Here is a 57671-nt window from a genome sequence, read left to right as displayed (position 1 = left end):
TTCACGAATTGCCGGAATATTTTTATACGCTTCCGGACTCATATTGGCATTTACGGGTTCTCCAGACCAAAGTGTGGCGTCGTTCAAATAAATTTTATCAGCATTTGCGCCACCAAAAACGGTTGCTCCCATTTTCCCGTTTCCTAAAACCAAACTTTCTTCAAAGAATTCTGCGGGTTGATTGTACCATAAAACATGTTTGGATTGCGCCGATATGTTTGTGCTGAAAGAAGCGAATAGTAAAATGAAGAATATTTTTACGAGATTTGATTTCATGTATTCTTTTTGATTTTGAATTTCGTTTAAATATATGCCGTTCCTACGGAACTTTGTTATCATGCTCATTCTTATAAACGGATTAATCCCGAAGCTTCGGGACGTTGCTACAATATAGGTCGTTCCTCCAGAACTTTTGAGAGAGCCTTCGGCTCGGATTATTTTGTAGGGACGGATTTCAATCCGTCTTAACAATATGGATATTCAAATCTATCCAATTTTCTGAATTATTCGATTTCTTAGCTTATAAATAGGTAAATATCTCGTTTAACGGTTTCGCGCGTGAGGGATAGGAGTTAGCTACCGAAGTAGCACGGATAGCCCGACCGTATTTGCGAAAGGCGCACATAAGCGGTTTGTTAAATAGCGCCTTTTGCAAATACGGTCACGCCCAAATGTCACACCAAAATATTATTTACTAACCTTATATATTTCGTTTGCTGTAATCATTTCCCAATTATCAGTTCTAAAAGGCGATGCAGGGAATTTTTCTTTATTGAAAAGATTGATTTCCGTATCGTCGTCTGCCCAACCGTAATGAACTGCAACGGGATTTTTTACTTCGTCGTTCGAAACTATAATCGTGTTGCCTTTTATGATCGCTTTCGCGGAATGAAAAACTTTGTCGGCACCGGCGATTTCAAATCCTTTTACGTTTTCTGAATTATCCGGAGTCGATAATCCTGAACCGATATTATCGAAAGTCAGGATTATTTCATTTCCTTTTATTTGCTGAGATTTATAGGTTGGCCCGCTATAAATTTGTTTTTTGCCGTAAACATTGTTTAATGCAATGGCGGCCAAACGTAATCCGACATCTTGTTTGTTTGTGGGATGAATGTCTTTTGCGTTACCGATATCTGTGGTTACGACCATTCCTGTATTGGGTACTTTTAAAGTTTCGGATTGTGCTTCGCGAAGTTCTGCCCAACGGCTTCCGACTTTACTGTTTCCGTTGAATTCGTTGAAAGTCGATAATTGTACGAAATAAAAAGGAAAATCGCCTTGTTTCCACTTTGTTCTCCAATCCTGAATCATTAACGGAAATGCTTTTTTGTATTGTTTTGCGCGCCAAACATTGGCTTCGCCCTGATACCATAAAACACCCTGAAACGCATAGGGAACCAGCGGATTTACCATTGCATTGTACAATAACGATGGATAACTGTTTGGCGAAATCGCAATTTTTACCTGAACGACATTGAATTTCCAAAGTCCTTCGAGTGGAATATTTTTGTCTTTAAACTGAATTTTTAAATCGGCTGGATCGCCGTAAATTCCGCCACCGCCGGAATAATCTGCAATACGAACTGTGATTACATTTTTTCCTTCTTTTAATGTTCCTGCCGGAATTTTATAAACTCTTAATGCTTCCCAAATTTTATTGGTTCCTACTTCAACTCCGTTTACATAGGTAATATCTTCGTCGTCTACTTTTGAAAGATGTAAAACGGACTCGCTTTTGGCTTGTTCTGCCGTTAAAGTAACCGTTTTTCGCATCCAGACAACGCCGTCAATATTGCCAATTTGTTGGTTTTCCCATAATGATGGAACTTTTATTTCTGGCCAGTTTTTATCATCAAAACTGAATTCCTTAAACTGGTTTTCATTTTCCATGGAAACATCAAAACCCTGAATCTTTCTTAAATTTTCTAAAACTGATTTTTTGTAAACTTCAAAAACGGCGTCCATATCTACCTGAGGAACATCTGCAATCATGGTTTTGAATTCATCGCTTTTTTGAAACGCTTCGTGGCTTGTCCAGGTTTCTACATTGGTTCCGCCCCACGATATATTTATAATTCCGATTGGGATTTTTAATTCAGCATATAGTTTTTTGGCAAAGAAGAAACCTGCCGCTGTAAAATCACGAATGTTTTCTTTATTGGCAACTGCCCATTTTCCTTGTTTAAGATCTTCTTTTGGAGTTCCGCTTAAATCTTGCGCAACGCCAAAATGACGAATCATTGGATAATTAGAATCTGCCATTTCTTTTTCAGCGTTCATTACTTTGTACATCTGAAATTCCATGTTCGACTGTCCGCTGCAAATCCATACTTCGCCAACCAAAACATCTTTGATAACAATTTTGTTTTTTCCTGTAATGATTAATTCAAAAGGTCCGCCCGCTTTTTCGGCAGACAGTTTAATCATCCATTTTCCTTCTTTATCGGCCTGAATGGTTTTGGTTTGTTTGTTAAAACGAACCTCCACTTTTTCATTGGCTTCTGCCCAACCCCAAACCGGGATTTCTTTGTTGCGCTGCAACACCATTCCGTCAGAAAACAACAATGGCATTCGCACATTTGCGTTTGCCATTATACTGAATATCAAAAAGATAAAAACTTTATATTTTTTCATTTTGTGCATTTTAAACCATATAAGTGATATAAGTAAATATAAGTTATACCGAATAAAAAACTTACATTTACTTATATCACTTATATGGTGAATTTTAATTTTTACTGCAATCCTTCTTTTAAAGCTGTTAAAGCCTGAGTATCAAAAACGCTATTATCGCTTCTTTTAAAGATTCCGAAACCTTTGTCTCCTAAACTTCCTTCGTCCCAATAAAAAGGTAATAATCCGTTTGCTGTAGCAGTTTTAACAACTGTTTTTAAATAATAAGCTCTTGAAGCCAAATGTAAAGTTAAGGCATCGCCGGTTAAAGTTGTTCTGCGAATGGCGCCAAATTCTCCTAACAAAACAGGAATTCCTTTATCTACAAATTGGGTTTTCATTAATTTGAAGTTTTTCTCTAAATCTGCTTCTTCTCCCCAACTTGCATTTCGTTCTGTATCTGTTGCTGAATGGAAATTTGCTCCCCAATAATAAAACATTTTTCCCCAGGTTTCATCTTTGGTTAAACCGGCAAAATTCCATGGTGAATAGTAATGTACTTCTACCATCATTTTGTTTGCCACTTTATCTGTTGGCAATGTCAACATTAGTTTATTTGTTTTTTCGATATCTGTTGTTGGTCCCTGAATTACTAAAACACGATTGGCATTTTTTCCTCCGGTAGAACGAACGGCATCAATAAAAGTCTGGTGATATGAAGTTAAAACTGCCATTTGTGCAGCATCTTCAACTGCTGGTTCATTGGCACTGGCAAAAAGTACATGCTCATCAAAACCACGTAACTGTGTTGCAATTTGTTCCCAAAAAGCTTTTTGTTTGGCATTGTTTTCTACTTTTTTGGCTTCGGTAATATTGTTTTCCAGCCAGCCACCGTCCCAATGGATGTTTACAACCACATACATATCGTTATCTACGCAATATTGCACTACTTCTTTTACTCTGTTTAGCCAGTCTGTTTTGATTTTGGCTGTAGCCGAATTTTCTAAATACTGGTTCCACGAACACGGAATTCGAATTGCATTAAAACCGTTTGCCTTAACGGCGTCGATAAGTGCTTTGGTTACTTTAGGATTTCCCCACGCTGTTTCTCCTCCGGTTGCTTCAAGCGTGTTCCCGATGTTCCAGCCTAATTTTATTTTGGCTGCTAATTGCACGGCTGTACTTGACATTCCGCTTGCATCTGCAGGGATTGGGTTTGTATTGTAACTTGGATATAAGCCCTCAGCTACAATTTTTTGTTCTTGTTTTGTTTCTTCTTTATCTGAACTGCAAGCCCAGAGACTTAAAAAAGAAAAACATAATGCGGTGCTTAACAGATAACGTTTTACAGTGTTTTTCATTTGGTGTGGTTTAATAGTTAGTTATAAGTTTTATTCAGGCAACTTCATTTTTTATTTATTAAAAAATGCTCTTCAATAAAAATCAAAGAGCATTAATGTTTCAAGCTTTATTTAATTGTTACAACAAGTTCATTTTTTATATCTCTTGAAGAATTTCCTAATTTCAAAGTGTATTTTCCTGGTTCAACCGTCCATTTTTTAGCAGTTACATCATAGTAAGCCAATTCTTTTACCGGAACTTTAATCGTTACTGTTTCTGAACTTCCCGATTTTACCAATGTTTTTTGGAAACCTTTCAATTCTTGTGCAGCACGCGTAATTTTTGAATCTGATTTTGAAGAGTACAACTGAACAACTTCTTTTCCGTCAACTTTTCCGGTGTTTTTTACATCAACAGAAACTGTAATCGTTTCGTCTTGCGCATAAGTAGTTTTGTCTGTTTTTGCATTTTCAAAACCAAAAGTCGTATACGATAATCCGTATCCAAAAGGAAATAATGGCGCAATATTTTTAGTATCAAACCAACGGTATCCTACCAAAATTCCTTCTGCATAATTTACTGTTTTTCCTCCAGGGAAACTGTTTGTAGCGTGCGCTGGAGAATCCATAATATTTTTAGGCATTGTCCAAGGCAATTTTCCAGACGGATTTACTTTTCCTAAAAGTACATCTGCCAAAGCATTTCCTCCTTCTGAACCATTAAACCATGTCCATACTACAGCTGAACTTTTTTTGCTGATATTTTCAATCTCAAAAGGCGCTCCGGCAACAAAAACAACAATTGTTCTTGGATTTACGGCTAATACTTTCTGAATTAATTCTTCTTGTCCAAATGGTAATTTCAGGTTTCTACGATCAGAAGCTTCTGTTTCGTAATCACGGTTTGAGCCTGCAAAAATAATCGCAACATCCGATTTTTTAGCCGCTTCAACCGCTTCCTGAACTTTTGCAGGATCTAACTGATCGATTGTTACCGGACCATTTGATGTAATATTTCCTAAGTTTCCTTTATTCTTTTCGTCGTAACGCTCTAAATATCCTTCAGCATAATTAATTTTTACTGAAGATGGCAATCTGTTTTTTAAACCCTCAAGCGGTGTAACTTCTCTTTTTGTTTTTACACCTGCACCAAATCCGCCAAGCGCGTTTTTCTTCGTTGCATTGTTTCCAATTACCGCGATAGATTTAACTCCGTCCAATTTTAATGGTAAAGCATTGTTTTCATTCTTCAATAAAACTATCGCTTCTGCTGCAATTTTATAAGCATCCTGATAATGTGCGTCGGTTGCAATACTTCCTTTTGCACGGTCTTTACTTTGACTTCCCATTGCTTTTACCTGAAACAAAGTGCGTAAAATTCTTTTTACGTGTTTGTCCAATTCTGCTTCTGAGATTTCTTTGTTTTTTGCTGCAGCGATTAATTTATCGGCAAGGAAAAATTCGTTGAATGGTTTTGGAGTTCCCATTTCAATATCCAATCCGCTATTTAAAGATTTTACTGTCGAATGCACAGCAGCCCAGTCTGAAACTACAACGCCTTTAAATCCCCATTCGTCACGAAGAATTTTGTTTAGCATATAATCGTTTTCACATAAATATTCGCCTCTAAATTTATTGTAAGCGCCCATTACGCTGTATGCATGCGCTTCTTTTATTGAAGCTTCAAAAGCCGGTAAATAAATTTCACGAAGTGTACGTTCGTCAATTTGAACATCTACAAAATCACGATTTGTTTCCTGATTGTTTGCAGCATAATGTTTTACGCAAGCCATAACATCATTGTCTTGTAAACCAACAATTAATGGCACAGCAATTTTTTTGTTCAAAAACGGATCTTCAGACATATATTCGTATGTTCTTCCTCCAAGCGGTGTTCTTACGATATTTATGGCTGGTGAAAGCAGCATATCTTTATCTCTTGCGCGCATTTCCTGCCCAAGGCTGTTCCCGAAAGTATATGCCATGTCAGCATTCCATGTTGCAGCAAGTCCGCCGCCTGCTGGGTAATAAGTTGCAAAATCATTTGTTAAACCTGCCGGAGCCCAATTGTCACGCGAAATTTCTTCACGAACACCAAGTGGTCCATCTGCCATTTTCAATTCCGGAATCCCCAAACGTTTTACACCGCCAGAAGTAAACATGCTATTTCCATGTAACATTCCTATTTTTTCCTCCAATGTCATTTGAGAAACCAACTTGTCGATTTCTGCATCAAACTCAGATCCAATTTCTTTCCCTTTGTATTCTTTTTCTGCTGTTTCAGAATCTGTGGTTTTTACATCACTCTTACAAGATGTAAATACTGCAAAAGCCAATGCTGCTGACAGGTATAAAATTTTGTTTTTCATGCTTAATAAATTTTAGTTTTTGATAGTTTGTTTTTTAGAAATTAAAGCTTCACAAAATTCAATAAGAAAACATCATTCTCATTGATTTTTAAATCTTTGCTAAAAGTTCCTTTTGCATCAATGGTTACTTTTTCACTCGCCCACAAAGCACCATTGTTTTTTTGTTTGATTGTATTTACCTGATCGCGTGTTAACTGACTTGGTTTTCCCATGGCCAGATAATCCGCGTAAGCGTCGTTCGATTTATAGCCTACTTTGTAGATTTCTAAATTGTATTTTCCTTTTTTGAGACCTTCCAATTCAATTTTTAAATTTCCTTTTGGTTTCGACGGTAAATCTTTTATATAATACGTTTGATTATTGACAGAATCTCCCGGATGTGTATTGGTAAAATCCCAAACTAATAATTGAACATCGCCTTTTTCATTTTTTGTCGCCCATGAAGAAGTGTCTTTATTTTGAAATTCTGTTTCTCCTAATTTGTTCAAAAAAGCATAAGAGAAATAAGCCGGTTTTTTAATTCCCTGCGTATTTAATAATCCGAAACCACCGTGAAAAGGCGTGAATCTTGGACCCGGTTCTTCAAAAATATCGGTAAAAACCCAATATGACATTGAGTTTGCCGCATTGCCAACTTGTTTTAATTTCTGCAAAATATAAGCTGCCGAATGATAACTATCGTGAATAGGATCTGCCGGCGTATAAGATGAACTCCATTCTGTATAATGCAATTCTAATTTTGGCTTAGCCGAATTTGAAATTTGCTCGCGAGACGTAATTACTTCACCACTTATACTGGAATCTTCTTTATTCAAAACCGTTCCAGAAGTTCCGAATTCGTCTAAATATCCTTGTTTTACGCCGTAAGTATGTGTTGAAATAAAATCTAAAGGCACATTATTTTTAGCACAAAAATCGATTGTTTCCGGAACCCAGCCTGCGCCTGCCGTTGCCGGACCGCCTACTTTGTATGCAGGATTTACACTTTTTATGCCTCGCGCTGCGTATTCGTAAAGTTTAAAATATTCTGCCTGAGTTCCTGTCCAGAAACCCGGAGATAAATTTGGTTCATTCCAAACTTCAAAATACCAGGTTTTTACTTCTTCGTCTCCGTAACGTTCTTTGAAATGCTGGGTTAGGTTTCGAATTAAATCTTCCCATTTTTTATAATCTTTTGGAGGTGTTACATTTCCTTTCCACCAAAAAATAGTTTCTTTTCCACTTGCCAAAGCATTAGGCATAAATCCTAATTCTACAAAAGGTTTTACTTTAATACTTAAAAGAAAATCATACAAAGCATCGATATATTGATAATTGTATTCTGGATTTCCTTTTGAATCTTCTCTGTAAACTGCCATATCATCAGACAATAAACCGTGCATTCTGATGTATTTAAAATCGCATTCTTTTTTGGTCATTGCCAATTGCTGTTGCCAATCAGCACGTAAACCTTCGTTTGCTCTTCCGGCACCAATACATTCCTTAAACATGGTGTTCAGTTTTCCTGCAGTTTTATTATAATCAACTTTTATGGTTCTGTTTTCAGCAGCATTTTGTCCAAACAACGGAACGTTGATTAGAGAAAGCAAAATAAAGAGTATCGTTAGATTTTTTTTCATTGTAAATTATTTCACTGTTATTTTTTTGTTCAGCAGAATTTTATCCGAAGCACTTCCTGTTTGAATTTCAATTGTATTGTTTTCTAATTCAAATTGTTGTTTTGCTGTATTCCAGTATTCTAAATCTTTGGCTTTCAAAACCAAAGAAACATTCTTCGTTTCTCCTGCTTTAAAGAAAACACGCTGAAATGCTTTTAATTCTTTTTCAGGACGTTCTACTTTTGACTGCAATTGTTTTACATACAACTGAATTACCTCATCTCCGTCTTTGGTTCCTGTATTGGTAACAGAAACTGTAACTTTTACTTCACCATTTTTAGAAATGCTTTCTGAGTTTGTTTCAATAGAATTGTATTTGAAAGTCGTGTAACTTAAACCATGACCAAAAGCATATAAAGGTTTCCCTTTAAAATACATGTAAGTTCTGCCGTTTCGAATATTGTAATCTAATAATTCAGGCAGATCAGTTATATCCCTAACCCAGGTTTGTGTTAATCGTCCGGCCGGATTATAATCTCCAAATAAAACATCGGCCAAAGCGGTTCCTGTTTCCTGACTGTTTTGTGTCATGTGTACAATTGCCGGCAAGTGTTCTTGTGTCCAGTTTATGGCATAAGGAAAACTGCTTATCAATGCTACAACTGTTTTAGGATTTGCCTGATACACAATTTTGATTAAATCTTCCTGCTCTAAAGTCAGTGATTGACGATCGACAGATTCTTTGCCTTCGCTTGGCACGGGACAATTTGCCCAGCCTGCATTACAAACCGGATGATTTCCGACGATGACAATAACTGCATCTGCTTTTTTTGCTATTGCAGCCGCTTTGCCGTCAATGTTATTTTTAGCATATAGAATTTCAACATTGTTTCCCAACTTATTTTTAATTCCCTGTAAAGGTGTAATAATATAAGGTGGCGTTCCGCTGTACCAATCCAGAAGTACTTCATCAGCACGATTTCCTATTATTGCAATCGTTTTTAATTTATCTTTTTGTAAAGGCAAAAATTGAGCATCATTTTTAAGCAAAACAATGGATTTTTGTGTTGCTTCTAAAGCGATTTTTTTATGTGCTTCTGTTTTCCAAGGATCAATAGTATCTTTTCCGGTTCCGATTTTTGCATACGGATTTTCATCTGAAACATCCAACATTCCCAGTTGAATCATTACCCGATAATCTCCGCGAATAACAGCATCAATATCTTTTTCTTTTAAATATCCATGCGAAAGTGCACCATAAACTGCTTCCGTATATTCATCTAAAAACTGATTAATTCCTGCTTTTATGGCTGCAGCAGCTCCGAGATATTTATCAGCATAATATTTATGATCTGAAAGCAATAATTTGAATGCGCCTCCATCTGTACAAATGATTCCGTTTTGTCCCCATTCTTTTTGGGTAATATTTTTCAGCATTGGGTGAACCATTGCCGGAATGCCATTTACTTTATTGTAAGCTGCCATATAAGCACGAGATCCTCCATCAACAACGCCCATTTGAAAAGGCAAAGCATAATATTCTCTCCATAATCTTTCATCAAAATCAGATGAAGTATAGGTTCTTCCATCTTCGTTGCTGTTGGCCAGAAAATGTTTCATTAACGCAGCCGTTTGCCAATATTTTGGATTATTTCCTTGCAATCCTTTTACAAATGCAACGGTCATTGTTCCGTTAAAAAAAGCATCTTCTCCGTAACTTTCTTCCGTACGACCCCAACGCGGATCTCTTGCAATGTCTGCATTTGGAGCCCGAACGACTAATCCGCCACGATGGTATTTTTGAAAAGCATATCGCGCTTCATAACCTTCAACCTCTGCCACTTTTTGAAGTAAATCAACATCCCACATTTCTCCTAAACCATAAGCCTGAGGAAAAGTAGTTGTTGTTAATGGCTCTTTATTTTTTCCGCCCCATTCGCCCGGCCCGCCAAGTGCCAAACCGAGCAAACCTTCTACATGACCTGTTCCTGTAACGCCTAATCTTTTTATCGATGGATTTGTGCTCAAAGCCTGAACTTTTTCATCGAGTGTCATCAATGACAACAAATTATCAATACGCTTTTCAGTATCTAATTTAGAATCCTGAAAAGGATATTGTTTTTGCTGTGACAACATCAAATTGACCGACAAAAGAAAAACGATATGCAGAATGAGATTTTTCATTTAAAAAGTCGTGGTTATTTAAACCCGACAGGTTTTTAAAACCTGTCGGGTTTGACAATCTATATCTATTTTTCTATAATTATAATTTTTTGAATCTAATTGCTGTTCCTCCAGCGCCGCCTAAATGTAATTTTAGAGAATCTGATGCTTTAACAGTTTTCTTAGAAATTGCAATTTCTGCTGGATTATGTGTTTCATCTGTTCCTACGGCATCAGCATAAATCTGCGCTTCGTAAGTTGCATTTGGATCTAAAAATGATAAAGCAACATTTACATCTCTTGCGTTTTCATTTGTGATTGTTCCTAAATACCAGTCAGCACTGCTTCTGTCTTTACGAACTGTTGTGATATATTGTCCAATTGCTCCTTCTAATACTTTTGTATCTTCCCAATCTGTCGGAACATCTTTTAGGAATTGCAAAGCTGGTTTTCCTTCGTAGTTTTCAGGTAAATCTGCCATCATTTGGATTGGTGCATAAATCGTTACATACAAAGCCAATTGCTGTGCTGCTGTTCCATGCACTCTTTTTCCAGGAAAACCTTGTTTTACCTCAACATCAAAAATTCCAGGTGTAAAATCCATTGGACCTGAAAGCAATCTTGTAAACGGAATAATCGTTAAGTGATTTGGCGGATTTCCTTCGCTCCAGGCGTTATATTCTTGTCCACGTGCTGCTTCTCTCGAAACCATGTTGGGGAAAGTTCTTCTTTCTCCGGTATCTTTTATTGATTCGTGGTATAAAACAGCTAAATCATATTGCGCAGCTTTTTCTAAAATATACCTGAAATAATTCACCCCAAATTGTCCGAAGTGATTTTCTTTCATGTTTAATTTAGAACCTACGTGACCAATTTTAACGGAATGCATTCCTAGTTTTTTGTACAATGCAAAACCTTCGTCAACTTCTTTTAAGTAATTAATCAAGTTTGAACCTGTTTCATGGTAACCAATTAGTGCTACGCCTTTTTTGTTTCCATAATCCACCACTTTTTCTAAGTCGAAATTGTCGGCGCTTTTTGTGAAACTGAACATGTGCATGTGGTTTTCATACCAAGCCGGTGTCCAGCCTTTGTTCCAGCCTTCGATCAATAAATGATGAAATCCTTCTTTTGCTGTAAAATCGATATATTCTTCAGCATGTTTGGTTGTTGCGCCTTGTTTGTCGCTTTCCCAAAATGTATATTTACCAATGTGCATTCCCCACCAGATTCCGAAATATTTGTATGGTTTGAAATAACTTGCTGTGTTTTTTAATTTGTTTGGATCATTCAGATTTAAAATTAAATAAGAAGTAATTAATTCTGATGGATTTTCTCCAATCTGAATCGTTCTCCAAGAAGAGGTAAACGTATCTTTTACACGAACTTTTACACCATCTGCCCACGGCACTAAATCTGATTTTAACTGCGTTCCGGTTGTGTTAACCAAAGTCATACTTGCAAAATCTACTAAATTTGCTTCGTGAAAACTCAATGCTAATCCGCTTTTGCTTTCAATTGTAAGTGGAGTCAAAACAGTATCTAAAGTACTTACTGCAGCATCTTTAAAAAGATATTCGTCGCGGTTTTCTCTGTTTGCCGGAATCCACCATGCTTTTCCATCTTCTTTTAAGTTAAAAGTCGTTTTTTCATCCATAATGAAAATACTGTCTTTTACATTTTGTTTTGGATACACATATCTAAAAGCAATTCCGTCATCAAACGCGCGAAACTGAATTTCAAGTTTACGTTTGTTTCCGCTTTTTTGCTGTAACTGAACAGAAAGCTGATTATAATGGTTTCTGATGTTTTTCTTCTCGCCCCAAACTTGTTCCCAAGTTTCATCAAAAGAAGTATTTTTTACGCTTTTTACTTCAAAGTCAGAACTTAAATTTTCATTTCCTTTTAATAAAAATCCCATGTCTGATGGTGTAATCACTTCGGTTTTTCCGTGAGATACAGCATATTTTGGAGCGTTTTTTACTAACTCAAATTTGATTTTATTCTGCCCGTTTGGCGAAGCCAATTCATAAGCATTTTTATTTTTCTGACTGTATCCGATCGTAATAGAAAGTAATACGGCGGAAAGAACTAGGTTTTTTTTCATGATATTTTTTCTTGAATTCTCAAATAAATCGAATGAAGCGCTCAAAACTTCATCCGATTTAAAACTAAACTAAACTAAAACTTATTTTTATCCTGTTGGGGATGTTTTTTTCACGCAGATTCTGCAGATTTAAGCAGATTTATTTTTTAATCTTTGACTTTTGTTTTGCCACGAATTTCACTAATTTACACTAATTCAAATTCGTGATAATTCGTGCAATTCGTGGCAAACCCTTTTTATTTAACCCACTCCGTTTTAAAAGTGGTTTTTCCGCTTAATGCGTTTGGTGTTACGTCAAATGCACTTCCGTTTTTGTTTACTGTAATTTCCTGAACGGCATCGCCATCCGGTAAAAATACTTTGGCTTTCGCCGAAGTTGTTTTGTCACTTGCGTAAACTTTCAACGTTAATTTACTCCAATCCATGTCTTTTGTAGATTGTGCCAAAGCGATGTGTGGCAATGCAGTTCCATCTTTTACTAAAACTACGATTGGCACTTCACCCGCTTTGATTTTATGCCAGCCGGATTGGTATACTTTTTTAGTTTGGTAATCAATCCATGTTCCTTCCGGAAGATAAACATCTCTTTCTGTAACTTCTTCAAAAAGTGGTGCAACCAACATGCTTGAACCAAATAAATATTCGTTATCAACCAACCAAGCTCCCGGATCATTTGGATATTCTACAAATAAAGCACGCATCATTGGCAATCCTTTTTGAGAACTTTCTTTGGCCTGAGCGTAGATATATGGCATTAATTCGTAACGCATATTATCTGCTTTTCTAAATCCTTCCAAGAAATCTTTGCTGTATAACCAAGGTTCGCGCGGAGGTTCACCGTGGCTTCTTACGTGTGACGTAAACATTCCGAATGGTGCCCATCTTCTGTATAAATTCTCTGGCGATTTTGTTGCAAATCCTCCAACATCATGACTCCAAAAACTGAATCCGCTTAAACCTAATGAAAGTCCTCCACGTAATTCTGCTGACATTGCGCCATTTGTAGTTTCAGCATCTCCACCCCAATGTAATGGATAACGTTGAGATCCTGCCCAGGTACTTCTTGCCCAGATTAAAGTATATCCTTTTTCTTTCTGTGTAATTTCAGCAACTGCTTTATTATATCTTAATGGGTATAAATTGTGTTCGTAAAAACCTGTCCTTCCTGAATGGTAAATTCCGTCTGGCGGTGCAGCTTCTCCAAAATCTACTTTGAAAACAGCAACTCCCTGATCGAATAAATGTTTCAGTTTTCCTTGATACCAGGTTACGGTTTCCGGATTTGAGAAATCAAGAACGGCATCTTCGTACGGAAGATTTCCTTTACGGTCTCTTACCGCTAAGTTTTTGTCCATGATTTCGTTGAACAACGTATTCTTTGGAGTGAAGTAAGGCAATTGCCATAAACAAACCTGAAAACCGTCTTTTTTCAAATCGGTCATCATTTTTTGTGCATCCGGGAAACGGGCTTTTGCAAACTCGTAATTGTTTCTCCAGTCTACATCAAACCAACCTGTATCAAAGTGAATTACATCTGTTGGAATTTTATATTTACGTAAATCTCTTGCTACGTCACGACCTTCTTTTTCAGAAAAATAAGTGATACGGCTCATCCAGAAACCAAATGACCAAAGTGGTGGCATTGCTGCTTTTCCGGTCAAATTGGTGTATTGGTCTAAAACGTCTTTTGGCTCTCCAATAAAGAAAAACAAATCGGCTTCGTCGTCTCCAATATACATTTCGTTGGCACTAGAATAATATCTTCCAAAATCAACCGTAATTGGTGTTGAATGATGCATAAAAACTCCATAACCACGGCTGCTCATATAAAATGGAACCGGTTTGTACATCGTTTCATTCTGAATTCCGTTGGCGTCATCTGCCCATAAAACTACTTTTTGTCCGCGTTTATTGAATTGTGTGAATGATTCTCCACAACCAAATATTTTTTCGTCTGGCTCTAAGCTAAAAGCCGCGCCCATACTTCTTGAATAATCGCTGTTTCTGCGAACGTAAGAAAACGGAAGTGTTGGGGTATATGTGTTTTTAAAATCAGTATCGTGCAATGTACTAGTTAGCAGTTTTCCTTTTTCATCGTAAATTTTTACGTGCCAAGGTTTTACTAAGATTTCGACAACTCCATGTTTGCTGGTGTATTTATGACCTCCTTCAATTTTAGAATATTTCCATAATTCCGGGTGGTTTGGCGCAACACCGTCAACCAGCATCAAAGATTCTTTTTGCGGATGAAACTGTGGTCCTGAAGTAGTTTTGATCCTGATGGTTCTATCAGAAATAAACTGAATCTCAAACGGCAATAAAGGCGAAGCTTCGTATTCTGTTGCAGGAAATTCGTTTGCAGCAACAGAGTCCGGTTTCATCATCATGTTGTTGAAAGCCTGACGTGTTTTATAATTGTATCGCAAATATTTTATTGTCCCTTTTCCTGTAGCAGGATCAAACGCTTTTAGTTCATCGGCAAAATAAAACGTGTTCAGATAATTCTGAAAATCTTTGCTGATATCTATCGGAGCATTTAGCACATCGGCATTTTGAATTTGTGCCGACGCTTTTGGCGAAAGCAATCCAAAACCCATGAATAGAGATAATGAGGCTATCTTTATTTTTTTCATTGTGTGTTTTTTAAGTTTTATTTATTTGTGGTTATTCTGCTGTAATCTATTACTTTATATCCTGCAAGGTTTTCGAAACCTTGTAGGTATTGTGTTGCCATATTCTATGTGTTAATTATACCTACAAGGTTTTGAAAACCTTGCAGGAATGGCAACTAACTATTATTCTGCTGTAATTACAATTGTCGACGGTTTTAATCCATTCGCTTTAGCGGTTAATTCTAATCTTCCGGTTTTATCGCCAGATTGAACAATAACCAGACATTTTCCGTTAAGCGCTGTATGTTTTAAACCTTTGTATGATTCATGACTTACGGGATCTCCGCTTGCAACTCCTACGATTTTTCCATTTCCTTTTAAGGAGAAGTTGATTTCGTTATTGGCAGTTGGAGCTAAAGTTCCTTTTTCATCTAAAATATCTACCGTTACAAATGAAAGATCATTTCCGTCTGCCTTTATTGTACTTCTATCTGCTGTCAGTTTTAAGTTTGATGGATTTCCGGCTGTTTTGATTTCTTTTTCTAAAACAACTTTTCCGTCTTTACGAGATACCGCTTTTAGAGTTCCAGGTTGATATGGAATTCTCCACATTACGTGTAAATCATCTCCTTTTTTGCTTCTGATTCCAACTGATTTTCCGTTAAGGAAAAGTTCAACCTCATCCGCTTTATTATAATACGCCCAAACATCAACGGTTTGTCCGGCTTTCCAGTTCCAATGTGGGAAAATATGCAGCACCGTTTTATCTGTCCATTCACTTTGGTACATATAATAAACATCTTTCGGGAAACCAGCTAAATCTACAATTCCGAAATAGGAACTGATTGACGGCCATTCGTAAGGAGTTGGTTCTCCGATATAATCGAAACCTGTCCAGATGTACATTCCAGAAAGAAAATCGTGTTTTTTAATGACTTTCCACGTTGCTTCGTGCGTTGAACCCCAAGGTGTTTGCACCTGATCGTAAGCTGAAACGGTGTTGCCCGGATTTCCTTCTGTAAATTTAAGATCCCATCTTACTGGCCATTTTTTTATAGTATCTGAAACGGCATCATAATAGCCTCTTGTCTGTAATCCAGAGGTTGTTTCTGTGGCAATGAAAGGAACTCCGGGGAAATTCTTTTTATGATGTTCATACGTTTGATGCGCATAATTGTAACCAATTAAATCCAAAACGCCAGATGCGGCAAGTGGATTAATTTGAACATTATTCTTTTCGAATTGTAACGTTACGTCATCAATATTCATATTTACCGGCGGATTCATCGCTGCGGTCAACGGACGTGTTTTGTCGTATTGACGTGTAATGGCTGCTAATTCTTTGGCAATTGCCACACCGTTTTCGTTCCATTGTTCCGGAATTTCATTCCCGATACTCCAAACAAAAATACTTGGATGATTACGGTCACGCAGCAATTGATCTACTAAATCTTTTTTGTGCCATTTGTCCCAATCGTTTCCGTAATCGTATTTGGTTTTGGTTTGTTTCCACATGTCGAATGCTTCATCCATAACAATGAAACCCATTTTGTCACAAAGATCAAGAAGTTCCGAAGCGGGAGGATTATGTGAAGTCCTGATTCCGTTTACGCCCATTTCTTTCATGATTTCCAACTGGCGTTCGATGGCACGCGTGTTGATTGCAGATCCTAACGGACCTAAATCGTGATGTAAACAAACTCCTTTTATTTTTACCTGTTTTCCGTTAAGGATAAAACCTTTATCAACATCAAACTTAAAATCTCTGATTCCGAAATTGGTTTTGTATTGATCTACAATCTTATCGTCTACCGAAATTTCTGTAACTGCTGTATACAATTCAGGTTTTTCAACTGACCATAAAACTGGTGTTTCAACCTGAGTTTCTTGTTTGATAGTTTGATTGGCATTTGCACCAATGGTTATATTTTGTGTAACGGATGTTACTTTGGTATCTTCTTTAAAAATAGTAGTTGTTACTGTTGCTTTTTTTGAAGCCGGATATTTATTCTCAATCGTAGTTTCAAAATTTACCGAAGCTTTTTCGGCAGTAACTTTTGGAGTTGTAACGTAAGTTCCCCAATTTGCTACATGTAATTTATCGGTGGTTTCGATCCAGACATTTCTAAAAATTCCTGATCCTGAATACCAACGTGAATTGGGTTGTTTTGAATTGTCAACCTTTACAATAATTTCATTGTTTTTATCTCCGTAATTTAAGTATGGCGACATGTCATATTGAAAACCAATATATCCATTAGGACGTTTTCCTAAATAATGTCCGTTTATCCAAACTTCACTGTCTTTGTAAACACCATCAAAGGTAATTGATATAGTTTTACTACTATCAGAAGCATTTATTTTAAAAGTTTTCTTATACCATCCTAAACCTCCATTCAATGCACCGCCCCCATATCCAGCGGGACTTTTTTCATCAAATTTTCCTTCAATGCTCCAATCATGCGGTACGTTTAGGGTTCTCCATTTGGTTGAAGTCCCAATAGTATCTTTATCTGTTAGACTATCATTTAGATGAAAACTCCAATCTGAATTAAAAGAAACTTTGCGGTTCACAAAAGTGTCTTCTTTTTTGCTGCAAGAACCAAAAAGAATTATCGTTACTAATGTTAATAAGGAAAGTGGACTGCTTAAATTCTTTCTTTTACGCATTGGTATTATTTTTTGTTTGGAAATTGAAGATAGAAATAAAATGATTGCTTTATTTCTTAGAAAATAATTTAAGTCTCAGTTTTAAAGAACGTTACAAACGATTTTAAAACTGAGACTATAGAATTAAATAATTAAGGCTTTGGCTTGTAGTGGAAAACGATTTGTGCTTTTCCTTCACCAGTTCTGCTTTGATCGCGTACTACTGACAAACGTAAAGAAGTTTCTGTAAGTTCAACAACATGTACATTTGTCCAGTTACTTGCATCACCATAATAATCACCACCATAAAGTAACTCAACACCTTTGCTAAATGCAATTTTATTATTTGCCATATCAAAAGTAAAAAGTCCGGTTTTAGTAGTTTTATCGTTAGTTGCCAGCGCTGTTTGCGTTACATAGGTATTATATCCTCCATTTAAGTTAAAATGTATTTCTCCCCAATCTTTGTTTGGCATCACCCAGCTATTACTTGCATAATCAGGATACCAGTTCCAGTTGTCTCCGCTTGTAGCCGGGAAATCTAAACCTGCCCAACCGATCGGACTGCTCATATCTAAAACCCATGTCTTACCATTTACACCATTAGCCAGCATATTCCATCTTGGGTCACTAAAATAGCTTTCATCATTTTGCAATACGTCAACTACTACAGGTGCAGCATCTACAGAACCTCCTCTTGTGTAAGCTGTAAAATAAATATTGTATTTACCCGCAAAAGGTAAAGTAACCTGATCATTACTTTTATTAGAATGCCCGATCTCACTGCCATTAGCATCTATAAATTTCCAGTACGGAATTACCGTTGGATCATCACTTTTTAGTGTGACAACATTTGGATTTTCAGTTGTTGGCTGCACTGAAAATTTTAGTGTTTCAGGCGTTAAGGTTACTGCTGGCAAGCTCTCACGATCTTCTACAGGCTCGCATGAAAATAACAATGAGCCTATGGTTACTGCAGCTATTACTATATATAATATACGTTTCATAATCATTTGTTTTTTAGTTAATTCCAACCTGGATTTTGTGTAATAGTACCGTTTGAAAGTACAATTTGTGATTGCGGTAACGGGAACCAGCCTAAAGTTTCTGGTCTAAAAGTTACAGCAAATTGAGATCCTGCCGGATTTTTTTCAATCGCAGTTTTAGCAACCGTCATATCTTGTCTGATTAAGTCAAAATAACGTTGTCCTTCAAGAGCTAATTCTAAACGACGCTCTTCCATGATATTTTCTTTATTCGCAGTTTTACGATTTGTAGTATTTTTAAAGGCACGATCACGAACCTTGTCTAAATCTGACTGCGCTAATGCTAAATTTGATTCTAAATTTAATTCGGCAGCCATAAGCAATACATCCGCATAACGAATAATAGCATAATCCTGATAGTTATCAATTTGGAAATTTCCTCCATTTGTTTCTACAATCGCAACTCCTGCTGCATCTGTAATTGGGCAATATTTTTTCCATGAATACCCTGTGTACTGACGTTGCTCTCTGGCTTCCGGATCAAAATCTAAACCTTCTTCCTCATAAGCAATAATTGTTGCATCTCTACGTGTATCTCCCGATTCATATGCTGCATACAATAATGGATTAACTGTTGCTCCTCCCCATCCTGTAGCATATTTATTACCAACACTTCCACCACGTGGTGCAATATTTACCTGAAAACGGTTTCCTTCGTGTAAGTCCCAGCTTCCTTTTCCTGAACCATTAAAACGAACAGCCCAAACCATTTCTGTATTATCTTCTCCTGCAAAGTTTGCGAAAGATGCAGCTAACCAAAGATTAGCAAAATCCGAAACCAATCCGTGTCCACTATTGCTTACCACATCATTAATATATGTTGTAGCTTCTGCTTTATTAATGACACCTGCTAAATCAGGTTTTTCATAATAATCAGTGTAAAACAAAAATGTTCTTGCTAAATAAGCTTCTGCAGCCCACTTTGTGATACGTCCGTAATTTGCATTTCCTGGTTTTGAATAATTCTCAGGCCCTAAATTATCTGCAGCAAATTTTAAATCATTTGCAATTAATGCATAAGTAACTTCGGCAGATTGTCTTGGTAATTGAAACTCACTTGTTGTTACAGTGTGATCTAGTGGAATTATTTCTCCAAACATTTTTGCTGCCTGAAAGTGAAAGTGCGCTCTTAAAAAACGAGCTTCAGCTTCGTATTGTGTTTTCAGGGCAGTTTGAGATCCCCAGTTTACTTTATCAAGATTTTCTAATAAAATATTAGCTCTGTAAATTCCTAAATAAGAGTTTGTCCAGATAAGTGCGTTCATATCTTTATCTGTAGTATATAAAAAGCGGTCCCATTCTAAATCTACAGTTGGATCTGCGATACCAAAACCTCCATAACAATCATCAGATGCCTGCTCGCTTACAATTAATTGTGTACCATAAGCTTCTCTTTGCAATACATCATAAACAGCTACCAATCCTTCAAAAGCGTCAGATGGCGTTTTATAAAAATTGTCTGTTACCTTATCTGTATAAGGCTCATTTTCTAAAAAATCTTCCGAACAAGCTCCTAAAACCAATAAGCTTGAAAGCGCAAATAATTTTATATATGTTTTCATCGTTTTCATAAATTAAAAGTTAACATTAAGACCCATCATATACGTTCTTGGCTGTGGATAAAATCCAACATCAATTCCTCTTGCCCATTCTTGTCCTACAGTAGTATTTCCGAAACCAATTTCCGGGTCCATACCTTTATATTTTGTGAAAGTGTAAAGGTTATTAGCAGCAACATACAATCTGAATTTGCTAAAGAAATTTAACTTGTTTGTTAATTTTGTCAAATCACATCCGATAGTAATATTCTTAATTCTGAAGAAATCAGAATCCTGAACATATAAATCTGAGAATTTAGTATAGTTTCCATTAGGATCTGTTCCGTAAGTTACTCTTGGTGTTGTGTTAGAAGTTCCTTCAGAAGTCCATCTGTTTAAAACTTCGGTTGTGTTGTTTGTATAAGCACGAGTATAATCATGAATTCCAAAAACGTTTTGACCACCTGCAGATCCGTAAGTATTAACCGTTAAGTCAAATGCTTTGTACGATAAATCAAAATTAACTCCATACGTATAATCAGGATTTGGGTTACCAACTTCTGTTTTATCATTGGCATCAATTTGTCCGTCTTTGTTTAAATCAACAAAACGAACGTCTCCAGGTTGTGCATTTGGCTGAACTCCCGCTGCAACTTCTGCTGCATTTTGAAAAATACCAGCTGTTTTTAAACCGTAGAAATATCCCATTGGTTTACCAACTTCAACACGGTTCATCTCGTCTAAACCTTGAAACAATAAGTTAGATTCTCCGTGAATAATTCCTTCGTTGTTTGCAATTCTAAGTACTTCATTTTTATTATGAGAAACGTTTGCATTGATACCAAAATTCCAGTTTCCGAAACTTTTACGATATGCTACTGCAACCTCAAAACCTTTGTTGCTTACGTCTCCACCATTAACATAAGGTGCAGAAGCTCCGGCATAAGTTGGAATAGAAGCCAATACTAACCAATCTTTTGTTTTTTTGTCGTAATAATCAAATGTCAAACTAAAATTAGTAAACAATGTAGCATCAAAACCGAAATCTAATTGCTCTGAAGTTTCCCATTTTAAGTTAGGATCTGAAAGCTGGTCAGGGCTTGAACCTACTAGTAAAGTTTCGTCTCCTGTACCAAAATGATATGTTTTGTCTTTTGAGCTAATTGTTGACATGTAAGCAAATGTTCTTGAGAACTGATCGTTACCATTTTGTCCCCAGCTCGCTCTAAGTTTAAATGTATTTACAACTGCATTTTCTTTAAAGAAAGCTTCGCGGTCTAAATTCCAACCTGCAGAGAATGAAGGGAAAATTGCATATTTATTATTTGGTCCAAATTCTGAAGATCCATCTCTACGTACTGTTGCAGAAAATAAATATTTGTTGTTGTAGTCGTATAACATACGTCCAAAGTAAGATTGGATTGCATAATCTTTACGATTTCCTTTTACCACATTTGATGTTGGATCTTTAGCATTATCTAAATAAGCATGTTCAAAATCAGTAAAAATTAAATTTCTACCCTGACCTTCCATATAATCTGCAGTATTCTTTTTTGCTGAAGTACCTACCAAAAAGTCGAAATTATGTGCTCCTGCAATTGTAGTTTTATATTGAAGTGTGTTTTCAAAAATCCATCCTAAACTTTTAGTTCCGCTTTGTGTAACACTTGAAACTGTATTGTTATCACTTGAAGATAAAGAATAAACAGGTCTGAAAGAACGGTAATTACTATCTGTCATATCAACACCATAACTTGTTCTGAAAGTAAAATCTTTAAGGAATTTTAATTCTGCAAAAATATTCCCAACATAACGATTTACCTTAGTCTGGTTGAAGTTATTGTAATAAAGTGAACCAACCGGGTTACTCACGTCTGCAGAAATAGTTGATTTAGCAAAATTTCCATCAGCATCGTAAGCCGCGTCAATTGGAGCAGCGTTTAAGAAACTTCTAATTCCGTTGCTGTAAATACCATCATCTGCAACTCCACTAGATTTTGTATTTGATAAAGTGAAGTTTTCTCCAATTTTCAAATGATTTTCGATTACTTCTGAAGTTGAATTCACACTAAAAGTAATACGATCGTATTGAGACTGGCTGTTTGCACCACCAATCATACCTTCCTGACCATAGTATGAAATACCTGTAGCAATAGTCGATTTTTTATCACCACCTGTAATCAAAAGAGAGTGATTTTGTTTCATTGCTCCTTCATTAAACAAATCATCCTGCCAATCGTGATTTGGCAATGCTGCAACCTGAGCTGGCGTGTATAATGGCGTAAGCCCAGAGTTTACACGAGCTTCATTCATGATTGTCGTATATTCCTGTGTATTCATCAAATCAAGTTTTTTAGCAACTTGCTGAAAACCTGTATAAGAATTAAATGACACATTCATTTTTCCGTCTTTACCTTTTTTAGTTGTAACTAAGATAACTCCATTTGCTGCTCTTGCTCCGTAGATTGAAGCCGCAGAAGCATCTTTAAGTACATCGACCCTTTCGATAACCGAAGGATCAAGATAGGAGATTCCGTTATCAACAACAACACCATCTACCACATAAAGCGGATCACTTTTTCCTGCTGTACCGGCTCCACGAATGTTAACCACCATGTTAGCGCCCGGTTGTCCTGAAGATGAAGTAACGTTTACCCCAGATGCCTGACCTTGCAAAGCATTGGTAACATCAAGACTCGCAACCTGCTGAATATCTTTTCCAGATACAAGTGAAGTGGCTGCTGTATTTACCTTTTTCTTTTGTGTACCGTAACCAATAACTACAATTTCTTTTAGTTCTGCAGTTTCAGCCTGCATGGTTACATTTATTTTTTTATTTTCTCCAACAGTGATTTTTTGTGTTTTATACCCCATAAAACTAAATACCAGTACATCACCGGTCTTCGCTTCAATTTTGTATAATCCATCAAAATCAGTGGCAGTACTTGTCTTAGTTCCCTGTACCAAAATAGTGGCACCTGGAACTCCCATGTTATCATCTGCCGAAATAACATTTCCGCTTACAAACTTGGATTGCTCTTGGGCAAAACCAGATTGTATCATAAATAAGCTAAGCAATAATGCCATGTAATATGGCAGCATTGTTGTTTTTATACAATATTTGCTTTTCATAATAATTAAGAATTGGTTTAAATTTATAGTTAGTTACCTTATAATTTAATATTAGTATGCATTCGAAATAATTTGTTCGAATAATTCTTGTCTACCACTTAATGGTTGAGGTTCTCCGCTTGCACGGGCAATTTTGCTAAGATCTTCAAGAGACAATTCTCCTTTTTCAAACTTGGCTCCGTTACCACCGTCAAACGAACTGTAACGCTGTGTGCGTAATTTTCTGTAATCTGTATTTTGTAAAATTTGATCTGCGCAGATTAATCCTCTTGCAAAAACATCCATTCCTGAAATGTGCGCAATGAATTTATCTTCTAAATCGATTGAATTTCTTCTCACTTTAGCATCAAAGTTTACTCCACCGCCTTGTATTCCGCCACCTTCAAGGATAACCAACATAGCTTGTGTTACTTCCTGAAGATTGATTGGGAATTGATCTGTATCCCAACCGTTTTGGTAATCTCCGCGGTTAGCATCAATACTTCCTAACATTCCGGCATCAACAGCAACCTGCAATTCATGTTCGAAAGAATGTCCGGCAAGTGTTGCGTGGTTTACTTCTAAGTTTAATTTGAAATCGTTTTGAAGTCCGTATTTATTAATGAAACCTAATGAAGTCGCTGCATCATAATCATATTGATGTTTTGTAGGTTCCATTGGCTTTGGTTCGATAAGGAAGTTTCCTTTAAAACCTTCTTTACGGGCATAATCTTTACAAGTATTCAAGAATTTTCCCAAGTGGTCTAATTCTCTTTTCATGTCTGTATTTAACAAACTCATATATCCTTCACGACCTCCCCAGAAAACATAATTTTCTCCACCAAGAGCGATAGTAGCATCGATAGCAATTTTTGCCTGAGCACCTGCATAAGCCAAAACATCAAAGTTTGGATTTGTCGCTGCACCGTTCATATAGCGCGGATTGCTGAATAAATTTGAAGTTCCCCACAACAATTTAATTCCAGATTCCTGTTGTTTTTGTTTTGCATATTCAACCATTGTTTGAATACGAGTTTCAAATTCTGCCAAGGTTGGCGCGTCATCCACAACATCAACATCATGAAAACAATAATATGGCAAACCTAATTTTGTCATGAATTCAAAAGCTGCATCCATTTTGTCTTTAGCTCTTAAAATCGCGTTTTCATTTTTATCCCATGCAAAAGTTTCAGTCGAAGCTCCAAACGGATCTCCACCTGTATTACATAGCGTATGCCAGTAAGCCATTGAAAAACGTAAATGTTCTTTCAAAGTTTTTCCTGCAACGACACGATTTTCATCGTACCATTTAAAAGCTAACGGATTGTCACTTTCTCTGCCTTCGAACTTAATTGTATCGATGTTTTTAAAATATTGATTGGTAGTGCTCATTATTATTGTTCTATTTTAATTTGATTTTTCCATTCCTGATAGAAATCCTGATATTGTGAAGTCAGGACTTTGTTGGGTTCAATTCGGTCTAAACACTGCAATCCTGAAAAAGCTTCGTCAAGCGAATTGTAATATCCTAATCCGTAAGCGGCGCCTCTTGCAGCACCTTCTGCTCCCGAAGTATTGTATAATTCTAAAGTAGTTTGGGTTGTATTAGTAAAGATTTCCCTGAAAACCGGACTTAAAAATAAGTTCGAATTTCCTGCACGAACCACAGTTCCGGAAACGCCAACTTCTTTCATCACATCAAAACCGTAGTTCATCGCAAACACGATTCCTTCGCAGGCCGCGCGCACCAAATGTGATGGCTGATGAATATTGAAATTTAAATTCTGAATTCCTGATGTTGCATTTTTATTATTGAAAATACGTTCAACACCATTTCCGAAAGGATAAAAACGAAGTCCGTTGCTTCCCGCCTCAACTTTTGCAGCTTCCGCATTTAGTTTTTCGTAGGCGATTAAATCAGCTCTGTCAACAGACATGATTTTGCGAAGCCATTGGTATAAAATTCCAGAACCGTTGATGCACAGCATTACACCATTTTTCTTTTCGGTTTCTGTATTGTTAACGTGTAAAAAAGTATTGATTCTGTTTTGTTTGTCATAAGCATCCTGATCGCTTACTGCATAAACAACTGCAGATGTTCCGGCTGTTGTAGCAATTTCACCAGGTTTTAAAACATTTAATGACAATGCATTATTTGGCTGGTCTCCTGCGCGATACGTAATTTTTACATCAGGATTTAATCCTAATTCCTGAGCAATTTCAGAATGTACTGTAGCCTGAATTCCGAAGTTTGAAACAATTTCAGGAACGATATCCGAAGACAATCCCATTTGAGAAAGGATTTCAGTTGCCAATTTTCCTTCTGAAAAATTCCATAAAGCTGCTTCTGATAATCCTGAAGTACTAATTTGAGCCACTTTTGATAATTTCGCAGCAATAAAATCGCCCGGAAGCATCATGTATTTTGCTTTTGCGAAAATTTCTGGCTGGTTCTCTTTTACCCATTTTAGTTTTGAAGCCGTAAAATTTCCCGGACTTCCTAAAATTTGTTTTTGGCAGTTTTCGGCACCAATTTGAGCATACACTTCATCCCCAATAATAGCAGCGCGGCTATCGCACCATATAATCGAAGAACGAACCGGATTCAAATTTTCATCGGTTAAAACCAAACCATGCATTTGATACGCAATTCCAATTCCGGCAATTTTCCTTAAATCGATATTAGATTTAGCACCCAATTGTTTAATTCCGTCTTTTACATATTGCCACCATGACTCCGGATCTTGTTCTGCCCAGCCAAATTGTTGTGCGATAATTGGCATTTCAAAATCTGGAACGCTTACTGCGCCAATAGTCGTTCCTTTCTCAGGATCGAAAACTGATAATTTTATTGAAGAGCTTCCTAAATCAATTCCTAAAAAAAACATTTGTGGTACTTTTTAATTAGTTATAGATTTGTCCTTTTTAAACTTATAGTCAAACTGAACTTATCTTATGGTTATTTTGACTACAAGTGTAAAACATTTTTTCTATATTAACAAAATATTAGATGTTTTTTTTGGCTATTCAGATAAATTGATGTTCATTTTTACAGATACAACAAAAAATGAATTAAAAGTGAAATAAAAATTGTCAAAAAAATAACGAATTATGAATTTGACAATCAGACGTTTAAGAATTAGAATTTGAAAGTTGAAAAATTATCAATTAAATAAGACACTGATTACCAGAAAATTGTTACGTTAAAAAAAATATAAAGCTTTTACGAAGGCAATTATTCATTTTATTTATTTAATTTGTCAAAATTTTATAGCATATGGTTAAAAATGTAGAGGATAATTCAGTTTTGAAGAACGAACAAACTGCAATGAATGCAATCACGATTGACTGTGTAATATTTGGTTTTGATAAAGGAAGTTTAGAAGTACTTTTGGTACAGCACGGAGAAGGGATTAGTAAAGGAAAATGGGGACTTCCCGGAGGATGGATTTATAAAAAAGAAAGTACAGATAACGCCGCACATCGTTTGTTGAATGAACTTACCGGTCTTGATAATATTTATCTTGAGCAGTTAAAAGCGTTTGGCGACCCCGATCGTTTCCCGCTTCGACGCGTTATTACGATTGGTTATTATGCTTTGGTAAAACGCGAAGATTACAATATTAAAGCAGGTTTTACAGCATCTGATGCTAAATGGTATAAAATAAATAATATTCCGGATTTGATTTATGATCATAATGAAATCCTGTCCTATAGTTTAAAACATCTTCAAAACAGAGTTCGCCAGGCACCACTTGGATTTAATCTTTTGCCTGAAAAATTTACTTTACTGCAATTAATGCATTTATATGAAGAAATTTTAGGAATCGAAATGGACAAATCTAATTTTCGCAGAAAAATTCTTCACATGAAATTACTGGTTGCTTTAGATGAAAAACAACAAGATGTCTCGCACAGAGCCGCAAAATTGTATAAGTTTGATCCTGATATTTACAAAAAACTGACTGAAAAAGGATTTAACTTTGAATTTTAATGGCTTTTTCTTCTTCTCAAAATATTTCTGAAACGAATACCAATATAACTGCAGATAAAAAAACAGTTATACATGGCATCACGATTGACTGTGTTATTTTTTCTTTCGATAAAAAAAACCTTGAAGTACTTTTGGTACAACATGCCGGAGGAGCAAGTGTTGGAAAATGGGGACTTCTGGGTGGAGATTTATATTTAGACGAAAGTATTGATAATGCTGCCCTTCGAATAGTATATGAATTGACCAGTCTTGACAACATTTATCTGGAACAACTAAAAGCTTTTACGGATCCGGATCGTGTAAAAAGTACAAGAGTTGTAACTGTTGGTTATTATACTTTGCTCAATAGGGAAGATTATGATATTAAAGCCAGCATTTCTGTAATTGAAGCCAAATGGTATAAAATTAAAGACATTCCGGATTTGATTTTTGACCACAACGAAATTCTCGAATTTAGTTTGATGCAATTGCGTAATCGTGTTCGCCAGGCCCCAATTGGTTTTAATCTTTTGCCGGAGAAATTCACTCTTTTGCAGTTAATGCATCTTTACGAAGAAATATTAGGAATTGAATTAGACAAATCCAACTTTCGCAGAAAAATTCTGCACATGAAATTATTAGTTGCGCTTGATGAAAAACAAAAAGACGTTTCGCACAGAGCTGCAAAACTGTATAAATTTGATCCTGAAATCTACAAGAAACTGACCGAAAAAGGTTTTAATTTTGAATTTTAAAAGTAATTTTAAAACGCAGATTCTAACAATCAGAGATCTTCATTCCAGAATCCAAAACTTTGCGCTATCTTTGCCCCTTAATAACACGCTCTAAAGCAATTGCCCAAGAGTAAATTTATACCCGGAATTACTTAAACTCGTATAGAGAATTGATATTATAAAATGAAGAAGATACGTAACTTTTGCATTATTGCACACATTGACCACGGTAAAAGTACATTGGCAGACAGATTATTGGGAGCCACACAAACCGTTACAGCTCGTGAAGAAAAAGCACAATTGCTTGACAACATGGATCTGGAGCGCGAGCGTGGAATTACTATTAAAAGTCACGCCATTCAAATGGAATATACTTATAAGGGAGAAGAATATATTTTAAATTTAATTGACACTCCTGGTCACGTTGACTTTTCATACGAAGTTTCTCGTTCGATTGCTGCCTGCGAAGGTGCGCTTTTGATTGTTGATGCTGCACAAAGTATTCAGGCACAAACGATTTCAAATTTATATCTTGCTTTAGAAAATGACCTGGAAATTATTCCGGTTTTGAATAAAGTAGATTTACCAAGTGCTAATCCTGAAGAAGTTAGTGATGATATTATCGATTTATTAGGATGTAAATTGGAAGATATTATTCATGCTTCGGGAAAAACAGGTTTTGGTGTTGAGAATATCTTAGCTGCCATTATTGAAAAAATCCCGCCTCCATCAGGAAATATTGATGAGCCTTTACAAGCTTTGATATTCGATTCACACTATAATCCGTTTCGTGGAATCGAAGTTATTTTTAGAGTTGTAAACGGGCAAATCAAAAAAGGGCAAAAAATTAAATTCATGGCTACCGGCAATGAATATTTTGCTGACGAAATTGGAACTTTAAAATTAAATCAGGTTCCTAAAAACGTAATTTCTGCTGGTGATGTTGGTTATTTGATTTCCGGAATTAAAGAAGCGAAAGAAGTAAAAGTTGGTGATACTTTAACGGATGCAAAAACGCCAACCACAAATATGATTACGGGTTTTGAGGATGTAAAACCAATGGTTTTCGCCGGAATTTATCCTGTTGATACTGAAGATTATGAAGATTTGCGTTCTTCAATGGAGAAATTGCAATTGAATGATGCTTCGTTAGTTTTTACACCTGAAAGTTCTGCAGCGTTAGGATTTGGTTTCCGTTGTGGATTCTTAGGAATGCTTCACATGGAAATTATCCAGGAACGTCTAGAACGTGAGTTTGATATGACTGTAATTACTACAGTTCCTAACGTTTCGTATTTGGCTTATACTAAAAAAGAACCAGAAGTTCCATTTGTTGTAAATAATCCTTCAGACTTACCTGAACCTTCTCGTTTAGACCGAGTTGAAGAACCTTATATTAAAGCTACAATTATTACAAAAGCTGATTTCGTAGGAAACGTAATGAGTTTATGTATCGAAAAACGTGGTCAAATTACCAATCAAACATATTTAACAACAGAACGTGTTGAATTGAATTTTGACATGCCTCTTGCTGAGATTGTATTCGATTTTTATGATCGTTTAAAAACAGTTTCTAAAGGTTATGCTTCTTTTGACTACTCTCCTATCGGAATGAGAACGTCGAAATTAGTAAAACTGGATGTTCTTTTGAATGCTCAAACGGTTGATGCGCTTTCTGCATTGATTCACGAAGACAATGCTTATAACATCGGTAAAAAAATGACCGAGAAATTACGCGAATTGATTCCGAGACAGCAATTTGATATTCCGATTCAGGCTGCAATTGGGGCAAAAATTATCGCTCGTGAAACGATTAAAGCACTTCGTAAAGACGTTACCGCAAAATGTTACGGTGGAGATATTTCGCGTAAGCGTAAATTACTTGAAAAACAGAAAAAAGGTAAAAAACGTATGAGACAAGTTGGAAACGTTGAAATTCCGCAAGAAGCTTTTATGGCTGTTTTGAAACTTAACGATTAGATTTTTATTTTAGACAGAAGAAGCAAGAATAAAGAGAATAGAATATAGATGAACCCAATGACGAAAGTTGTTGGGTTTTTTGTTTGTTTTTATTGGAGATTTTATTGTAATATAATTAAGAAACTGAGCACTGCATGGCTTTACCTTACATATAAATTACAAAACCTCATGCAAAAGTGGCTTCTTAAGGCTAAAAAACACATCAGTAAAAACTTATAAAAAATGCGATTTTTAACTCTATAGCTTTGAATTTTAATTCATATGATTTTGGTTGATTAATGTTTTAAGAGAAAAAATATAACTTTAATCTTACAAACATTAAAAGCTTTTATTATGAAAACGAAATTTTTATTTATTTTATCGTTGTTGACTTTTTCATTTGCAAATGCGCAACAAGTCGAAGCTGAAGAAGAAATGAACTCGGCAAAAGGCATCACTTTTCAAAATGGTGATATGTTCCTCGAAGGTTCTATTAAAATTAGTACTGGCGGAGAAGAAGATTATTATGGTTTTAGTCCAAAATTTGGTTACTTTTTGAATGATAAATTCGCCGTGGGAGCAAAAGTAGATTATGCCAGCATTGAAGAAGAAGCGACTGACACCAAAACAAATGTGTTTGGAGTTGGGGCATTTGCCAGATATTATTTTCTGGAACTGGACAAAAAACGTTTTAAAGCATTTGGAGAAGCAGGCTTAGGATTCGGAAGAAATAAGACTGAAGTTTTGGGAGTTGAAGATACTGATAATAGTATTACAGCTGATCTTACTGTAGGTCTTAACTACTTTGTTACCAAAAACATTGCGGTAACTTTTACTCTTGCCAATGTTTTATCGTACAACAGTGTCTCACCTGAAAACGGACCATCATCAGATACTTTTAACCTGAACATTAATTTATTTGAAAATATTTTTGATCAGCCACAATTTGGATTGTTATACAGATTTTAATGCTTAATTAGTTTCGGACATTTAGTTTATAGCATTAAAATTTAATCTTGAAGATGTAAAAACATCAAAACAAAAACCCGATAATTCGTTATCGGGTTTTTTGTTGCAATTTTTTAGAAAAATAATGTTATCCATAAGAATATTCTCTTTTTAAATGTAGTTTCAAATTGCGAATATTTTTTAACCGATAAATCTGTCCTAATTTGGAACATCTTTTTTATTTCTTTAAACTTTGAACCTTTGTATCTTTGAACCTCTGAACCTCTGAACCTCAAAAGAAAAAAATGGACGAAACTCCAAAACGATTTGACCGAATTGTCGCTATCCTGATTCAATTGCAATCTAAAAAAATTGTAAAAGCTCAGGAATTGGCCGATCGTTTTGACTGTAGTTTGAGAACGATTTACAGAGATATTCGAACTTTGGAAGCATCGGGAGTTCCTATTTACAGTGAAGCCGGAGTTGGTTATGCTTTAATGGAAGGTTACAGATTACCGCCTGTAATGTTTACGCGTGAAGAAGTAAGCAGTTTTATTGCTGCCGAAAAACTCATGCAGAAATTTACAGATCCTTCTTTGGGAAATCATTACGCATCAGCAATGTACAAATTGAAATCGGTTTTGAGAAGTAATGACAAAGACTGGCTTTCGAATATTGAATCGAGGGTTGTGATGCAAACTGCAGAACCCATGTTTAACGATAATTCGCCTAATACGCTGGCGGTTCTTTTTGAAAGTATTGCCGAGAAAAAGCAAATTTTGTTATCCTATAAAACCTTTGATAAAGAAGAAGTAACGCAGCGAAATATTGAACCCGTTGGCGTTTTTCACGACCATAATAATTGGTATTTTCTGGGTTATTGCCATTTGCGAAAAGACTACAGACAATTTCGAACCGATAGAATTCAGGCAATAAAAAAAACAGACTGTGATTTTACGATCGAACATGATTCATTAGAAACATATTTAAATAAAACAGAAACAATTCCAACGACGAAAGTTAGAATTTTGATTGAAAAGAAAATTGCAAGATATCTTGTAACCGAAAAAAAATATCACGGTTTTGTTTCAGAAAAAGAAGTGGACGGGAAAATTGAAATGACTTTTATGTCCAGCAGTGTAGACAATGGTTTTCCGCGGTGGTTTTTAATGTTTGGAGATTATGCCACAATATTAGAGCCTGAAAGCCTTAAAACTAGAACTTTAGAATTATTAGAAGTCAACAGAAAAAGACTTTTATAAAAAAACTCCCGAGAGAATATCTTCGGGAGTTTTTTATTTTATTGCTGAGTTTTCACAACATTATAAAAGTTATAATCTGTATTTGAGGCATCTGTAATTCCGATGTTTCTTCCCATTGTTACAATCTGACCTCTGTGATAAGTGCCGTGATTAATGACCTGAAGTAAATAATCAGAAATTGGAAGCTCACATTCAAACCAGGGATTAATGATTTTAACTTTTTTTACCAAATCTTCTTCTGACAATGAATTAATATAATCGGCCAATTTTTTAGATGAATTTAATAAACCTGAAAAGATTTCTTCTTTAGACAATTCACTTTCCGGTTTCTTTTCTAATAAAGAAGTTTCAGAAATAACAGAAAACCAATATTCTTCTGTCGACCAAATATGATCGAGTGTTTTCATAATAGTCGAAAAACTCGAAGGCACTTCTGCATAAAGCATTTCATCAGATTTCAGCGAAAGCCAATTCACGAATTGTTGATTTACCCATAAATTGTAATCTGCATAATTGGACATTATATTTTTTAAGCTCATGGTCAATAATTTTAGATTTGTTCAATAAAGTTATAATATAAAATTTGTCTAATTATCTTTCCCAGAAAAAAGGGGGCTCAATGCCTAAAGCTCTTAGGTACACATAACCTTGTCCGCGATGATGTACTTCATTATCAATAAAATATAAAATATTCTGAATTACCGGAAATTCATATTGACCAAAAAGATTAAAATTTTCATTAAAATCTTCTATCGAAAGTTTTTGCCAATACTCGTTAATTTCTGCAGTTGCTTGATCCCATTTTTCAAGATATTGTGCTTTAAAAACTAATTTTTCTGAATCCTCAGCAAATGGTTTTGTTTCTTTAGTCACGATTCCTTTTAAACCCGGAACCGCAATGGCTAAAAGTTCATCGGCTAATTTTGCAAAAGGTCGCATTCCTGCAATAGAAAATTCAAAAAAGTCTTTTTCAGGAAAAGCTTCAATTACACGACGCGTAAGAGCGCGGTGACCTTGCCAATGTTTCAATAAATCTTCTGGAGTAATTACCTGGGCTGCTAATGTTTTCATGATTTTAAAGTTTTAATTATTTAATACTTCAAAATTATTAAGGGTTGGTGACAACAGTTTGTCAACAGGAAATAAAAAAATAGAAAAATTTCTATTTTTTTATTTCCGTAGAGACGCATTTGTAGAGACGCACAGCAGTGCGTCTCACACAACGTAACCTCATTTTATTCCGTTATGCCAAACCCGACAGGTTTTAAAAACCTGTCGGATTTAGTATTGCGTTTACGATGTGTAATAAATTGTGGTTACTTGGCGGAAGACGCACTGCTGTGCGTCACTACAATTTAGACGATATAGATTGTGGAAAACATCTGTTTCTTTAAATATTATTATTGAAAATTATTTACCTCAGAACCAAACCCGACAGGTTTTAAAAACCTGTCGGGTTTGGTATTGCGTTTACGATGTGTAATAAATTGTGGTTACTGTGCGGGAGACGCACTGCTGTGCGCCTCTACGATTTAGATAGACGATATAGATTGTGGAAAACATCTGTTTCTTTAAATATTATTATTGAAAATTTATTTATTCTCTGTGCCAAACCCGACAGGTTTTTAAAACCTGTCGGGTTTAGTATTGCGTTTACGATGTGTAATAAATTGTGGTTACTGTGCGGGAGACACACTGCTGTGCGCCTCTACGATTTAGATCGACGATATAGATTGTGGAAAATATCTGTTTCTTTAAATATTATTATTAAAAATTATTTACCTCAGAGCCAAACCCGACAGGTTTTTGAAACCTGTCGGGTTTAGTATTGCGTTTACGATGTGTAATAGATTGTGGTTACTGTTCGGGAGACGCACTGCTGTGCGCCTCTACGATTTAGATCGACGATATAGATTGTGGAAAACATCTGTTTCTTTAAATATTATTTTTAAAATTTATTTATCTGCGAGCCAAACGAAACTCATAATTCATAACTAATAACTTATAACTAAATTACCTATTCTTCAACCATTCAAATAAACGATTGGCATCTTCAAATTTAAATAATTGTGTGCCTTCATTCATTGTTGCGGCAGATCCGCAGGCGACGCCCCAGCGAATTACTTCTTTCAGGTTTTTATTTTGAGATAATGCCCAAACCATTCCGCCCACCATACTATCTCCTGCTCCAACGGTACTTTTTTTAGCCACATTGGGTGCCGGAACAAAATCACAACTATCTTTTGTGACTAAAACTGCTCCTTGCGGACCAAGGGAAACCACTACAATTTCTGCTCCGCCGTTGGCAATGATTTTTTTAGCCGCATCATCAACTTCTTCCATCTCCAGACGTTCAACGCCTATTAGTTTTGCCAGTTCACCAACATTTGGTTTTATGAGATATGCTCCCGTTTCTAAAACTTTCTTTAATGCTTCGCCAGAAGTATCTACAACTAATTTTGAGTTTGATGTTTTTGCTATTTCAGCTATTTTTTGATAAAAATCATCAGACAATCCTTCATTTAGGCTTCCGCTTGCAACCAGAAATTTTGGCTTTAAATTCGAAATTGTTTCTAAAATTCCCTCAACTTCTGAATCTTCCAAAACATCACCCGAAAATCCAAAGCGATATTGCGAGTTTGTATGATCATCAACGGCAATAAAATTTTCTCTTGTTGCTGTTTTGGTTTCGATTACTTCAAAATCTATCTTTTCTTCTGTAACCAAATCTTTTAGCATTTCTCCAACTGGTCCGCCTGCTGTAAAAACGGCTAATGAATTTCCGCGTAAGCGAGAAATTGCTTTAGAAACATTTATTCCGCCACCGCCTGCGTCAAATTGAGGGTCTTTGCATCTTATTTTTTGTTCTGCAATTAAGCCTGAAAAGTGAGTGCTTTTATCTACAGAAGGATTTACAGTTAGTGTAACTATATCAAATGATTTCATGTTTTCTGTTTTTTAATTCTCTTAAAGATCCGAAAAAAATGTCAATTTTAGTATCCTATTATTAATGGAACCAAAGTGATTCTCATTAAAATAAGCCAAAACCTTTGCTCCCGAAGCTTCGGGATTGTACCTTTGTAGCATAAAAACATTGGAACTTAGAAAAAATGATCGAAGATAAAAATCCGCAACGTACCAGTTTAGCGCAATTAGGCGAGTTTGGCCTGATTGAACATTTAACCAAAAATTTTGATGTTACACAAGAATCTACTTTAAAAAGTATAGGCGATGATGCCGCGGTTCTTGATTTTAAAGATAAAAAAGTAGTTATTTCTACCGATTTATTAATTGAAGGCGTACATTTTGATTTGGCTTATATGCCATTAAAACACTTAGGTTACAAAGCTGTCGTGGTAAATGTGTCTGATATTTGTGCGATGAATGCCAAACCAACGCAAATAACGGTTTCTGTAGCTGTTTCTAATCGTTTTCCACTAGAAGCCCTGGAAGAATTATTTGAAGGCATTACACACGCTGCAAAAGAATATAAAGTTGATGTTATTGGCGGAGATACAACCTCATCTCAAAAAGGATTAATTATTAGCATTACTGCTATCGGTGAAGCTAATGAAGATGAAATTGTTTATAGAAATGGAGCCAAACAAACTGATTTGCTTGTTGTAACGGGTGATATTGGAGCTGCTTATATGGGATTGCAGGTTTTGGAGCGCGAAAAACAGGTTTTTCAGGTTAATCCAAACAGTCAGCCGGATTTAGATCCTTATACCTATTTGGTAGAACGTCAATTAAAGCCGGAAGCCCGAAAAGATGTTCGTACTTTATTGCATGCTCTTGAAATTAAGCCAACTTCGATGATTGATATTTCTGATGGATTATCTTCAGAAATTATTCATTTGTGTAAACAATCAAAAGTGGGTTGTAATTTATATGAAGATAAATTGCCGCTTGATCCTCAATTTATTTCGACTTGTGAAGAATTCAATATTGACAGCACAACGGTTGCGATCAATGGCGGAGAAGATTATGAATTGTTGTTTACGATTGACATTAATGATTTTGACAAAATAAAAGGAAATCCAAACTTTTCAATCATTGGCCACATGGCTGATGAAAGTGAGGGAATAAATCTGGTTACACGCGCAAACACTCAAATTCCTTTAAAAGCTCGTGGCTGGGATGCTTTGAGCGAGTAAACTTTTAATCTCCAAAATAGAAATTCCAAATTCCAACGATACTGAGTATCAATTAGAATTTGGAATTTTTTTATTGTAATTTTTATTCTAAAAAAGCCCTTTACTTTTGGCTTCTTTGACCAATTCTTCGTCAAGTCCGGATTTTATTTTTAATAGCTCTTTCAGATTGATTTTTCGTTTCTCGATTGCGTTTAATGAAATCGGAATATATTGTGGCATTTCGTGTGTTGGAGTTCCTTTTGATAAATGAAATAATATTTGTTTATCAAATTCGTCAATTTCAATGGAATTATGAGGCGACTGATTCAGCATTTTTTGAACGGACTGACTGTAATATTTATCGTTTTTCATTACTTTATCAAAGGCAAAAAGCAATTCATCAAACGTAAGGTCGTTTTTAATTACTAAACCATTTGGGTTTATGGTTCTGATTATGGTTTTAATTTTCAGTAATTCTGTATACATGGTAAGCAGAATAACACTGCAATTGGGCATTTTTTTCAGAATTAACTTTGCCAGGTCTTCACCAGAATAAAGATCTTTTTCTTCATAAGCCGGCATACTAATATCTAAAAAGGCAACATCGAAATTTGGAGTTGCTTCATTCTCGATTAAATCATAAGCAGATCTGCAATCATAAGCCTGCGAAATAACAAAATCATATTTCTTAGGATTGTACCGTGTAATAGCATTTTTGTATCCTTCAATAATAAAAGGATGATCGTCAACTATTAATACATTACGTCTAATTAATTGAGAAACTGGGGGGTTTTGTTCAATTGTCATTATTTTGCAGGTTAATTTTTTGATCTATTGGCACTTTTACAACTAGTAAGGTTCCTTCTCCCTGAACAGATTTTATTGACATACTTCCTTTACATTCTGCAGCTCTGTATTCAATATTATGCAAACCTATTCCGTTTTTTGTTCTCTTGGTATTAAACCCAACTCCATCATCATAAATTGATAAAATCAGATAGTTTATTTCACTTTTAAATTCAACAGTAATTTTTTCTGCATTAGCATATTTATTACAGTTTTGAAGTGCTTCCTGAATAATTCTGTACATATTAATCTTTACGGCATTACTCACTAATTCCCACTTTATTTGGGGATCAATAGAAGTGATCAGTTCCGAATCATACGTGTTTTGTTGGTTTTCAAACAATTTGTTTAAAATTAGGACAAAATTATTAATTAGTTCGGATTTTTCTCTATTTAAATCATGGGAAATTTCACGTATATCTTCTTCGATATTTTTAAGCTCCGTCAAATATTTTCTTCTTTTCGGTAATGCTTCGTCTTCATCCATTTGTTCCAGGCTGTCAAGACTAATTCTAATGCCAAACATTCTGCCCAAAACTCCGTCGTGCAATTCCTGGGCAACCTTTTTCTTTTCTTTTATACGTGTTAATTCGATATCATTTTGCTGAGAAATCAGCAAATTATAAATATCTTCATTGGCAACTTGCTGCTGCTGTTTAAAAAGCAATTCCCTATTACGGGCTTGCTGGGTTTTATAAACGTAGAAAAATAATCCCACCAAAGTACAAATACTAAAAACATAAACTAAGGTTTTGTTCTTTTCCTGTAAGTTGGAGTTTTGATCTTTAATTTCATTGGTTTCGTATTCAATCCGCGAGAATTTTTCCCCCATATTACGTTCAGCTTTCAACATTTTATCATTAAGATGAATATATTCTTTTGAATAAATGGAAGCGTTTTTTGGATCAACTATTGCAATTTGTTTAAGAGCAATTAAGGTATTAATTAATTTATCTGATGTACGAGCCTGCATTAAGGCTTGTTTTGAAAATTGTATGGCTTTAAATGTATCTTTTTTAAAAGCAAAATACTCTGATAAATGAATTTTGGTGGCTATTATTTCTGCCTTAAGCTTTAAACTATCTCTAATCTTTAAAGATTGGTAAAACAAGTCCGGCAATTGATCAGATTCTTTTAATTTAAATTTAGTGTAAGCCAAATTATCCAATAGTATAGCATATAAGGTTGGTTTGTCCTTAAACAGATTGGTTTGTTCTAATCCTTCTTTAAAAAAAACTTTCGCTTTTTTATAATTATATGTCTTTAAATAAACATATCCTATATTATTTAATGAAGTCGCTTTATATTGAAATTCTAATGGTATTGATTTATCTTCTAATACCAATAAGGCTTTGTTTTGAAACTCGAGTGCCTTGTCATATTCTTCTCTTTCATTATATAATATTCCCAAAATATTATAACTCTCATAAAAAAGATCATTTACATTTTTTTGTTTTTTTAAACTACTTAAAGCCTTGAATACATTAATTTCACTTTCAAAAAAATCACCTTCGTTATATTGAAGACTAGCTTTATTTAAAAACGTTTTAGCAATATGATATTCATCTTTTAACCTTAAATAAAGTTTTTCAGCCTTATAGTAATTCATAAAAGCACTATCAGCAATAGATTTTACTACATAATAATCTCCTAAATATGAATAGGCTTTAGCAATATTAGCCGAGTCATTAGATTTTTTTGATCGTTCTAAAATTAACCTGGTGGTTTCGGTGTATCCCTTCCAATCGCTCATATTGTAATATCGATTGGCAACTTTAAAAAGATTTACTTTATTAATTGAATCATCTTTTTGATTTAAAATAATAGACAAGGCTTTTCTATTATAATCTTGCTTAAAATTTAAAGGCAATTTTTCTTCATTAGCCAATGAAAGATAAGTTGGAAGACTGTCTGAGGAAGAAATTATATTTTTATCTGAATTTGTTTTTTCAGAACAAGCTCCAAAAACAAAAATTAAGAATAATAGTATGTGAAATTTTCTTTTCAACGTTGTCAATTTCATCAAAAATACTAAAACTATACATACAAAAATAAGGCTGCCAAAATTTTGGCAGCCTAAAATATTATCAGGTAAATTAATTAAAAATTAATCTTGCTTTTTGTTTAAGCCTAAAGATTGATTAACAGCTGTAAAATCTAAGTTATTGTTTATTAATGTAGATTCTTCAGTTGGCATTAGTCCATCAACTTTTTTAGTTTGACCACCTGTTGCACCGCCTCTGGGATCAATAGATTTTTCAAAATAAGTATTTTTATTTAAAGCATTTGCTGCCATTTCTGGTGCCGTAAATGAAGTTGTTACTACTACTAAAGAAAATAATCCGATTGTTAAAGCTGCTTTTTTCATGTTTTTGAGGTGTTTAGTTTTGATTTATTTTTGGGGCTTATGATTGCTTTGGTTGCAAATCATGGGACAAAGCTAAGACCACGACATAAAAAAATTGTGCGAAAAAATCAGTTTATGGTAAAACATGCCCAATTGATAGTCAATGAACGTCAAATCGATGTAAATACTTAGTTTTTAGACTTCTAAGTAATTTCCTGCAGAAAAATTAGTAATAATCAAATCAACATTTGATTTATAGGTTTTTGAGAAAGGAATTTTCTTCGGAGAATTTTTAATGTAACAAACTGAGTGTCCGCTATGAATTCTGGAAATGTAATTTTGATTGATAATAAAGCTATTGTGAATTCTTACAAACGGGTGCGATAAAACAAACTCAAAATGTTTTAAGGTTTTAAAAGCGGTTATCATTTCGCCGGAACTCAAATAAATATCTGTAGAATTATTATCGGCCTGAAAATAACAAATATCGTCTGTAGATATATAACGATAATCGCCATATGATTTAATGCATAAAATAAGCGGTTTATCAATTTGAGCTGGCTGCAAAGTTGGAGTTACTGAAGTATTAATTCTATTTTTAATTTTAGCAGCATTTGCTTCTAAAGTTGTCTTGTCCAGCTTTAAAATAATTTTAAGCAAATCAATCTCTAAAACAGGTTTCAGGATATAATCAAAAACATTGTATTGAATCGCATCAAAAGCAAGCTCTTTTGCAGAAGTGGTAACAATTATTTTAGGTACTTCTGTAAGATATCGATGCAATTCATTAATGAAGGAAAGCGATAAATTGCTCGACAATTCTGTGGGATCAATTTCTAAAAAAATAAAAGAAGGCTTATGTTCTAAAACTAAATTCAATCCGTCCTGATAATTTGTAGCCGTTGCAATACAGGTAAGTTCTGAAAACTCTTCGGCCAGCGCGTGAGTTTTCAAAATATCTTCGGCGTTATCATCAATAATAATATAAGAATACTTTTTCAATATTATTTTTAAAAATGGTGTTTAGACTTTGTATGCGCATCTAATTTACGCAATTCTGTTAATCAAACATTTCATTGTTAATAAGTATAAACAAATGTTAAAATAAGGAAATAAACACGCCAATGCAAAATTAAAAAATCCCAAACTCCTATTGGAATTTGGGATTTTAATATATGAAATTTAAAAAAATTACATTTTCATCAACCAGTTTTTCATAGAAACTTCGTTTTCGATAATATCTTTCAATTCAGAAATTTTTACACGATCTTGTTTCATGGTATCTCTATGACGAATTGTTACTGTTTCATCATCGATTGTTTGATGATCTACAGTGATACAAAACGGAGTTCCAAGTGCATCTTGTCTTCTGTAACGACGACCTACTGCATCTTTTTCGTCATAAGCGACACTGAAATCCCATTTTAAATCTTCGATGATTTTTCTGGCGATATCCGGTAAACCGTCTTTTTTAACCAATGGTAAAATAGCGGCTTTTGTTGGTGCCAGAACTGATGGTAATTTCAATACTGTTCTAGTTGAACCGTCTTCAAGAGTTTCTTCTTGTAATGAAGTGGCAAAAACAGCCAGGAACATACGATCTAAACCTACTGAAGTTTCCACTACATATGGCACGTAGTTTTCATTTAATTCAGGATCAAAATATTGCAATTTTCTACCAGAATATTGTTCGTGTGCTTTTAAATCAAAATCTGTACGAGAGTGAATTCCTTCTAATTCTTTAAATCCGAACGGGAAGTTAAATTCAATATCGGCAGCAGCATTGGCATAATGGGCTAATTTTTCGTGATCGTGAAAACGATAATTCTCTCTTCCTAATCCCAAAGATAAATGCCAGTTTAAACGGGCTTCTTTCCAGTGATGGTACCATTTCATTTCTTCACCCGGACGAACGAAAAATTGCATTTCCATTTGTTCAAATTCACGCATACGGAAAATGAATTGTCTTGCAACGATTTCATTTCTAAACGCTTTACCCGTTTGAGCAATTCCAAAAGGAACTTTCATACGCCCTGATTTTTGAACATTCAGGAAATTCACAAAGATACCCTGAGCTGTTTCCGGACGTAAATATAAATCCATTGCAGAATCTGCAGAAGCTCCTAATTTTGTTCCGAACATTAGGTTGAATTGCTTAACATCTGTCCAGTTTCTTGAACCGGTTTCAGGATCAGCAATTTCCAACTCTTCGATTAAAGCTTTTACATCCTGAAGATCTTCGCTCATTCCTTTTGCAAGTCTTGATAAAATTTCTTTATATTTTGAAAGATATTCTACAACACGAGCATTTGTGGTAACAAATTCTTCTTCATTAAAAGCATCTCCAAAACGAGCTTTTGCTTTTTCAATTTCTTTTTGAGCTTTTTGATTTAGCTTTTCAGCATAATCTTCAACTAAAACATCTGCTCTATATCTTTTTTTCGAATCTCTATTATCAATTAACGGGTCATTGAAAGCATCAACGTGGCCTGAAGCTTTCCAGGTTGTTGGATGCATCAATATTGCAGCATCAAGGCCGACAATATTCTCATTCATCTGAACCATTGATTTCCACCAATATTCACGGATATTCTTTTTTAATTCGACTCCATTTTGTGCGTAATCATACACTGCACTTAATCCGTCGTATACTTCGCTTGACGGAAAAATAAATCCGTACTCTTTTGCGTGCGAAACCACATTCTTAAATATATCTTCTTGTTTTGCCATAGTGATGCAAAAATATAAAAAGTACGTTTAAAAAAAAGAAAAATTATAAAGATTGAAGCATTGATTTAATTATTTTTGTAACTAAATTCTGTCTATTTGTGTTTAATTCTCTTCTTAACCTGTTTTTCCCTAAAGTTTGTGCCGGATGTCGCAAACTTTTATTAGCAACCGAAAATGTTTTATGTACAAATTGTCGTCATGAAATGCCTCTGACTCAATATCATTTGGATAGCAAAAATGAAGCTGTCAAAAAATTTTATGGCAAGATTGAAATCGAGTATGCATCTGCATTTTTATATTTTAATAAAAAAGGAATAGTTCAGGAACTTATTCATAATCTAAAATACAAAGGACAAGAAGATATTGGTACTATTTTAGGAAACTGGTATATTGAAGATCTAAGAGAACTGCAATTGAAAATTCCTTTTGATGTTGTAATTCCGGTGCCATTACACAAAAGAAAACTTAAGGAACGAGGTTATAATCAGGTTACAACCTTTGGAAAAACTTTGGCAAAAGGTCTAGAAATTGCTTATGATGATACTGTTTTATACAGAAAAAAGTATTCTAAAACACAATCCAAAAAAAATCTTTTGGGGAGATCAGAAAATATCGAAAATATATTTGATGTTCATTCTATAGAAAAGCATCAAAACAAACATTTATTAATTATTGATGATGTACTTACTACGGGCGCCACGCTTGAAGCCTGTTCACGTGCTTTACTAAAAATTCCCGGAATTAAAATAAGCATTGTTTGTATGGCGATGGCGAACTCTTAAAATTTCAATTTTTTAAATACCAAATTCCAAGAAACAATATATATTAAACTGGAATTTGGTATTTGAATATTGAATTTTAATAAATGATTATTTTTTTCACGGTTCTTTTATCTCCAACAACAACTGTTACAAAATACATACCTGCTGCTACATCAGATAATTGAATGTCCTGGATAAAGTTAGTTTCACCTTTAAAAGAATTTGTATAAACATTTTTACCTAAGATATCATTTACAAAAACCTTTACAGTTTTGGTAGAATCACTTGAGAATTGAACCGTAAAATTTCCTTTATTAGGATTTGGATAAAGAACGAAAGCAACGTTTTCAAAATCAGGTGTTCCTAAAGTAAATGTCTGACTGCAAATATTTATCGATGCAGAATTTATACTTCCAAAATTTCCTGAAACTGCATCACGTACTCTTAAAGTCCAGGGTCCTTGCGGATTTTCTCCATTAAATGCAGCCAATGCATCTACCGGAAGTACAATTTGAGTTGTTGTTTTCGCACAATCTAATGCAACTCCAGAATCATCAAACTGTAAGGACATGGTCGAATTTGTATTTGCGCACCCTTTATTAAACAATCGGGCAACCGTACCACTTGGACTAACCATTTCAATTTCTAAATCAGAAAATCTTGCATGTGTTACATTTATGTTTACGCTTACATTTGAAACTGTAGATGTTGATGACGGAACAGTGATAGTTCTTGTTGTATAAGTAGTTGAAGTTGGAATACTAACCGAACTGCCAAAACTATACAAATTACATGTTGTTGACGCTATATAGCCAATTGCAAATGATTTACTATTTATAGCATAATAAATATTCTCTGTTGGCTCAATTAAAACTCTGCAATTTGTTGAAATCACACTTGTTGGAATCAGGACACTTTCAGAACCATCATTTGGTACATTAGCGGCTAAAATTACAGGAAATGTTAAACCTCCATCTGTAGATAATTTAATATTTACATTTGAAGATCCCTGCAAAGTATTCGTATTATTAACACTCCAGGTAATTGTTTGATAGGATCCTGGCGCCCAACTTATACTTGTCGTGTTTTGAGAAGTAATTGCAAATGGCCCAGCTGAAGAAGATACGTTTACAATCATTGCATCAGTATTTGTTTGAGCTGTTCCCAAAACCCCATTATCTCTTGCTGTTAGAGTAAAATGCAATGTTCTTGCAATAGACGAAACAGATTCCCAGGTTGTTGTTAATCTATTTTGAAGAACAGAACTAAGACTTGGCATATATCGAATTAGCGAACTATTAGGAGCTACAGATCTAAATAATGGTCCGTCTGGCTTAGTAGCATATGCGATACTATTTCCATTTGAAGTTGTTGTTGCATTATCATTTTCTTCCCAATTATAAGTAGTGGCGCTGCCTTCTACATTTGATCCTGTACCGGTTAAAAGGAAAGGTGTACTAATTGGAATTGTGTAATCTGCCCCCGCGCCAATTGTTGGCGGATTATTTGTCAATGCTGTACTTACCGGACAGCTTTTTCCTGCAAGATTATTTTGAATTTGTAAAATACTAACATAAGCAAAATAGTCGTCAGAATTGCTTTGAACATCATAATCTGTTATTCCGGCATATCCCATAATAGTAGAACCACTTCCCGGTTCAACATTTACGTTTGTTCTTTCTCCGGCATCATATGAAAAAGTATGATTTGCTCCCAATTGATGTCCTATTTCGTGAACCACAAAATCAATATCAAATGTATCACCTTCTGGTTTTCCGTCTGATGGTGAGGTGTAAGCGCTTCCTTTTTCAGAATTTACACAAACACAGCCAATACAATTTGCATTACCTCCGCCTCCAGATGCACCAAATAAATGGCCAATATCATAATTAGCTTCACCAATTACACTGGTTAAAGTAGATTGTACTTGTGTATTCCACGAACCTTTTACTCCATCAGTTGCATTCGCATAAGGGTCCGTTGAAGAATTTGTATAAATTACAGCATCATTATTTGCAATTAAAATTAATTGCACAGCCAAGTCTTTATTTAAAATCCCGTTAACTCTTGATAAAGTTGCATTCATTCCGGCAAGTGCCCCAACTTTTGTACCTCCAAAATACGAAGTATATTCTCCGGTACATGACAATGCCAATCGCATTGTTTTAAAAACTTTGTTATTTGAAGTTGTTTTTGCAGTTTTATCTGAACTATTACGGTCTGATTTTACATCAATAGTTTTACAAATTAATTTCGAACTTTCTGTTTTATTTGAAGTAAACAAAATGTATTCTGATTTATCATCCGGATTTTGCTCTATAAATTCGGTTGCTTTATCGGCACGAATTACCATTGTTTGCGTACCAATTGGTGAAACGCTAAAGTGTATTTTTGCCGATTTATCGTCTAATCCACGACCTTCGTAAGCTCTTATTTCAGGATATTTTGCCTGTAATTCAGGATCAAAATTTGAAAATTCCCAAACTGAAAATCTTTCCAAAACACCTTCCGAGTTAGGAATGGTAATTTCTGAAGTACTATTTTTTGAACTTTTATTGGTTGCCGATGAAAGTTTTGCTTTCAGAAAATCTGAATTCAATTTATAATATAATTTATTCGAATCAGACGAATTTACACTTTTATTCAAAACTGAACCAGAACTCCTTTGCCATAAATCATCATTTTGAGCATGGACTTTGACACAACAAAAAATAAGTAATAAAAATAGTAGCTGTTTATTCATACTCAAGGGATTTAGAAAAATCAAAATTAAGTGAATTAAATTAAATTCTTACATATATACGACAATTAATGGTTTTTTATCGACCAGCGAGCCAATTATCATAAAAAGTGACTTTATAATCTTAAAAAATCAATTAACCTTAGTGTCAAATTTAAAATAGATAGTATAAATTTGCACCATCCTAAACAATTTGCTTTGAAGCTCTTTCATTCTATAAACGATTTTCAATCAACCAAGAAAACTATTTTAACTCTTGGTACCTTTGATGGCGTACATATTGGTCATAAAAAAATTTTAGAACGAATTACCCAAAATACTGAAAACGGGAAATACGAAAGTTTAGTGCTTACTTTTTTTCCGCATCCGCGAATGGTTCTACAGGAAAAATCAGAAATAAAACTTTTAAATACGATTGCCGAAAAATCGAAACTACTCGAAGAAACCGGAATAGAAAATCTTGTTATTCATCCGTTTAACGAAAGTTTTTCGAGATTAACAGCCGAAGAATTTGTTCATTCGATTTTAGTAGATCAGTTTCATATTCAAAAGATAATTATCGGGCATGATCACCGTTTTGGAAGAAACAGAACGGCTAATATTGATGATTTAATTGCTTTTGGTGCTGAATATGGTTTTGAAGTAGAGCAAATTTCGGCACAGGAAATTCAGGATGTTTCGGTAAGTTCTACCAAAATCAGAAAAGCTTTAGATGAAGGAAATATAACTTTGGCCAATGATTATTTGGGTTATGCTTATTTTTTAAGCGGCGAAGTTGTAAAAGGAAAACAATTAGGAAGAACAATTGGTTTCCCAACGGCCAATATCCAAATTGAGGAAGATTATAAAAAGATCCCTAAAAACGGTGTTTATATTGTGAAAACCTTCATTGATAACACAGCCATTTTTGGAATGATGAATATTGGTTTTAATCCAACTGTAAATGGACAAAAGCAAACTATCGAGGTCAATCTTTTTGATTTTGATGCTGATATTTATGGTCAAAAACTAGAAATCTCTTTATTGGAATATATTCGGGAAGAACAAAAATTCGGCTCTGTAGATTTACTTAAAGAACAATTAAATCAGGATAAAAAGACTGCCTTAGACTTTGTGGGACAACTTTAGGAATATTTTCCATTCATTTTTTATAAATATTTTTTTTGCAGATTATAATATATGTAGTCCCTACGGGACAAAATTGTGCTATCTAATATTTTTTGCTACCAATAGATAATCTCTCCGAGATATTTTAAGATTTTCCATGCCGGGACAAATCCGATATCTAACTATATTTTCTACCAATCTCTCTGAGATATTTATAATGTCAATATTTTACAAAATACTCCGCTAGGAGTTAAATATTGGTAACAAACGAAATCACGATACTCAGAAATGTCCTGTAGGGACTACCCCTGATATCTATTATTGCCACTATATATACTTTATGCCCATTTAAAAAACTTTGTACTTCTTTTTTTAGTAAATTTGATATACAACTCTGTTTGTCAACAATTTACTATTAACTTCTTTAAAAATAACCACTATGAAATTACCTAAAGAAATTACCAACGGTTTTTTAATTTTCCTGGGAATTGGCATCTATTTTTTATTGATGAATCTTTTAGGACTCGCTGATTTGTTTTATTTACGTACGCTAAATGTCTTTTTTATATTTTATGGCGTAAACAGAACCATGCAGATGAATCTTCATGAAGGAGAAACCAACTTCGTATCCAACGCAGTTTCTGCTATGACAACATCTGTCGTTGGTGTATCCATGAGCGTTTTTGGCTTGTTAGTTTACAGTTACGCACGAGGTGGTGATGCATATGTAAAAACACTGTCTGAAGCATTTATGTTTGGAGGAAATCCATCTGTACCAACTTATTGCATTTGTTTATTATTTGAAGGACTCGCCTCTTCTGTTATTGTGACTTTAATGATGATGTTGTATTGGAACAATAAATATGCAGCCGATTAATTTTTTTAGAATAAAATACATAATTTAAACACTCTAAAATCATAAAAAGATATAATTATATGATTTTAGAGTGTTTCTTTTTTGAAAATAACTATCAATTGTTCATTTACAGAATTCGGCATTGGTTGATTAGAACAATTTCGTTACTTTTGAAGCTTCAAAAACAATGTACCTAATGAGTATTACAAAACACAACTGGACAAAAGACGAGATAATCGCCATATATAATAAACCAATGATGGACTTGCTGTATGAAGCAGCAACAATTCACAGACAAAAACATGATCCGAACGTAGTTCAGGTATCTACATTACTATCTATCAAAACCGGGGGCTGTCCTGAAGATTGTGGTTATTGTCCACAAGCTGCACGCTACAACACAGGAGTTGAAGGAAATGACTTGATGAGTGTAAGTCAGGTAAAAGCTCAGGCTTTGCGTGCAAAATCAAGCGGATCATCTCGTGTTTGTATGGGAGCTGCCTGGAGAAATGTAAAAGATGGTGAAGAATTTGATCAGGTTCTTGAAATGGTTCGTACCATCAACAAATTAGACATGGAAGTTTGTTGTACTTTGGGTATGATTACCGAAAACCAGGCGCAACGTTTGGCTGAAGCAGGTTTATATGCTTACAATCACAATTTAGATACTTCTGAAGAATATTATAAAGATGTAATTTCTACACGTGGTTTCGAAGACCGTTTGCAAACGATCGAAAATGTTCGTAAAACGAATGTTACTGTTTGTAGCGGAGGAATTATTGGAATGGGAGAAAGTATCGAAGACAGAGCAGGAATGCTTGTAGCACTTTCGACTTTAAATCCTCAACCTGAATCTGTGCCAATTAATGCTTTGGTTGCTGTTGAAGGAACTCCGATGGAAGAAGAAAAACCAGTTGAAATCTGGGAAATGATTCGTATGGTGGCTACTACAAGAATTGTAATGCCGGATACACAAGTTCGTTTATCTGCAGGAAGAACAAATATGAGCCGTGAAGGACAAGCAATGTGCTTTTTTGCAGGTGCCAATTCTATTTTTGCCGGAGATAAATTACTTACAACACCAAATCCTGATGTACATGAAGACATGAAAATGTTTGAAATGTTAGGATTAATTCCGCAAAAACCATTTACAAAAGTTTCGCAGCCAAAAACTGTTGAAGCATCAGATTCTCAATTTGCTCCTTTAGGCGAAAAACCAAAATGGTCAAGACCGGGACATACAATTGAAAGAAATCTTGAGGCTTCGATCAAATCAAAAATTTAAGTTATTGAGTTAATAAATCTCTAAAAATATTTTTAAATTGCTTATAACAAGTGTTATAAGCAATTTTTTTATTTAAAAGAGATGAATTTAAAACAAATCGAAAGGGTAAAAAAAATCTCAAAATCTGATTTTATTTCCCAATACGTAAAAAACCAAATTCCCGTTGTTATCGAAGAGCTGACTGAAGACTGGCCGGCTTATTCTAAATGGAAATTATCATATATGAAAGAAATCGCAGGTGATACTATCGTTCCTTTATACGATAACAGACCTGTAAACCACGAAGATGGCTTTAATGAAGCGCACACTAAAATGAAGATGAGCGACTACATTGATCTTTTAGAATCCAAGCCAACAAACTACCGCATTTTCCTTTATAATTTAATGAAAGAAATACCAACGCTAAAAGACGACTTTTTATGGCCTGATATTGGCTTGAAATTAGTGAAGCAAATGCCTATGTTGTTTTTTGGAGGAGAAAATTCAAAGGTTTTTATGCATTATGATATTGATTATTCTAATATTTTGCATTTTCATTTTCATGGAGAAAAACAATGCATGCTTTTTGCTCCGGATCAGTCTAAATATATGTACAAAGTTCCGCACGCTTTAATTTCGAGAGAAGACATTGATTTTGATGATCCTGATTATGAAAAATGGCCCGCCCTTAAAAATGCCGAAGGTTATATTACTAATCTTAAACATGGCGAAGTATTGTACATGCCAGAAGGATATTGGCATTATATGAAATACTTAACTCCTGGTTTTTCTATGAGTTTGCGTGCTTTTCCAAAAAATATTGCCCATTTATCAAAGGCGGCTTATAATGTATTTATTATGCGGCATTTTGATATTTTGATGCGAAAATTTAAAGGGCAAAAATGGATTGACTATAAAAACGAAAAAGCAATTCAGAACACACATCAAAATCTGACGAAATCTGAAAATCTGGCAAAGTCTGCCTGATATAATTAAAAAAGCCGTTGCGAACTTAAAGGTTTACAGCGGCTTTTTTATAAACAACTATTAGAATACCATTTTTGTAGTAGTTACATTTCCATTATCCAAAATTGTTTTAATCAACAAAACCTGATTAGATTGTAAACTCGATATCTGCAATTCTGTACTATCTATTTTCTTTTTATTATAAAGCAATTTTCCGGTAACATCAAAAATAAAAACCTCTGTGATATTTTCTTTAGTTGATGTTACCTTGATAATTTTCTCTTTTGAAGAAACCAAAATTTTCTGTTCCACATCCTCAATAGCAACTTTTTTCAAGGTTTTATTATTAGTATAACGCAACACAAAACGACCATCAAAAATACCTGTTGAAGTTGTAAAGGTATAATTGCCGGTTCTTAAGTCATGAATTGAATTGGTAGTTTTGTCTTCTAAATAAATAGCCTGATTAACCAAATTACCATCGGCCTGATCTATAGAAATAGTAAAATTGCCAGCAATTGTGCTTTTATATCCAAGCGGTACAATATCAGTATCCGAAAAAGGTACGGCGCGTCCCTGAATTACAAGTTTATGTCCATTATTTACACTATAAAAATCCAAATATGGATTACCATCAATTGTTTGACCGTCATATCTGGTTTCATAATCGTTAGTAGCTCCTTCAATATAACCAATTAAAATTTGTTTAAAGGCACCACCATCATTAGTCATATTAAGCCATAACCGATTTTTTTCAAGTGCAGCTTTTGAAGTTTTTGCTGGTTTAAAAAACTGACTGTTTGAGCCAAAACGCATCGCATTTGTAAAAGTTACTGTTCCGGACGAGCTTGTTTCAGTAAAAAAACCTTGCCCGGCTGCTATTTTACCGCCTGGTATTTCCTTATTGTTTCCTGATGCTGTGGTTGCTGTTTTGGCTGCAACGCCCCCAGTTAAATTATAACTTGCATAATCATCTGAATTGTATTTATAAGAAGTTCCAAATACTACGGGCGTGTTGTGTGTCCAGAAATATAAGGTTCCGGTTAAAACCGGGTTATTCAAAATAAATTGATCGGCATCTAATGCTGAAGGATAAGGATTTCCGAGCAAATAAAATTTTCCGCTATCTAATGTCGCACTGGTTACATTTCCATTATTAGGAACTCCAATAAAAGAAGCTGTGTAATCGGTCCTGATTGTATTAGAATAAGTTTGCGGACCACGAATTATATAACCTTCTCCAACAACCATAGTCGTACTTCTGTTTGTGATTACCCAATTTGTTCCGCTATATCTAAAATATTTATCCCCTAAAGTTAATGGCGAAACATCAACGAGTTTTTGTGGGTTTACGGGAGTTGACCAATATACAAAATCGGCCTGGCGAATTTGCGGGCTTATTCGTTTGTAGATAATATTTCCGGTATTAATAACATTATTACGTTGTATTAAACTTGCATTATTCTCGAATATTAATTTTGTTCCTGTTGCAGATTCTACCGTAAGTTGGTTATCAATAAATAATGTATGTGGAGAATTTATTGTCACTTCTTTTCCCCCTTTTACTTTACAAGAGCAACCGCTTATATCTCCTGTTGACTGAAAGTTTTCGGCAAATTCAATGATATCAGAAGATATCGGCACGCTCCCTTTCGACCATGTTGTTCCATTCCACGTATTTACATCCGGTGCTTTTATTACAATACTAACTGTTGGCAATGAAGTGCAGTTTACACCATCCTGTGCCGTAAAAGTATATGTTCCGGGAGCTAAATTAGCAATTGTATAATTGGAACCCGAAACGGAATAAGTTTGAGTTGATGAACCGCTTTGGTAAACTTGTCCATTTGTTGCAGATATAAATCCGTTAAGTTGTACACTTCCTGTTGGGATAACACAAGTTGGTTGTGTAATAGTAACAACATTGGGTGTGGGTAATGAAGATTTAACGGTAACAGTAGTGACTGAAGAGGCAAGGCTTTGACATCCTGTGGCATTTGTTACCTGAACAGAATAATTTCCAGATGTTGTTACCACTATACTTTTTGTAGTTGCACCCGTTGACCATAAATAACTTGCTCCTGTAATCGAAGTCAATGTAACATTTCCACCATCACAAAATGTTGTAGCCCCGCTTGTGGATATTGTGGGAACAGCAGGTCTGGCATTAACGGTTGCAAAAATAGTTTTAGAACTGGTGTAAACAGATCCTCCGTAAGTAGTAGTATAGGTAAGATTGGCTTCATAAGAACCTGATACAGCATTTGTAAAAGATACTACTGATTGTTTATCTGGATAGTTTACAAAAGATGCCGCACCGGGAAGTTTTACAGACCAATGCCAGTTCAATGCAGCTCCGTCTGCTCCATCTTTTGCTGCGGTAAAATTAAGAGTGCTTCCCTCACAAATTGGCGCATTACTTGTAGGCTTTGATTGTAAAGTTCCTCCTAAATTATTAAGCTGCGCGAAAGTATATTCGGCATTGCCACTTCCTACACAAACGGCAAATTTTACTGTACCGATATACAAAGCAACCTGATTTGAGCATCCTCCTCCTGTGTCATCAATTTTCCCCGGTGGATTGATATCTACGATTGTCCCGGCGGGAAAACGAATAGAACTCTGATTTGTATTAAAATCCAGTACTCCATTAATAGTAACAACCAGAATATTTCCTGCAGAAGTTGATACTATTGGATCTCCTGAAGCCAACAATGTTCCGTTTATCGTTAACGATTTTATTGAAACATTTGTGCTAAGCGTTATGGTTGATCCGGAAGCAATAATAACATCATCATTTATAGTAGGTACTGTTCCGCCAATCCATGATGTTGTAGCTGTCCAATTTCCCGTTCCTGTACTTGTTATGGTAGCTCCATTTGAAAATCCAAAACAAAATAACATTGAAAAAATAAATAGTAATTTTCGGTTCATTTCACGTGGTATTTAAATTTAAACAATAGATCTTTTAGTAAATTATTTTTCAAAAAAAGCTCTTAAGAATTTTGCTTTTTTTTAGTCCATCCCTGAGGAAATTTTAAGGCTTTTTTTATCACCTGTTTTTTCCTCAAAACACCATAAACAATTTACAATTTTCTATTCACTAAGATTAAATTAATACCCTGTATTTCAGTCAATTAAACTCAATTTTGCTATTTTAAGTTATTTCTCATAAATACTTTTTTTTTAAGTAATTCATCATATAAAAAATGCAAATCATCTGATTTTATAAATATGCATTTTTCATTATTTTTTAAAAATTATAATAATTTGAAAAAAAATTATGTTAAAAATAAATTTAACCCCAAAAAAAACGTCTGGAAAACAATATTGGGTCGAAATTTTATTTAAAAAATAGTCGCTCTTTAAACGCAAAATGATCATTCAAAATGAAAAGTAAAAACTTATTAAAATAAAATTTTACGTGTTGAATGATATCCGTTTTTCAACGATATTTTGAGTAGTAAAATTTGATTTTTGGAGGATAGATTTTCAATACTAAATCTGGAGTTTTCTATCTCAGTTTTTCTGTAAATCTGTTTACCAGAAATGTCAAAAATTGCAATATCCTTAATCTCATTTTTGTTAGCGTCGATAATTATATTATTGTTGTTTACAAAAACTGATATTTGATTTATTTCTCTCTCCGGATTATCTATTTTTAAATCTTTACTAATAAAATTCAACTCAAAACGTTCATTAAAATTTCCCTTTTTTGTAGAAAATAAATAGGGCGATTCTTTTAGATCATGTTTAATTTTCAAGTCCTTATCTTCAATAAAAACATTTAGATTACTAAACAGTCCATCATCATGGTCAATACTAACACTAAATTCACCATCAATAGTGCTTGAATAGCCTAACAAAATAGAATCAGTATCTTCGAAAGGCAAACCTCTGCCCTGAATTACTAATTTTTTATTTTCAACAACACTATAAAAATCTACAAATTGATTTCCATTAAAAGATTCCGCATCATAACTTTCATCATACAAATTGGTTGCCCCATTTATATATCCCAATAAAATCTGTTTAAAAATGCCTTCATTATTTTTAAGATTCAACCAGATTCTATGTTTTTCGACAATATTTTCTTTTATTTTGGCTTGCTTAAAAAAAGTAGAATTTCGACCAGAAATACGCATACTATTATTGAATTCAGCAATTTTAGAATTTTTACTGATTACAAAAAATGCTTGTCCCGAGGCAATAGTTCCATCGGGAATACTTTCATTTATACCTAATGAAACTGCGCCACGTGTACCAATACCTCCCAGCAAATTGTAAGCAGCATAATCATCAGATGTATATTTATTATTAGTTAATGGTGTATTATGTGTCCAGAAATAAAGAGTCCCTAAAATATTTGACGTGTTATTACTCAAAAAAGCATCTGCACTTATTGCTGATGGATATGGATTACCAATTAAATTAAAGCCATTTTGTTTTTCCAAACTCACCTCTACTTTTCCATTAACCGGAATACCTTTAAATACGGCTTCAAATTTTGAAGGTTTTGTTGTTGAAAAATGCTGTGGACCACGGATACTATATCCTTTGCCGGGAATCATGATATTTGATGCATTTTCTATCTTCCACTTATCCAAAACAGCATCATAAGAAAAAAACTTATCCGGCAATGTCTCTGGCGAAACATTAATTAGTTTTTCATTATAAACAGGCGAAGACCAATAAGTATAATCGAATTTTAATATTGGCGAAGATTCTCTTTTGACATTAGCAATACCAGTATTTACAATATCATTGTCCCGCTGATATAAACTTGCTGTATTTTCTAAAACTAAAGTACCCAGACCCGAATAGTCGAACTCAATTGCTAATGTATTTCCGCTTAAAAGTGTTACTGTTTTACCTTCGTTAATATAACAGCTGCAAATATTTGAAGACGTTAAGGCCGGATAGTCGTCTTGAAAATAGATTTGCTTTCCGCCTGACGGTAAACCATTTGACCAGCTGTGACCATTCCAAATTGAGGAATCTAAACAAAGGTTCAAACGTGCAATTCTGTGTTTGGATATTCCTGATACAGAATTGAAATCTCCCCCAATCATTAATTTAAAATCTGATGTGAAGGCCATAGTGTATAATTTACTATTTAAACGGGCATCAAAAGAAGTATCATAATCTCCTGTTTTTAAAAGTCTTATTAATCGTGACGAAATGACATTTTTATAAGTTCCGGAAAAAGTTCCGCCCACCACGATACGATCATCTGGCTGCACCAAAATACTTCGCACATCGCCTTTATTAAAACCTGTGCCAGAATCAAAAGTCATATCTAAACTTCCATTGGTATTTAACCTAAGAATTCGCTTTTGGGAAGTGCCATTATAAAATAAAAAACTTCCTCCAACAATAATTTTCCCATCAGATTGCAATGCCATTGCATAAATGTAGTTGTCAAAACCTGCACCAACATTGAAACTGGAATCAATACTTCCATCCGCATTTAACCTCACCAGTTTTGCAGCAGAATTTCCATTAAAATTATTAAACCTTCCACCAAGCAATATTTTTCCATCTGGCTGAATCAAAACAACTTCAATAATACCATCAGCACCATGACCAACATTAAAACTTAAATCCCGAGTTCCATCAGGTAATAATCTTACTATTCGAGTTGCAGTATTGACAGCACCATTATAATTTGTAAAACCTCCCGCCGCAATTATTTTCCCGTCAGACTGAGTTGCCAAAGCGTAAACCTGACTATTAAAACCTGAACCGTTATTAAATGTTTGATCAACTGATCCGTCAGACAAAATCCTAATTATCCGATTACAGGCTATCTCGTTATATCTCGTGAAATTTCCGCCAAGAATAATTTTCCCATCAGGTTGCAAAACGGCTGTTTTAATTAAATTATTAGCACCTGATTGCCTTAAATTAAAACTTTCATCATAAGTTCCATCTTCTAAAAGCCGAACAATTCTTGAAGCCTGTTCGCCATTAAATTTTTTAAAATTTCCAAATACCATTGTCTGTTTATTTTCCAGAGGAATCACTTTATAAACAGAATTATCAAAACCAACTCCTGCCGATAAATATGCTGTATCATATTCTCCTGCCGGATTAATTTTTGCTAATCGGCCTTGATTTAATCCATCGAAAACAGAAAATGAACCACCAACATACCAAGAACCTTCTGCGTCATTTTCTAAAGCTAAAACTGATGCTGTTGCAGGTCCGGAACCAAAATCCAAATCAGTTCTAATAGTTCCGTCCCGGTTTAAAACACAAACCCGATTTACCTCAGCTCCATTATAGAAACCGGTAAAAGATCCTCCAATCATTATATTACCCGAAATATCTGTTTTTATAACCTGCACTGCGCCTCCATTAAATCCTGATCCTGATAAAAAAGTCGAATCTAAGCTTCCGTCTTCATTAATTCGAATAATTCTATTTGTCGAAATTTCATTATAACTGCTAAATTTTCCGCCTAATAGAACTTTTCCATCCGATTGTATAAACATTGCATTTACATCATCGTTAAACCCTGTTCCGATATTAAAACTTTCATCAACTCTTCCTTCGGGAAATAGTTTTACTATTTTATCAGAAGAGATTCCATTAAATGCTGTAAAATTGCCGGACAAAAGTATTTTTCCGTCAGATAAAATTTCGACGTTTGTAATATTTGCTGTTGTTCCAATTCCTGTATTAAACGTAGTATCAATCGCGCCATTGGGCAAAATACGTGCAATTCTATTTACGGTGATACCATTATATTTTGTAAAACTACCCACGATGATAATTTTTCCATCAGCCTGCTCGCAAACATCATAGATAATTCCTGCTGTTGCACCAATTGTTGTATTAAATGAAGCATCATAAGAACCATCTGAATTTAATCTGACAAGTCTTCCTGAATTATTTCCATTATAGGATGTAAAGCTTCCGCCAACGATTATCTTTCCGTCTCTTTGAATGTGTGAAGTATAAACTTTACCGTTGAACCCGGTGCCAACACGAAAATTTTCATCAATTATACCATCTGGATTTAAGCGGGCAAAATAAGGAGAAGGGATTCCGTTAAGATTCAGATAATCTCCGCCAACAATTAGGTATTGATTAGGTTGTATTGATAAAGTTCGAACTGTATTATCAAAACCATCTCCGTTTAGTCCATCATCAATGGTATTAAAATAAGTATCTACTTTGCCTTGCTGGGCCAAAAGTTCCAGACTAATAAAAGGTAAAACGAAGATCAGGGAAAAAAGTATTTTTTTTATCAAAATGTAAATAAAATTTAGTCAATAATTATTTTGTAAGAATCGGACTAAATTTATAATTCGTTTTGAAACCCTGCAATACCCACTTACCGTGATTTTTCAGGTGATTTTCTCTGGTTAGTTTAATGTCAAAAAACAAAAAAGACGCACAATTGTGCGTCTTTTAGAAATAAACTAATTTATATTTTTAATTAAAAATTATCTTTTTAGTTGTTGTAAAGTCATTATCAAGAGTAACTTTTACAAGCAATACCTGATTGGATGATTGCAGGTTTTGTATTTGCAGCTCTGTTGTGCCTGCTTTCTTTTTGCTGTAAAGCAGTTTTCCCGAGATATCAAAAACCGTTACCTCTTTTATGTTTTCTGTTGAAGAAGTTACCTTGATGGTTTTGTCTTTTACAGAAACCAGAAGTCCGTTTTCAATATTTTCAAAATCTCCCGTTCCAAGTGTTTTGTTGGTGTAACGCAATACCAAACGATCGGTAAAAGTTCCTTTCTCGGTAGTAAAGGTATAATCGCTTGTTGTTAAATCGTGTATTACACCGGTTTTCTTGTCTTCCAGATAAATGGCATGGCTGCTCAAATCACCATCGGTCTTATCAATAGAAATCGTAAAATCTCCGGTTATCGTTGTATT

37 protein-coding genes (1 of these 37 running past the window's edge) are annotated in these 57671 nt (G+C 34.7%); 11 read left to right on the top strand and 26 right to left on the bottom strand.

The window, feature by feature from the left end; genetic code table 11:
* From BUE22_RS18935 to BUE22_RS18870, 14 genes are all read right to left on the bottom strand, one after another.
* A protein-coding gene (locus tag BUE22_RS18935) for a glycoside hydrolase family 95 protein (protein WP_073397418.1) crosses the window boundary here: on the bottom strand, positions 1-276 show its beginning. 2130 nt of this gene lie to the left of the window's left edge; the window shows 276 of its 2406 coding nt (coding positions 1-276); it begins with the start codon at positions 274-276; its stop codon lies off the left edge, out of view.
* Positions 277-687: 411 nt separating this feature from the next.
* Positions 688-2637: a sialate O-acetylesterase gene (locus BUE22_RS18930; protein WP_073397840.1), complete on the bottom strand. Its 1950-nt coding sequence runs from the start codon at positions 2635-2637 to the stop codon at positions 688-690.
* A 101-nt stretch (positions 2638-2738) separates the two neighbouring features.
* Positions 2739-3977 carry a glycoside hydrolase family 5 protein gene (locus BUE22_RS18925; protein WP_207761281.1) on the bottom strand — a complete coding sequence of 413 codons (1239 nt, stop codon included), beginning with the start codon at positions 3975-3977 and terminating at the stop codon, positions 2739-2741.
* Between the two features lie 107 nt (positions 3978-4084).
* Positions 4085-6325, bottom strand: coding sequence for a glycoside hydrolase family 3 C-terminal domain-containing protein (locus BUE22_RS18920; RefSeq protein ID WP_073397416.1), 2241 nt, complete (start codon positions 6323-6325; stop codon positions 4085-4087).
* A gap of 41 nt (positions 6326-6366) precedes the next feature.
* A complete protein-coding gene (locus BUE22_RS18915) occupies positions 6367-7944 on the bottom strand; it encodes a GH39 family glycosyl hydrolase (RefSeq protein ID WP_073397414.1) in 1578 nt (525 codons plus the stop codon).
* Between the two features lie 6 nt (positions 7945-7950).
* Complete coding sequence (locus BUE22_RS18910) at positions 7951-10107, bottom strand: glycoside hydrolase family 3 C-terminal domain-containing protein (RefSeq protein ID WP_073397413.1); 2157 nt, start codon at positions 10105-10107, stop codon at positions 7951-7953.
* A gap of 79 nt (positions 10108-10186) precedes the next feature.
* A complete protein-coding gene (locus BUE22_RS18905) occupies positions 10187-12193 on the bottom strand; it encodes a glycoside hydrolase family 97 protein (protein ID WP_073397412.1) in 2007 nt (668 codons plus the stop codon).
* A gap of 236 nt (positions 12194-12429) precedes the next feature.
* Entirely contained in the window at positions 12430-14826 is a 2397-nt protein-coding gene (locus BUE22_RS18900; protein ID WP_073397410.1) for a glycoside hydrolase family 31 protein, read from the bottom strand.
* A gap of 162 nt (positions 14827-14988) precedes the next feature.
* Positions 14989-17475: a glycoside hydrolase family 2 TIM barrel-domain containing protein gene (locus BUE22_RS18895; RefSeq protein WP_073397409.1), complete on the bottom strand. Its 2487-nt coding sequence runs from the start codon at positions 17473-17475 to the stop codon at positions 14989-14991.
* Positions 17476-17606: 131 nt separating this feature from the next.
* On the bottom strand, positions 17607-18461 hold the full coding sequence (locus BUE22_RS18890) for a hypothetical protein (RefSeq protein ID WP_073397835.1): 855 nt from the start codon (positions 18459-18461) through the stop codon (positions 17607-17609).
* 17 nt (positions 18462-18478) lie between these two features.
* On the bottom strand, positions 18479-20062 hold the full coding sequence (locus tag BUE22_RS18885; protein ID WP_073397833.1) for a RagB/SusD family nutrient uptake outer membrane protein: 1584 nt from the start codon (positions 20060-20062) through the stop codon (positions 18479-18481).
* A gap of 12 nt (positions 20063-20074) precedes the next feature.
* On the bottom strand, positions 20075-23170 hold the full coding sequence (locus BUE22_RS18880) for a SusC/RagA family TonB-linked outer membrane protein (protein ID WP_073397407.1): 3096 nt from the start codon (positions 23168-23170) through the stop codon (positions 20075-20077).
* 51 nt (positions 23171-23221) lie between these two features.
* Positions 23222-24541 (bottom strand): xylose isomerase, encoded by a 1320-nt coding sequence (gene xylA / locus BUE22_RS18875; protein ID WP_073397406.1) that lies wholly within the window; start codon positions 24539-24541, stop codon positions 23222-23224.
* Positions 24542-24543: 2 nt separating this feature from the next.
* A complete protein-coding gene (locus BUE22_RS18870; RefSeq protein WP_073397404.1) occupies positions 24544-26037 on the bottom strand; it encodes a xylulokinase in 1494 nt (497 codons plus the stop codon).
* A 389-nt stretch (positions 26038-26426) separates the two neighbouring features.
* Between BUE22_RS18870 and BUE22_RS18865 the strand changes: the two genes are divergently transcribed.
* The 5 genes from BUE22_RS18865 to BUE22_RS18845 all read left to right on the top strand — a co-directional run bounded on the left by BUE22_RS18865 (position 26427) and on the right by BUE22_RS18845 (position 32025).
* Positions 26427-27143 (top strand): NUDIX hydrolase, encoded by a 717-nt coding sequence (locus BUE22_RS18865; protein ID WP_042562950.1) that lies wholly within the window; start codon positions 26427-26429, stop codon positions 27141-27143.
* Positions 27143-27877, top strand: coding sequence for an NUDIX hydrolase (locus BUE22_RS18860; RefSeq protein ID WP_073397403.1), 735 nt, complete (start codon positions 27143-27145; stop codon positions 27875-27877). The genes BUE22_RS18865 and BUE22_RS18860 overlap by 1 nt, the downstream gene beginning before the upstream one ends.
* Positions 27878-28039: 162 nt before the next feature.
* Positions 28040-29836, top strand: coding sequence for a translation elongation factor 4 (gene lepA, locus BUE22_RS18855; protein ID WP_073397401.1), 1797 nt, complete (start codon positions 28040-28042; stop codon positions 29834-29836).
* A gap of 333 nt (positions 29837-30169) precedes the next feature.
* Positions 30170-30784, top strand: coding sequence for an outer membrane beta-barrel protein (locus BUE22_RS18850; protein ID WP_042562953.1), 615 nt, complete (start codon positions 30170-30172; stop codon positions 30782-30784).
* 284 nt (positions 30785-31068) lie between these two features.
* Positions 31069-32025 carry a helix-turn-helix transcriptional regulator gene (locus BUE22_RS18845; protein WP_073397399.1) on the top strand — a complete coding sequence of 319 codons (957 nt, stop codon included), beginning with the start codon at positions 31069-31071 and terminating at the stop codon, positions 32023-32025.
* A 38-nt stretch (positions 32026-32063) separates the two neighbouring features.
* On the opposite strand, the gene BUE22_RS18840 is transcribed toward BUE22_RS18845, so the two are convergent.
* The 3 genes from BUE22_RS18840 to BUE22_RS18830 all read right to left on the bottom strand — a co-directional run bounded on the left by BUE22_RS18840 (position 32064) and on the right by BUE22_RS18830 (position 34971).
* Entirely contained in the window at positions 32064-32564 is a 501-nt protein-coding gene (locus BUE22_RS18840) for a DinB family protein (RefSeq protein ID WP_073397397.1), read from the bottom strand.
* 52 nt (positions 32565-32616) lie between these two features.
* A complete protein-coding gene (locus tag BUE22_RS18835) occupies positions 32617-33096 on the bottom strand; it encodes a DinB family protein (RefSeq protein WP_073397395.1) in 480 nt (159 codons plus the stop codon).
* A 942-nt stretch (positions 33097-34038) separates the two neighbouring features.
* Positions 34039-34971, bottom strand: coding sequence for a 1-phosphofructokinase family hexose kinase (locus BUE22_RS18830; RefSeq protein WP_073397393.1), 933 nt, complete (start codon positions 34969-34971; stop codon positions 34039-34041).
* 164 nt (positions 34972-35135) lie between these two features.
* Between BUE22_RS18830 and thiL the strand changes: the two genes are divergently transcribed.
* Positions 35136-36182, top strand: coding sequence for a thiamine-phosphate kinase (thiL, locus tag BUE22_RS18825; protein WP_073397391.1), 1047 nt, complete (start codon positions 35136-35138; stop codon positions 36180-36182).
* An 87-nt stretch (positions 36183-36269) separates the two neighbouring features.
* Here the strand turns inward: thiL and BUE22_RS18820 are convergent, their stop codons facing one another.
* The 5 genes from BUE22_RS18820 to BUE22_RS18800 form a co-directional block, all read right to left on the bottom strand.
* Positions 36270-36968 (bottom strand): response regulator, encoded by a 699-nt coding sequence (locus tag BUE22_RS18820; RefSeq protein ID WP_042562959.1) that lies wholly within the window; start codon positions 36966-36968, stop codon positions 36270-36272.
* The gene (locus BUE22_RS18815) at positions 36958-38895 is read right to left on the bottom strand and encodes a tetratricopeptide repeat-containing sensor histidine kinase (protein ID WP_317043545.1); all 1938 of its coding nucleotides are present in this window, start codon (positions 38893-38895) and stop codon (positions 36958-36960) included. Before BUE22_RS18815 ends, BUE22_RS18820 begins: the two co-directional genes overlap by 11 nt.
* 219 nt (positions 38896-39114) lie before the next feature.
* Positions 39115-39375: a hypothetical protein gene (locus BUE22_RS18810; RefSeq protein ID WP_073397385.1), complete on the bottom strand. Its 261-nt coding sequence runs from the start codon at positions 39373-39375 to the stop codon at positions 39115-39117.
* 174 nt (positions 39376-39549) lie between these two features.
* Complete coding sequence (locus tag BUE22_RS18805; RefSeq protein ID WP_073397384.1) at positions 39550-40356, bottom strand: LytR/AlgR family response regulator transcription factor; 807 nt, start codon at positions 40354-40356, stop codon at positions 39550-39552.
* Between the two features lie 189 nt (positions 40357-40545).
* Positions 40546-42084, bottom strand: a complete 1539-nt coding sequence (locus BUE22_RS18800) for a glycine--tRNA ligase (RefSeq protein ID WP_073397383.1) — start codon at positions 42082-42084, stop codon at positions 40546-40548.
* A 98-nt stretch (positions 42085-42182) separates the two neighbouring features.
* Here BUE22_RS18800 and BUE22_RS18795 point away from each other — a divergent pair, with 98 nt between their 5' ends.
* Complete coding sequence (locus BUE22_RS18795; RefSeq protein WP_073397381.1) at positions 42183-42866, top strand: ComF family protein; 684 nt, start codon at positions 42183-42185, stop codon at positions 42864-42866.
* Between the two features lie 76 nt (positions 42867-42942).
* Here BUE22_RS18795 and BUE22_RS18790 read toward each other — a convergent pair whose 3' ends face one another.
* A complete protein-coding gene (locus BUE22_RS18790; RefSeq protein WP_073397380.1) occupies positions 42943-45588 on the bottom strand; it encodes a zinc-dependent metalloprotease in 2646 nt (881 codons plus the stop codon).
* Positions 45589-45783: 195 nt separating this feature from the next.
* Here BUE22_RS18790 and BUE22_RS18785 point away from each other — a divergent pair, with 195 nt between their 5' ends.
* The 4 genes from BUE22_RS18785 to BUE22_RS18770 all read left to right on the top strand — a co-directional run bounded on the left by BUE22_RS18785 (position 45784) and on the right by BUE22_RS18770 (position 49799).
* Positions 45784-46713: a bifunctional riboflavin kinase/FAD synthetase gene (locus BUE22_RS18785; RefSeq protein ID WP_073397378.1), complete on the top strand. Its 930-nt coding sequence runs from the start codon at positions 45784-45786 to the stop codon at positions 46711-46713.
* A gap of 418 nt (positions 46714-47131) precedes the next feature.
* Entirely contained in the window at positions 47132-47569 is a 438-nt protein-coding gene (locus tag BUE22_RS18780) for a hypothetical protein (protein ID WP_073397377.1), read from the top strand.
* A 175-nt stretch (positions 47570-47744) separates the two neighbouring features.
* Positions 47745-48833: a biotin synthase BioB gene (bioB, locus tag BUE22_RS18775; protein WP_042562967.1), complete on the top strand. Its 1089-nt coding sequence runs from the start codon at positions 47745-47747 to the stop codon at positions 48831-48833.
* 81 nt (positions 48834-48914) lie between these two features.
* Positions 48915-49799, top strand: coding sequence for a cupin-like domain-containing protein (locus tag BUE22_RS18770; protein ID WP_073397375.1), 885 nt, complete (start codon positions 48915-48917; stop codon positions 49797-49799).
* A 60-nt stretch (positions 49800-49859) separates the two neighbouring features.
* Here BUE22_RS18770 and BUE22_RS23505 read toward each other — a convergent pair whose 3' ends face one another.
* From BUE22_RS23505 to BUE22_RS18750, 3 genes are all read right to left on the bottom strand, one after another.
* Positions 49860-52712, bottom strand: a complete 2853-nt coding sequence (locus tag BUE22_RS23505; protein ID WP_084540288.1) for a T9SS sorting signal type C domain-containing protein — start codon at positions 52710-52712, stop codon at positions 49860-49862.
* A 473-nt stretch (positions 52713-53185) separates the two neighbouring features.
* Entirely contained in the window at positions 53186-57037 is a 3852-nt protein-coding gene (locus BUE22_RS18755; RefSeq protein WP_073397374.1) for a T9SS sorting signal type C domain-containing protein, read from the bottom strand.
* Between the two features lie 184 nt (positions 57038-57221).
* A partial coding sequence (locus BUE22_RS18750; RefSeq protein ID WP_143165857.1) for a T9SS sorting signal type C domain-containing protein occupies positions 57222-57671 on the bottom strand: 450 nt, incomplete at its 5' end.

The organism is Flavobacterium pectinovorum (assembly GCF_900142715.1).
In the GTDB taxonomy this organism is placed as follows: domain Bacteria; phylum Bacteroidota; class Bacteroidia; order Flavobacteriales; family Flavobacteriaceae; genus Flavobacterium; species Flavobacterium pectinovorum.
The sequence above is the reverse complement of the archived record's forward strand: the minus strand, read 5'-3'. Positions and strand labels throughout refer to the sequence as shown.

Bases quoted from the DNA above. Each gene is read 5' to 3' on its own strand.
- BUE22_RS18930 (WP_073397840.1), bottom strand. From the start codon at position 2,637: ATGAAAAAATATAAAGTTTTTATCTTTTTGATATTCAGTATAATGGCA.
- BUE22_RS18925 (WP_207761281.1), bottom strand. From the start codon at position 3,977: ATGAAAAACACTGTAAAACGTTATCTGTTAAGCACCGCATTATGTTTT.
- BUE22_RS18920 (WP_073397416.1), bottom strand. From the start codon at position 6,325: ATGAAAAACAAAATTTTATACCTGTCAGCAGCATTGGCTTTTGCAGTA.
- BUE22_RS18915 (WP_073397414.1), bottom strand. From the start codon at position 7,944: ATGAAAAAAAATCTAACGATACTCTTTATTTTGCTTTCTCTAATCAAC.
- BUE22_RS18910 (WP_073397413.1), bottom strand. From the start codon at position 10,107: ATGAAAAATCTCATTCTGCATATCGTTTTTCTTTTGTCGGTCAATTTG.
- BUE22_RS18905 (WP_073397412.1), bottom strand. From the start codon at position 12,193: ATGAAAAAAAACCTAGTTCTTTCCGCCGTATTACTTTCTATTACGATC.
- BUE22_RS18900 (WP_073397410.1), bottom strand. From the start codon at position 14,826: ATGAAAAAAATAAAGATAGCCTCATTATCTCTATTCATGGGTTTTGGA.
- BUE22_RS18895 (WP_073397409.1), bottom strand. From the start codon at position 17,475: ATGCGTAAAAGAAAGAATTTAAGCAGTCCACTTTCCTTATTAACATTA.
- BUE22_RS18890 (WP_073397835.1), bottom strand. From the start codon at position 18,461: ATGAAACGTATATTATATATAGTAATAGCTGCAGTAACCATAGGCTCA.
- BUE22_RS18885 (WP_073397833.1), bottom strand. From the start codon at position 20,062: ATGAAAACATATATAAAATTATTTGCGCTTTCAAGCTTATTGGTTTTA.
- BUE22_RS18880 (WP_073397407.1), bottom strand. From the start codon at position 23,170: ATGAAAAGCAAATATTGTATAAAAACAACAATGCTGCCATATTACATG.
- xylA (WP_073397406.1), bottom strand. From the start codon at position 24,541: ATGAGCACTACCAATCAATATTTTAAAAACATCGATACAATTAAGTTC.
- BUE22_RS18870 (WP_073397404.1), bottom strand. From the start codon at position 26,037: ATGTTTTTTTTAGGAATTGATTTAGGAAGCTCTTCAATAAAATTATCA.
- BUE22_RS18865 (WP_042562950.1), top strand. From the start codon at position 26,427: ATGGTTAAAAATGTAGAGGATAATTCAGTTTTGAAGAACGAACAAACT.
- BUE22_RS18860 (WP_073397403.1), top strand. From the start codon at position 27,143: ATGGCTTTTTCTTCTTCTCAAAATATTTCTGAAACGAATACCAATATA.
- lepA (WP_073397401.1), top strand. From the start codon at position 28,040: ATGAAGAAGATACGTAACTTTTGCATTATTGCACACATTGACCACGGT.
- BUE22_RS18850 (WP_042562953.1), top strand. From the start codon at position 30,170: ATGAAAACGAAATTTTTATTTATTTTATCGTTGTTGACTTTTTCATTT.
- BUE22_RS18845 (WP_073397399.1), top strand. From the start codon at position 31,069: ATGGACGAAACTCCAAAACGATTTGACCGAATTGTCGCTATCCTGATT.
- BUE22_RS18840 (WP_073397397.1), bottom strand. From the start codon at position 32,564: ATGAGCTTAAAAAATATAATGTCCAATTATGCAGATTACAATTTATGG.
- BUE22_RS18835 (WP_073397395.1), bottom strand. From the start codon at position 33,096: ATGAAAACATTAGCAGCCCAGGTAATTACTCCAGAAGATTTATTGAAA.
- BUE22_RS18830 (WP_073397393.1), bottom strand. From the start codon at position 34,971: ATGAAATCATTTGATATAGTTACACTAACTGTAAATCCTTCTGTAGAT.
- thiL (WP_073397391.1), top strand. From the start codon at position 35,136: ATGATCGAAGATAAAAATCCGCAACGTACCAGTTTAGCGCAATTAGGC.
- BUE22_RS18820 (WP_042562959.1), bottom strand. From the start codon at position 36,968: ATGACAATTGAACAAAACCCCCCAGTTTCTCAATTAATTAGACGTAAT.
- BUE22_RS18810 (WP_073397385.1), bottom strand. From the start codon at position 39,375: ATGAAAAAAGCAGCTTTAACAATCGGATTATTTTCTTTAGTAGTAGTA.
- BUE22_RS18800 (WP_073397383.1), bottom strand. From the start codon at position 42,084: ATGGCAAAACAAGAAGATATATTTAAGAATGTGGTTTCGCACGCAAAA.
- BUE22_RS18790 (WP_073397380.1), bottom strand. From the start codon at position 45,588: ATGAATAAACAGCTACTATTTTTATTACTTATTTTTTGTTGTGTCAAA.
- BUE22_RS18780 (WP_073397377.1), top strand. From the start codon at position 47,132: ATGAAATTACCTAAAGAAATTACCAACGGTTTTTTAATTTTCCTGGGA.
- bioB (WP_042562967.1), top strand. From the start codon at position 47,745: ATGAGTATTACAAAACACAACTGGACAAAAGACGAGATAATCGCCATA.
- BUE22_RS18770 (WP_073397375.1), top strand. From the start codon at position 48,915: ATGAATTTAAAACAAATCGAAAGGGTAAAAAAAATCTCAAAATCTGAT.
- BUE22_RS23505 (WP_084540288.1), bottom strand. From the start codon at position 52,712: ATGAACCGAAAATTACTATTTATTTTTTCAATGTTATTTTGTTTTGGA.